Origin of the sequence: Escherichia sp. MOD1-EC6021, assembly GCF_002965245.1 — a bacterium.
In the GTDB taxonomy this organism is placed as follows: Bacteria; Pseudomonadota; Gammaproteobacteria; order Enterobacterales; family Enterobacteriaceae; genus Escherichia; species Escherichia coli_F.
The window spans coordinates 1-57,671 of sequence record NZ_PTRU01000020.1 but is presented as its reverse complement, the minus strand read 5'-3'; the positions used below and the strand labels follow the sequence as shown (position 1 = coordinate 57,671).

Here is a 57,671-nt window from a genome sequence, read left to right as displayed (position 1 = left end):
TGGCGATGGCGGCAACAAAGCGATCCGGGCGCATCACCACCAGCGAAGCATTATGTTGTGCGAACCAGCTACGCAGGCGACCTTGCGTATCGCCCACGCGCAGCACGCCGTCGTAGTTATCCTGCGCGGTATGAATTTGCACATCCGGCACCACCTGAATGAAGCGAGTACCCAGCGCGCGCCATTGCTGGATTTGCTCATCGCTCATCCCCCACAGTGGATTGCATCCCCAGCCAATTACCGCGAAGTTCGCGCCGATCGCGTTATCGAGCAACGTCACGTCGCCGTTTTCCAGCGTAACTTTCGGCTGAATAAACATCTTGCCGACCGGAGAGTGTTTCGCTTCGCCTTCACGCACCAGCGCACCGGCGTAATATTGCGGCATCGGCTTGAAGCGCATTTCGAGAAAGTAGCGTTTTACTGGCGGCAGATAATTCAGCAGCCAGGAAACACCGTCACGTAACGTACCCTGCCAACGTTTCGGCGGAGCCAGTACGTTGCCCGCCGTCACCGACAGATCAATCATCGCTTTGGCGTGATCGCGACGTTCTTGTTGATAGGTATCGAGCAGCGCATCGCGAGCTTTCCCCTGGATAACCAACGCCAGTTTCCAGGCGAGGTTAAAGGCGTCGCGCATACCACTGTTATAGCCCTGCCCCTGCCACACCGGCATGATATGTGCGGCATCGCCCGCCAGCAGTACGCGGTCAATACGAAAACGTTGTGCCAGTCGCGCGTTGTGGGTGTAGACACGCTGACGAATCAATTCGACGTTGTCCGGATTAGGCAGCACTTTGCTTAACAGCTTGCGCATATTTTGCGGCTCGCGGAGCTGTTCTTCGGTTTCACCCGGCATCACCATAAATTCAAAGCGACGTACCGCATGAGGCAGAGCCGCAGAAACATACGGGCGCACCGGATCGCAACACAAATAGATATGCGGCGTACTTAACGGATCGTTGGCGATATCCACCACAATCCACTGATTTGGTGCGGTTTTACCTTCAAACGGCACATTCAGGGTGCGCCGGACAAAACTTGCTCCACCGTCACAGGCTACCAGCCACTGGGCTTTGACCGTTTCCCGCTGCCCTTCTGCCGTTTTCAGATACAAGGTCACTTCGTCATCTTGCTGGCTGAAGGCCTCCAGCTCGCGGGAAAACAGGCAGCGCACATTCGGAAACCGCGACAACCCTTCCAGCATCACCGCATCGACCTGCGGCTGAATAAAGGCGTTACGACGCGGCCAGCCAAATTCATCGGTCATTGGCTGAATATCAGCAAAACAGCGGCCTTTTGGGGTAAGAAAACGCATCGCATGCCACGGCGTAGTGTGCGGCAGAACATTATCGACAAGGTCAACCGACTGCATGGTGCGCAGCGCCTCGTCATCAATTCCAATCGCGCGTGGATAGTCGATCAACTTATCGAGTTTCTCCACCACCAGCACGTCAATGCCCATCTGGCCGAGATAGTTCGCCATCATCAGCCCGACCGGACCGGCACCAGCGATCGCCACCTGAACGCAATGGTTAACAGCAGGCTGGATGTCAGGGTGTTGTATTGCCATTTCAGTACCTCACGACTCGGACAAAATGCCGTTGCGCGCACAGTTCAACGCAACTTATTTTGTTAAAAACATGTAAATGATTTTTTATTGTGCGCTCAGTATAGGAAGGGTGTTTTCGGCTACAATCAAAACATGCCTGAGTGTGCACCAAGTGCACAACGTTGTTTTAACTATAGAAATGTCAATTAATATGCAGAAAGATGAGCAGACGGAATACAAAACCGTGCGCGGCTTAACCCGCGGTCTAATGTTATTAAATATGTTAAATAAACTCGATGGCGGTGCCAGCGTCGGGCTGCTGGCGGAGCTCAGCGGCCTGCATCGCACCACTGTGCGGCGACTGCTGGAAACGCTGCAGGAAGAGGGATATGTCCGGCGCAGTACCTCCGATGACAGTTTTCGTCTGACCATCAAAGTGCGGCAATTAAGCGAAGGATTTCGTGACGAACAATGGATTTCTGCACTGGCAGCCCCGCTGCTGGGCGATCTGTTGCGCGAAGTGGTATGGCCGACAGATGTGTCCACGCTGGATGTTGATGCAATGGTGGTACGCGAAACCACCCACCGTTTCAGCCGTTTATCTTTTCACCGGGCAATGGTCGGACGGCGTTTACCGCTCCTGAAAACCGCCTCGGGACTGACCTGGCTGGCCTTTTGCCCGGAACAAGAACGCAAGGAGTTAATCGAAATGTTAGCCGCCCGCCCCGGTGATGACTATCAACTGGCACGGGAACCGTTAAAGCTGGAAGCCATTCTGGCGCGCGCACGCAAAGAGGGTTACGGACAGAACTACCGCGGCTGGGATCAGGAAGAGAAGATCGCCTCCATTGCCGTGCCCCTACGCAGTGAACAACGGGTGATTGGCTGTCTGAATCTGGTGTATATGGCAAGCGCAATGACCATCGAACAGGCAGCGGAAAAGCATCTTCCGGCGCTACAACGGGTAGCAAAACAGATCGAAGAAGGGGTTGAATCGCAGGCTATTCTGGTGGCCGGACGGCGAAGCGGCGTGCATTTACGCTAGTTGCGCCAATGTGTAATTTGGCCCATTCTCATCGTTATTCGCCCATTTGCCCACATGCACAGTACGGGCTGCACGCTACGCTAATGCCATCAATACTGTGATGTGGAGCAAATCATGAAAATTACTCAAATTCGTAATGCCACCCAAATTATCCAATACGCTGGCAAAACATTTCTTATTGACCCTTTACTCGCGCCTAAAGGAAGTTATCCGGGTTTTGCCGGAACGGCACGCGCAGAAATCCGCAATCCAACGGTAGAATTACCGTGCGATTTAACAACGTTACTCAACGTTGACGCCCTAATAGTGACCCATTTGCATGAAGATCACTGGGACGAAACAGCCTCCCGCGTCGTCCCCAAAGATAAACTGATTTATGTGCAAAATGAGCAAGATGCTGAATCACTGCATAAACAAGGATTTACGCATCTTACCGTACTTGCCGACGAGACTAAATTTGGCGATATTACTCTGCATAAAACGACAGGGCAGCACGGCTCCGATCGCACCTATGCAGACCCGGCTATGGCGAAGCGTTTAGGCGCAGCCTGCGGCGTTGTTTTCCAGCACCCGACAGAGAAAACGCTCTATCTGGCTGGCGATACCCTCTGGCGTGATAACGTCGAGGCTACAATGCTAACTTTCCAACCAGAAGTGGTGGTGTTGAATGCCGGATTTGCGCATGTTCTGGGGCATGGCGCGATAATTATGGGAGCTGAAGATATTCTCAAAACACATTTCACCCTGCCAGAAGCGCAAATTGTCGCGACACATATGGAGGCCGTAAACCACTGTTTGCTGACGCGTGATGCGCTCAAGGAATACGCCAGAGATAATCAAATTATCGAATTTGTGAACGTACCAGAAGATGGTGAAACGTTGACATTCTAATTCGGAGATAAAGAGTGTTATGCGCCCGCTAACTGTTGCCATTATCGCCGTTGCCGGTTTTAGTCCTTTTCACCTTTCCGTACCGTTTATCGTGTTTAGCGAAAAAATGGCGGAGAAAAAACGCTTTCATGTAATTATCTGCGCTGAAAAGCCGGGAAATGTGGACTCTGCCGATGGGTTTTCCGTAACCGCCACCCATGACTTTACGGCAGTCATCCAGGCGGATATTGTGATAATTCCTTACTGGGGAACAATTACACAAAAACCGCCACAAAAACTGCTGAAAGCCTTAACGACCGCACGAGATAACGGGGCACAGATTGTCGGGCTTTGCCTGGGCACGTTTGTGCTCGGCTATGCAGGTTTACTGAACAATAAGCGTGCTGCCACGCACTGGGAGTTCGAGCGTGAATTTCAGGCACGTTTTCCACAAACACATCTGGATATTAACGCGTTGTATGTAGACGATGATGGCATTATTACCTCTGCCGGTACTGCCGCGGCGCTGGATTGCTGTTTGTATATTGTTCGGCAACATTTTGGCAGCGACTATGCTAACCATATTGCCCGACGGATGGTCGTACCGCCATATCGCACCGGCGGTCAAGCGCAGTTTATAGAGCAACCGGTGCCGAAAAATACCCATGATGAACGCATTAACCTCCTGCTGGATTACCTGCGGCAAAACATTGCGCAACAGCATGATCTCGACTCGCTGGCTCAGCGAGTAATGATGAGTCGCCGCACACTAACCCGTCATTTTATGAAAGCGACCGGTTCGAGTATCGCCGAATGGCTCATCACTGAACGCTTACGCCGTAGCCAGGAACTGTTGGGATCCAGTCAGTTGCCCGTTGAGCGGATAGCGGCTGAGGTGGGTTTTCTCTCACCTGTGACCTGGCGTCAGCATTTTAAATCTCACTTCGGCGTCAGCCCCGCAGAATGGCGCAAAACCTTTCGTGGTATGGCATGATAGCGCCCGGAAGAAAGTCAATTCAGGGTGGTGAATGTGAAACCAGTAACGCTATACGATGTCGCGGAGTATGCCGGTGTCTCTTATCAGACCGTTTCCCGCGTGGTGAATCAGGCCAGCCACGTTTCAGCGAAAACGCGGGAAAAAGTGGAAGCGGCGATGGCGGAGCTAAATTACATTCCCAACCGCGTAGCACAACAGTTAGCGGGCAAACAGTCGTTGCTGATTGGCGTTGCCACCTCCAGTCTGGCCCTGCACGCACCGTCGCAAATTGTCGCGGCGATTAAATCTCGCGCCGATCAACTGGGTGCCAGCGTGGTGGTGTCGATGGTAGAAAGAAGCGGTGTCGAAGCCTGTAAAGCGGCAGTACACAATCTTCTCGCGCAACGCGTAAGTGGTCTGATCATCAACTATCCGCTGGATGACCAGGATGCCATTGCTGTGGAGGCAGCCTGCGCTAATGTTCCGGCGCTATTTCTTGATGTCTCTGACCAGACTCCCATCAACAGTATTATTTTTTCCCATGAAGACGGTACGCGGTTGGGCGTAGAGCATTTGGTCGCATTGGGTCACCAGCAAATCGCGCTGTTAGCGGGCCCATTAAGTTCTGTCTCGGCGCGTCTGCGTCTGGCGGGCTGGCATAAATATCTTAAACACAATCAAATTCAACCGATAGCGGAACGGGAAGGCGACTGGAGCGCCATGTCCGGTTTTCATCAAACCATGCAGATGCTGAATGAGGGCATCATTCCTACTGCGATGCTGGTTGCCAACGATCAGATGGCGCTGGGTGCAATGCGCGCCATTACCGAGTTCGGGCTGCGCGTCGGCGCGGATATCTCGGTAGTGGGATACGACGATACCGAAGACAGCTCGTGTTATATCCCGCCATTAACGACCATCAAACAGGATTTTCGCCTGCTTGGGCAAACCAGCGTGGACCGCTTGCTGCAACTCTCTCAGGGCCAGGCGGTGAAGGGCAATCAGCTGTTGCCCGTCTCACTGGTGAAACGAAAAACCACCCTGCCACCCAATACGCAAACCACTTCTCCCCAGGCGTTGGCTGATTCCTTAATGCAGCTGGCGCGACAAATTTCCCGACTGGAAAGCGAGCAGTGAGCGCAACGCAATTAATGTGAGTCAGCTCACTCATTAGGCACCCCAGGCTTTACACCTGATGTGTCCGACTCGTATGTTGTATGAAATTGTGAGCGGATAACAATTTCACACAGGATACAGCTATGACCATGATTACGGATTCACTGGCCGTCGTATTACAACGTCGTGACTGGGAAAACCCTGGCGTTACCCAACTCAACCGCCTTGCGGCGCATCCTCCTTTCGCCAGCTGGCGAAATAGTGAAGAGGCCCGCAATAATCGCCCTTCCCGGCAGTTACGCAGCCTGAATGGTGAGTGGCAATTTGCCTGGTTCCCGTCCCCAGAAGCGGTGCCGGAAAGTTGGCTGGAGCGCGATCTTCCTGACGCCGATACTGTCGTCGTCCCCTCAAACTGGCAGATGCTCGGTTACGATGCGCCTATCTACACCAATGTGACCTATCCCATTGCAGTCAATCCACCGTTTGTTCCCACGGAGAATCCGACAGGTTGTTACTCGCTCACATTTAATGTTGATGAAAGCTGGTTACAGGAAGGCCAGACGCGAATTATTTTTGATGGCATTAACTCGGCGTTTCATTTGTGGTGCAACGGGCGCTGGGTCGGTTACGGACAGGACAGCCGTTTGCCGTCTGAATTTGACCTCGGCGCATTTTTACGCGCCGGAGATAACCGCCTCGCGGTGATGGTGCTGCGCTGGAGTGACGGTAGCTATCTGGAAGATCAGGATATGTGGCGAATGAGCGGCATTTTCCGTGACGTCTCGTTGCTGCATAAACCGACCACACAAATCAGCGATTTCCATGTTGCCACTCGCTTTAATGATGATTTCAGCCGCGCTGTTCTGGAAACAGAAATTCAGATGTGCGGTGAACTGCGCGATGCGCTGAGGGTGACGGTTTCTTTGTGGCAGGGTGAAATGCAGGTCGCCAGCGGTACCGCGCCTTTCGGCGGCGAAATTATCGATGAACGTGGTGGTTATGCCGATCGCGTCACGCTACGCCTGAACGTTGAAAATCCGGCGCTGTGGAGCGCCGAACTCCCGAATCTCTATCGTGCAGTTATTGAACTGCACACCGCCGACGGCACGCTAATTGAAGCGGAAGCCTGTGATGTCGGTTTCCGCCAGGTGCGGATTGAAAATGGTCTGCTGCTGTTGAACGGCAAGCCGTTGCTGATTCGCGGCGTTAACCGTCACGAGCATCATCCTCTGCATGGTCAGGTCATGGATGAGCAAACGATGGTGCAGGATATCCTGCTGATGAAGCAGAACAACTTTAACGCCGTGCGCTGTTCGCATTATCCGAACCACCCGCTGTGGTACACGCTGTGCGACCGCTACGGCCTGTATGTGGTGGATGAAGCCAATATTGAAACCCACGGCATGGTGCCAATGAATCGTCTGACCGATGATCCACGCTGGCTACCGGCCATGAGTGAACGCGTAACGCGGATGGTGCAGCGCGATCGTAATCACCCGAGCGTAATTATCTGGTCGCTGGGTAATGAATCGGGCCACGGTGCTAATCACGACGCACTCTATCGCTGGATTAAATCTGTCGATTCTTCCCGCCCGGTGCAGTATGAAGGCGGCGGAGCCGACACTTCTGCAACCGATATTATTTGCCCGATGTACGCGCGCGTGGATGAAGACCAGCCCTTCCCGGCTGTGCCGAAATGGTCCATTAAAAAATGGCTTTCGCTGCCTGGAGAGACGCGCCCGCTGATCCTTTGCGAATACGCCCACGCAATGGGTAACAGTCTTGGCGGCTTCGCGAAATACTGGCAGGCGTTTCGTCAGTACCCCCGTTTACAGGGTGGATTCGTCTGGGACTGGGTGGATCAGTCGCTGATTAAATATGATGAAAACGGCAACCCATGGTCGGCTTACGGTGGTGACTTTGGCGATACGCCGAACGATCGCCAGTTCTGCATGAACGGTCTGGTCTTTGCCGACCGCACGCCACATCCGGCAATGACAGAAGCAAAACACCAACAGCAGTTTTTCCAGTTCCGTTTATCCGGGCGAACCATCGAAGTGACCAGCGAATACCTGTTTCGTCATAGCGATAACGAGCTCCTGCACTGGTCGGTGGCGCTGGATGGCAAGCCGCTGGCAAGCGGTGAAGTGCCTCTGACTGTCGCTCCACAAGGTAAACAGTTGATTGAACTGCCTGAACTGCCGCGACCGGAGAGCGCCGGACAACTCTGGCTTACGGTACACGTAGTGCAACCTAACGCGACCGCCTGGTCAGAAGCCGGACACATCAGCGCCTGGCAACAATGGCGACTGGCGGAAAACCTCAGTGTGGTACTCCCCTCCACGTCCCACGCCATCCCGCAACTGGCCACCAGCGAAACGGATTTTTGCATCGAGCTGGGTAATAAGCGTTGGCAATTTAACCGCCAGTCAGGCTTTCTTTCACAGATGTGGATTGGCGATGAAAAACAACTGCTGACGCCGCTGCGCGATCAGTTCACCCGTGCCCCGCTGGATAACGACATTGGCGTCAGTGAAGCGACCCGCATTGACCCGAACGCCTGGGTCGAACGCTGGAAGGCGGCAGGCCATTACCAGGCCGAAGCCGCGTTGTTGCAGTGCACGGCAGATACGCTTGCCGACGCGGTGCTGATTACCACTGTCCACGCCTGGCAGTATCAGGGGAAAACCTTATTTATCAGCCGGAAAACCTACCGTATCGATGGGCACGGTGAGATGGTCGTCAGTGTGGATGTTGAAGTAGCGAGCGACACACCGCATCCGGCGCGGATTGGCCTGACCTGCGAGCTCGCACATGTCGCAGAGCGGGTAAACTGGCTCGGATTAGGGCCGCAAGAAAACTATCCCGACCGTCTGACTGCGGCCTGTTTTGACCGCTGGGACTTGCCATTGTCAGACATGTATACCCCGTACGTCTTCCCGAGCGAAAACGGTCTGCGCTGCGGGACGCGCGAATTGAATTATGGACCACACCAGTGGCGCGGCGACTTCCAGTTCAACATCAGCCGCTACAGCCAACAACAACTGATGGAAACCAGCCATCGCCATCTGCTGCGCGCGGAAGAAGGCACATGGCTAAATATCGACGGTTTCCATATGGGAATTGGTGGCGACGACTCCTGGAGCCCGTCAGTGTCGGCGGAATTCCAGCTGAGCGCCGGTCGCTACCACTACCAGTTGGTCTGGTGTCAAAAATAATAATAACCGGGCAGGCCATGTCTGCCCGTATTTCGCGTAAGGAAATCCATTATGTACTATTTAAAAAACACAAACTTTTGGATGTTCGGTTTTTTCTTTTTCTTTTATTTTTTTATCATGGGAGCCTACTTCCCGTTTTTCCCCATTTGGCTACATGACATCAACCATATCAGCAAAAGTAATACGGGTATTATTTTTGCCGCTATTTCTCTGTTCTCGCTATTATTCCAACCGCTGTTTGGTCTGCTTTCTGACAAACTCGGGCTGCGCAAATACCTGCTGTGGATGATTACCGGCATGTTAGTGATGTTTGCGCCGTTCTTTATTTTTATCTTCGGGCCACTGTTAAAATACAACATTCTTGTAGGCTCGATTGTTGGTGGCATTTATCTTGGCTTTTGTTTTAACGCCGGTGCGCCAGCAGTAGAAGCATTTATCGAGAAGGTCAGCCGTCGTAGTCATTTCGAATTTGGTCGCGCGCGGATGTTTGGCTGTGTTGGTTGGGCGCTGTGTGCCTCAATTGTCGGCATCATGTTCACCATTAATAATCAGTTTGTTTTCTGGCTGGGTTCTGGCTGTGCACTCATCCTTGCCGTTTTACTCTTTTTCGCCAAAACGGATGCGCCTTCTTCCGCCACGGTTGCCAATGCGGTAGGCGCCAACCATTCAGCATTTAGCCTTAAGCTGGCGCTGGAACTGTTCAGACAGCCAAAACTGTGGTTTTTGTCACTGTATGTTATTGGCGTTTCCTGCACCTACGATGTTTTTGACCAACAGTTTGCTAATTTCTTTACTTCGTTCTTTGCTACCGGTGAACAGGGTACGCGGGTATTTGGCTACGTAACGACAATGGGCGAATTACTTAACGCCTCGATTATGTTCTTTGCGCCACTGATCATTAATCGCATCGGTGGGAAAAACGCCCTGCTGCTGGCTGGCACTATTATGTCTGTACGTATTATTGGCTCATCATTCGCCACCTCAGCGCTGGAAGTGGTTATTCTGAAAACGTTGCATATGTTTGAAGTACCGTTCCTGCTGGTGGGCTGCTTTAAATATATTACCAGCCAGTTTGAAGTGCGTTTTTCAGCGACGATTTATCTGGTCTGTTTCTGCTTCTTTAAGCAACTGGCGATGATTTTTATGTCTGTACTGGCGGGCAATATGTATGAAAGCATCGGTTTCCAGGGCGCTTATCTGGTGCTGGGTCTGGTGGCGTTGGGCTTCACCTTAATTTCCGTGTTCACGCTTAGCGGCCCCGGACCGCTTTCCTTGCTGCGTCGCCAGGTGAATGAAGTCGCTTAAACAATCAATGTCGGATACGGCGCAAGCGCCTTATCCGACCAACATATCAGGACGGAATGATCAAAATGAACATGTCGATGACAGAAAGAATAAAAGCAGGAAAGCTATTTACCGATATGTGCGAAGGCTTACCTGAAAAAAGACTTCGTGGGAAAACATTAATGTATGAGTTTAATCACTCGCATCCAGCGGAAGTTGAAAAAAGAGAAAGCCTGATAAAAAAAATGTTTGCCACGGTAGGGGAAAACGCCTGGGTAGAACCGCCTGTCTATTTCTCTTACGGCTCCAACATCCATATAGGCCGCAATTTTTATGCAAATTTCAATTTAACCATTGTCGATGACTACACGGTAACGATCGGTGATAACGTACTGATTGCCCCCAACGTTACCATTTCCGTTACGGGACACCCTGTACACCATGAATTAAGAAAAAACGGAGAGATGTACTCTTTTGCGATAACGATTGGTAATAACGTCTGGATCGGCAGCCATGTGGTCATTAATCCAGGCGTCACCATCGGGGATAATTCTGTTATTGGCGCGGGAAGTGTCGTCACAAAAGACATTCCACCAAACGTCGTAGCTGCTGGCGTTCCTTGTCGGGTTATTCGCGAAATAAACGACCGGGATAAGCAATATTATTTCAAAGATTTTAAAGTTGAATCGTCAGTTTAAATAAGCAAAATTGCCTGATGCGCTCCGCTTATCAGGCCTATAAGTTCAGTGATCTACGTAGGCCGCATCCGGCGTAAACAAAGCGTAGGAACGAGCGTCGCATCATGCCTCTTTGACCCACAGCTGCGGAAAACGTGCTGGTGCAAAACGCAGGGTTATGATCATCAGCCCAACGACGCACAGCGCATGAAACGCCCAGTCCATCAGGTAATTGCCACTGATACTACGCAGCACACCAGAAAACCACGGAGCAAGCCCGGCAATGATAAAACCGATCCCCTGCATAAACGCCACCAGTTTGCCAGCAATAGCCGGTTGCGCAGAGTGATCGAGCGCCAGCAGCAAACAGAGCGGAAATGCGCCACCCAGACCTAACCCACACACCATTGCCCACAATACCGGCAATTGCAGCGGCAGCCAGATAAAGCCGCAGAAACCCACCAGTTGTAACGCCAGTGCCAGCATTAATAGTTTGCGCCGATCCTGATGGCGAGCCATAGCAGGCATCAGCAATGCCCCTGCGGCTTGACCAAGCGTCATCAACGCCAGCAAGGAACCGCTGTACTGCGCGCTGGCACCAATCTCAATATAGAAGGCGGGTAACCAGGCAATCAGACTGGCGTAACCGCCGTTAATCAGACCGAAGTAAAGGCCCAGCGTCCACGCGCGGGGAGTGAATACCACGCGAACCGGAGTGGTTGTTGTCTTGTGGGAAGAGGCGACCTCGCGGGCGCTTTGCCACCACCAGGCAAAGAGCGCAACAACGGCAGGCAGCGCCCACCAGGCGAGTGTTTGATACCAGGTTTCGCTATGTTGAACTAACCAGGGCGTCAGGGCGGCACCAAGTCCACCGCCGCCCATCAGAGCCGCGGACCACAGCCCCATCACCAGTGGCGTGCGCTGCTGAAACCGCCGTTTAATCACCGAAGGCATCACCGCCTGAATGATGCCGATCCCCACTCCACCGAGCAGTGCGCTGCTAAGCAGCAGCACACTTTGAGGGTAAAGCTCTCGCATCAATGCGCCGACGGCTATCAGCAACAAACTGATGGCGACGCTGCGACGTTCGCTGACATGCTGATGAAGCCAGCTTCCGACCAGCGCCAGCCCGCCCATGGTGACCACCGGCAGAGCCGTCAACAGGGCAGCCACGCTAAAGCTCATTCCGCTCGCCTGGCGCAATTGCGGTAGCAGTGGCCCGACGGAGGTGAGCAGTGGTCGCATATTAAGACCAATCAGCACCAGAACCAGCAGTATCGTGAACGTCTTTTGATGGTCGCGCATGGTTGTCAGAACGGTTTGGTCGGCAGATATTTGCCATCTAAGGTGATGACCGCGCGTTCGCCACCTTCCGGATCCGCCACTTTCTTAACGTCGAGTTTGAAGTTAATCGCGCTGATAATGCCATCGCCAAACTTCTCATGAACCAACGCTTTCAGGGTTGTGCCGTACACCTGCAACATTTCATAGAAACGGTACATCGTTGGGTCGGTTGGAACACGGTCATCAATGCAGCCACGCAGTGGAATCATCTGCAACAGTAGAATGGCGTCTTCGTCGAGATCCAGCTTCGCCCCGACCAGGCGGGCGGCGTCGGCAGGAAGCGCCTGCTGACCCAGCAAAGCCGCGGTCACAAAGGCTTCTGCCAGCCCGGTGCCGTCGGCAATCTCGGCAAATGTGAGATCTTTTTTAGCTTTGCTGAGCAAAATAGCATCGGCAAGATCAAGACGAATATTGCGGTTAATTTGCGACTGAATCATGGTGAATCTCCTGATGGTTTAAAAATAAGGTTACGCTGCGGTCGGTTGGCGTAGCGGTATGGCACAAACGCGAGGATTAGCGGCCAGTGGCACAAACTGGCGGGTTGCGCCGTCAAACGCTGCGATGCTGCCGCTTTCAATGTCGTAGACCCAGCCGTGCAGGGCGATCCGCCCCTCTTCGAGCGCCAGGCGCACCGATGGATGAGTTTGCAAATTAGCCAACTGAGCAATGACGTTTTCACGTACCATCGCCGCAGCTTTTGACGCTAAATCGGAATGCGGGCGCGCCTCATTAACGACGCGAGCTGAATCGGCATAACGCAGCCAGTGGGAAACAGCAGGCATATGGTCCATGCACTGACAGCTGGCAATGGCAGTCATCGCGCCACAGTTGGAATGACCGCAAATCACAATGTCAGATACCCGAAGCGCAGCGACGGCATACTCCACCGAAGCAGAAACGCCACCAGGTTCCGGTCCGTAGGAAGGGACGATATTGCCCGCGTTGCGAATCACGAACAGATCGCCAGGTTCGCGTTGCGTCACCAGCTCAGGGACCAGACGGCTGTCGGAGCAGGAGATAAAAAGTGTGCGCGGGCTTTGCTGTGTCGCCAGCTGTTTAAACAAGGCTTCCCGCTCAGGAAATGCCTCGCGCTGGAATTTAAGGAATCCATCAATAATCTCTTTCACCGTTAACCTCTGTCTGTCTCTGGAATGAGAGGCAGACTACTCGCCGATTGCCATAAGGTAAAAGACTCATTTATGATGAGTTCTATTGGATTTACTTATAGGTTGGCGAATGCTCTCTCGACATATCAATTACTTTCTTGCCGTGGCTGAACATGGCAGCTTCACCCGTGCCGCCAGTGCGTTGCATATCTCCCAGCCTGCGCTTTCCCAGCAGATTCGCCAGTTAGAAGAGAGTTTGGGCGTACCGCTGTTTGACCGTAGCGGGCGAACGATTCGTCTCACCGATGCGGGAGAAGTCTGGCGACAGTACGCCAGCCGTGCGTTACAGGAACTGGGGGCGGGTAAACGGGCGATTCATGATGTTGCCGATTTGACGCGAGGATCGCTGCGCATCGCCGTCACCCCCACCTTCACGAGTTACTTTATCGGCCCTTTAATGGCGGATTTCTATGCGCGTTATCCCGGCATCACGCTCCAGCTACAGGAAATGTCACAGGAGAAAATCGAAGATCTGCTTTGCCGCGACGAGCTGGATGTTGGGATTGCCTTCGCGCCGGTTCATTCGCCGGAACTGGAGGCAATACCTTTACTGACAGAAAGTTTAGCGTTAGTCGTGGCGCAACATCATCCACTGGCAGTCCATGAACAGGTGGCGTTGAGTCGCTTGCATGATGAAAAACTGGTACTGCTCAGCGCGGAATTTGCCACCAGAGAGCAAATTGACCACTACTGCGAGAAAGCGGGGCTACATCCACAGGTGGTGATAGAGGCGAACTCAATTAGCGCAGTTCTGGCGCTGATTCGCCGCACTTCCCTTTCCACATTGTTGCCAGCAGCGATTGCCACACAACATGACGGGCTTAAAGCTATATCCCTTGCCCCACCGTTACTGGAGAGAACGGCGGTTTTGTTGCGGCGGAAAAATAGCGGGCAGACAGCCGCCGCAAAGGCATTTTTGCAAATGGCGTTGGATGAATGCGCGGTTGTTGGCGGGAATGAATCACGGTAGCCGCTGACACAGGTCAGCGGCTGGAATTGCCTGATGCGCGACGCTTATCAGGCCTACGAGTTCAGTGCAAGGCGTTCACGCCGCATCCGGCATAAACTACGCTCGCTGCAACCCAGCCGATTACCGTTTGTAATCGATGGCTTCCGGCTGCTCCAGATACACGGTGGTTTGTGCCGGTTGCGTGGTGGCAATCACCTTACCACCACGTACCGAATAGCGTACCGGAACCTGACGGCGCAGCGCATCAAACCCATTTTCAGCCGGCAGGATAATCAGGTTAGCGCTGTTTCCGGCGACTATGCCGTAATCCTGCAAATTCAACGTCCTGGCGCTATGGTGGGTGATTAAATTCAGGCCGTCGTTAATCTGCCCGTAGCCCATCAACTGACAAACATGCAGCCCCATATGCAGCACTTGCAGCATATTCGCCGTTCCCAGTGGATACCACGGATCGAAGACATCATCGTGACCAAAGCAGACGTTAATGCCGGACTCCAGCATCTCTTTAACGCGCGTAATACCGCGACGTTTTGGATACGTATCGAAACGCCCTTGTAGATGAATATTGACCAGCGGGTTGGCGACAAAGTTAATACCGGACATTTTCAGCAAACGGAACAGGCGCGAGGTATACGCCCCGTTATAGGAGTGCATTGCCGTGGTGTGGCTGGCGGTGACTCGCGCGCCCATGCCTTCACGGTGAGCCAGGGCGGCAACGGTTTCGACAAAGCGCGACTGTTCGTCATCGATCTCATCACAGTGAACATCGATGAGACGGTCGTATTTTTGCGCCAGGGCGAAGGTTTTATGCAGCGACTCCACGCCATATTCACGGGTAAATTCAAAATGCGGAATCGCCCCCACTACGTCAGCCCCTAAGCGTAATGCCTCTTCCAGCAACGCTTCACCGTTGGGATACGACAAAATCCCTTCCTGCGGGAAGGCGACGATTTGCAGATCAATCCACGGTGCGACTTCCTGCTTCACTTCCAGCATCGCTTTTAGCGCAGTCAGGGTTGCATCCGAAACATCGACATGGGTACGCACATGCTGAATACCGTTGGCAATCTGCCATTTCAGCGTTTGCCAGGCGCGTTGTTTCACATCGTCATGGGTTAATAACGCTTTGCGCTCGGCCCAGCGTTCAATACCTTCAAACAGCGTGCCGGACTGATTCCAGTTCGGTTGCCCGGCGGTTTGCGTGGTATCCAGGTGAATATGCGGCTCCACAAACGGCGGTAAAACTAAACCTTGTTCGGCATCCAGGCTGTTTTCAGTTATGGGCATCACGCCGGATTGCGCATCAATGGCGCTGATTTTTCCGTCGTGAAGATGAATCTGCCACAGCCCCTCTTTGCCTGGTAACCGGGCGTTAATAATTGTTTGTAAAGCGTTATTCGACACTGTTAGCCTCCACATGCGTCATTGCTGCTGTCGTTTTACGATTCAAAATCGGGTTAAGGATCAGATAGCTCAGCGCGCCACCTAATACCGCGTTGACCGGAACAATGCCCGGTAACCAGTGGCCTGCGGCAATCCCCAGCGCGACAGCCAGAATCGCCACCCAATTGACACTCATCATACGCGTGGTCGCAAAGTGCTCATAGCGGCGACGGTTCATCAGATAGTCAGCGATGATCACGCCACCCACCGGAGGAATAGCAGCCGAAAGGAAGGTTAGCCAGCCGACAAAATTGTTATACAGCCATAGTGCGCAGACCGTGCCGATAATACCGTTGATTACTGAAAGAGTTTTGCTCGACATACCGGTAATATTGGCGAAACCTAAACCCGACGCATAGAGTGCGTTATCGTTGGTGGTCCAGATATTCAACCCCAGCACCACAATCGCGGGCAGCAGCAGGCCCTGAGCAATCATCACATCAGAGATATCCGCCATCCCCAGTGCCGCAGCGCCTGCCGCACCGAAAATAAACATCAACGAGTTGCCGAGGAAAAAGGCCACCATCGCCACCAGCACCGCCAGTTTGGCATTGCGACCAAAGCGGACAAAGTCAGCGGTGAGCGTACCCGCACTGATAAATGACCCCACAACCAGCGCCAGCGCGACATTGAAATCTAGCGGTTGTGCGGGAACGACCGCTTTTAATGCCTCCAGGCCGCCCATGCCGTTAACGGCCAGCCATACGGAATAACCGCCAAGGCAGGCAATCGCCGGAACCGCAATCACCGAAAGTACCGTCAGCGCCGAAATGCCAAAGAAGACGGTGACGGTCATCAGTAAACCGGAAACGGCAATCAGCAAATTAATATCCAGCCCGGTTGCCTTGCCCACCGGAATAGCAAACATCGCCACGCCAACACCAAACCAGCCGACCTGAGTGCCGCCCAGCAGCAGTGAAGGCAGCCATGAGCCTTTAACACCAAACGAGAAGCGAGCAAGAAGATGGGTGGTCAGGCCGGTTTTTGCGCCAATGTAACCAAGAAATGAAGTGTAAATACCGAGGAGAAGATTACCGATGAGGACTGCGAGGAAGAAATCATGATAGCTAAGACCGGTTCCGAGAGTGCCGCCGGTCCACATACTGGCGGAAAAGAAGGTTAATCCCAGCATGACGAACGTCAATGCCAATACCCCTTTCCGCGCCGACTGCGGGACTGGCCCCTGGCTAAAGTTGTTATCTTGCGACACGAAATTCCCCCTTTTTGCTGTTTGAAACCCAAAAAATCCGCCGCATTCTATTCATCTGAAGATAAAAAGCAATCGTTTTCGTGGGGGAATATATTTTTTATATGGATGAATGTGGAAAAGTGGATAAAAACTTATTTGAGAAAAAATGGGTACGCATGATAAGACACGCCTGCGTCGCATCAGGCATTGGTGCATGGTGTCGGATGCGGCGCGTGCGCCTTATCCGACCTACGGTTCAGGCCTGTAGGCATGATAAGACGCGTCAGCGTCGCATCAGGCATTGGTGCACGGTGTCGGATGCGGCGCGTGCGCCTTATCCGACCTACGGTTCAGGCCTGTAGGCATGATAAGACGCGCCTGCGTTGCATCAGGCATCTACGCATAGCTGTCGGATGCGCCGCGTGCGCCTTATCCGACCTGCGGTTCAGGCCTGTAGGCATGATAAGACGCGTCAGCGTCGCATCAGGCATTGGTGCACGGTGTCGGATGCGCCGCGCGAGCACATCCGACAACACCTTACTCTTCCATCGCCTGGCGGATCTGATCCAACGACGCAGGATCATCAATAGTCGTCAGATCCCCCGGATCGCGTCCTTCACAAATCGCCTGGATCGTGCGGCGCAGCATTTTTCCGGATCGCGTTTTTGGCAATTGCGAGACAAACCAGACGTGCGCCGGGCGGCCAAAGTTGCCAATCTGGCTGTCTACCAGCGCCATAATCGCCTTCTCTTGCGAGTGCGCCATCTCACGGTCTTCAAGACTGTCGCTTTCTTTCGGAATGACAAACGCCACCGCCACCTGCCCTTTCAGTGCATCTTTCACCCCAACCACCGCCACTTCGGCAACGCCCGGATGACTGGAGATACTCTCTTCAATCTCGCGCGTCCCCAGCCGATGCCCGGCAACGTTAATCACATCGTCAGTGCGCCCGAGAATAAAGTGATAACCGTCAGCATCGCGGATGCCCCAGTCAAAGGTGGCGTACACCGGACGGGAAAACAGCGACCAGTACGTCTTCACAAAACGGTCGTCGTCGCCCCAGATGGTCTGAATACAGCCCGGCGGCAATGGCCCTTCCACCACCAACATCCCTTTCTCATTGACGCCGCACGGTTCGCCGGTGACTTCATTGAGCAACTGCACGTTGTATCCATACATCGGCACGCCGGGGCTTCCCAGACGTGTCGGCCTGTCGTCCAGACCGCGAGCAATCGCCATAATCGGCCAGCCGGATTCGGTCTGCCAGTAGTTGTCGATGACCGGCACATCCAGCGTATTGCTCACCCAACTGGCAGTCGGCTCATCCAGCGGTTCTCCCGCCAGATAGAGCACTTCCAGCGACGAGAGATCGTGTTTGCGAATTTCAGCGGTAGGGAATTTTTTCAGCACGCGAATGGCGGTCGGCGCTGAGAACATCCGGCTAACCTGATATTTCTCGACGATTTTCCACCACACACCGCAGTCAGGATAAGTCGGCAATCCTTCGTAAACGATAGTCGCCATCCCCGCCAGCAGCGGCGCGTAGACGATATACGAATGCCCCACTACCCAGCCGATATCCGACGCACAGAAGAACACACCGCCCGCTTTGCCACCAAAAATGGTGTCCATTGAGGTCGCCAGCGCCACCGCATAACCGCCGACGTCACGCTGTACACCTTTTGGTTTGCCGGTCGTGCCGGAGGTGTAGAGAATGCAGGAGGTTTCGTTGGATTCCAGCCACGCCACCGGCACCCGCGCGCCGATGTGCTGATGGCGCAATGACGCGAAATCGACATCCCGTCCGGTAACGCGCGCCATTTTCGCCAGCCCGCGATCCACCAGCAAAACGTGGCGCGGCTGATGCTGCGCCTGACTTATCGCATCGTCGAGCAATTTTTTATAAGGAATGATTTTGCCACCGCGCGCTCCGGCATCTGCCGAGACAATCAGCACCGGTTTAGCGTCATCAATCCGCGCAGCCACGCTGTGCGAGGCAAATCCACCAAACACTACCGAGTGAATAGCGCCAATGCGCGCGCAGGCCAGCAGGGTAATATGCGCTTCGGCAATCATCGGCATATACACCAGCACCCGATCGCCACGCCGTACGCCCAGTGAGCGCAGCATTGACGCCACCGCGTTCACTTCGTCATGCAACTGGCGAAAGGTAAAGGTGCGCTCTTCTTCTGTTTCCGAAGAGACGGCAATTAATGCCAGCGCCTCTGGCTGTTTCTCCAGCCAGCGGTCGATGGCGTTATGACACAAATTGGTTCGGCCTTCACAAAACCAACGGGCAAACGGCGGATTGCTGTGATCGAGCGTTTGCGTAAAGGGCGTCTGCCAGTCAATACGCCGGGCCTGCTCGGCCCAGAATTGCTCCGGTTCGTTAATCGAACGCTGATAAAATTCGCTAAAAGACATAATGCTCTCCTGTTGAACTTACGCCTTACCGCCGTTTACTTAAATGACGTACAGGTCGAGATACTCATTGACCGGCATCTGTTCCAGGCGAGCTCTGTCGAGAGAAACCTCCAGAATGCGCTGCTGCTGTCGAGTCGGGAACTGGCGCGCGAGGTTGATTTTGAATTTATCGACCAGTTTTGGAATACCGTCCTGACGGCGGCGAGCATGACCAATTGGGTACTCCACCACCACTTCTTCAAAGCGCGTGCCGTCGGTGAACTCAAGGGTTATGGCATTGGCGATGGCGCGTTTTTCCGGGTCGTGGTAGTCAGTGGTAAATGCCGGATCTTCAAAGCAATTGATCTTCTCGCGCAGGGCGTCGATGCGTTTATCTTGCGCGACGTTGTCTTCGTAATCTGCTGCCGTTAAGCGCCCGAACAACAGTGGGATCGCCACCATATACTGAATGCAGTGGTCGCGGTCAGCCGGGTTATTGAGCGGCCCTTTTTTGTCGATGATGCGAATACAGGCTTCGTGGGTGCGAATGGTCACTTTTTCGATATCCGCCGCCGTTTTGCCTGCTGCCTGCATCTGTTCATAGAGCGTCATCGCCGCTTCAACTGCCGTCTGGGAGTGGAACTCCGCCGGGAAGGAGATTTTGAACAGCACATTCTCCATGACGTAAGAACCGTACGGACGCTGGAAGCGGAACGATTCACCTTTAAAGGAGACGTCGTAGAAGCCCCATACCGGCGCGGTCAGGGCTGACGGGTAACCCATTTCGCCCGTTTTCGCCATCAGTGCCAGACGTACCGCGCGGGAAGTGGCATCGCCCGCCGCCCAGGATTTACGCGTGCCGGTGTTCGGCGCATGGCGGTAGGTGCGCAGCGACTGTCCGTCTACCCATGCCAGCGAAACGGCGTTGAGGATTTCATCACGGGTCAGGCCAAGCATTTCGGCGACCACGGCGGTGGAAGCCACTTTCACTAACAGAACGTGGTCGAGGCCGACGCGATTAAAGGAGTTTTCCAGCGCGATGCAGCCCTGAATTTCATGGGCTTTAATCATTGCGGTCAGCACCTGTTTCATGGTCAACGGCGCTTTGCCGCTGGCGACCGCGTTGCGTGAAAGCCAGTCTGCCGTTGCCAGAATGCCGCCGAGGTTGTCGGAAGGATGGCCCCACTCCGCCGCCAGCCAGGTATCGTTAAAATCGAGCCAGCGAATCATCGCGCCGATGTTAAATGCCGCCTGGACGGGGTCGAGCTGGAACTGAGTTCCGGGAACGCGCACGCCGTTAGGTACGACGGTGCCAGGAACAATTGGCCCCAGCAGTTTTTTACAGGCCGGGTATTCGAGAGCTTCCAGACCGCAGCCGAGAGTGTCGAGTAGGCAGTAATGGGCGGTGTCGTAGGCCACTCTGGAGCTGATTTCGTAGTTCATGACGTAATCGACGATATCAACGATTTCACGGTCGAATTCCGGGCGGATGTTGTTGATTTGAGCTGACATTGGGTACGTTTCCTTCTTGTTATTCGTAGAGGTTTACTGGCGCTTATCCAGCGCGACAAACTGGCGGTCTTCAGGGCCAACATAATTGGCGGAAGGACGGATAATTTTGTTGTCCTGACGTTGTTCGATAATGTGCGCCGCCCAGCCGGTGACGCGGGCGATAACAAACAGTGGCGTGAACATCTCGGTGGGAACGCCCATCATGTTGTAGGAAACAGCGGAGAACCAGTCGAGATTGGGGAACATCTTTTTGCTCTCCCACATCACCGTTTCCAGGCGATCGGCGATGTTGTACATCTTCAGCGAGCCGCCTTCCTGCGAGAGCTGCTTCGCCACACGTTTGATCACCTGATGACGCGGGTCGGCGATGGTATAAACCGGATGGCCAAAACCAATCACCACTTCTTTGTTTTCAACCCGCTTGCGGATATCGGCTTCGGCTTCGTCCGGCGTTTCGTAGCGTTGCTGGATCTCCAGCGACACTTCATTCGCCCCGCCGTGTTTCGGCCCGCGCAGTGCGCCAATCGCGCCGATAATCGCTGAATACATGTCAGAGCCGGTGCCCGCAATCACCCGGCTGGTAAAGGTGGAGGCGTTAAACTCGTGTTCGGCGTACAGCACCAGCGAAATATGCATCGCCTTTTCCCAGCTTTGCGACGGCTTTTCGCCATGCAGCAGATGCAGGAAGTGACCGCCGATGGAGTCGTCATCGGTTTCCGGCTGAATGCGTTCGCCGTTGTGGCTGTAGTGATACCAGTAGAGAAGAATCGAGCTCAGCGACGCCAACAGTTTGTCGGCAATATCACGCGCGCCAGAGACGGTATGCCCCTCTTTTTCTGGCAGCGTGCAGCCGAGCGCGGAAACGCCGGTGCGCATAACATCCATCGGGTGCGACGCCGCCGGTAAGGCTTCCAGCACGGTACGCACGTTAGCCGGTAAACCGCGCAGGGCTTTCAGTTTCGTTTTGTAGGCGGCGAGTTCGTCACGGGTCGGCAGTTTGCCGTGGATCAGCAGATGCGCCACTTCTTCAAATTCGCAATGTTCCGCCAGGTCAAGAATATCGTAGCCGCGGTAATGCAAGTCATTGCCACTTTTACCCACGGTGCAGAGCGCCGTATTGCCCGCCGGAACGCCAGAAAGTGCCACAGATTTTTTCGGTTTAATGACATGGGTGCTGTTTTGCAGGATCGTTGTGTCGCTCATGTTGTCCTCGTCATTGTTATCATTTGTAGGGTCGAGAATGTTGTCGGATGCGACGCTATGCGTCTTATCCGACCTACAGTTCAGTTCATCCCGTAGGCCTGATAAGCCGCGTCAGCGACGCATCAGGCATCGGTTGTCGGATGCGACGTCATGCGTTTTATCCGACCTACAGTTCAGTGCACCCCGTAGGCCTGATAAGTCGCGTCAGCGGCGCATCAGGCATCGGTTGTCGAATACAACCAAAGGGCGTTTTTTATTTCGCCTGGCTACGGGCAAACAGGTCGTCGAGCTTCTCTTCGTACTGGTAGTAGTTGATGCTTTCATACAGCTCGTTGCGGGTCTGCATGGTGTCGATGACGCTTTTCTGCGTGCCTTCCTGGCGCAGGACGTTGTAAACATGTTCAGCGGCGCGGTTCATTGCGCGGAAAGCAGAAAGGGGATACAGCGCCATTGCGACATGGGCGCTGCGTAATTCGTCGGTGGTAAACAGCGGTGTTGCGCCAAACTCGGTAATGTTGGCAAGGATTGGCACCTGCACCGCATCGGCAAACTGGCGGTACATGGCGAGTTCGGTAATTGCTTCCGGGAACAGCATTTCGGCACCCGCTTCAACATAGGCCTGCGCACGCTCGAGCGCCGCATCCAGCCCCTCTACCGCCAGCGCATCGGTGCGCGCCATGATCACAAAATCAGGATCGGTTTTCGCATCCACCGCCGCGCGGATCCGATCCACCATTTCTTCTTTTGAAACGATCGCTTTGTTCGGGCGATGACCGCAGCGTTTTGCTCCAACCTGATCTTCAATATGTAAGCCCGCCGCACCGGCTTTAATCATCGATTTCACGGTGCGGGCAACGTTAAAGGCCGAAGAGCCAAAACCGATATCCGCATCCACCAGCAGCGGCAGCGAGCAGACGTCGGTGATACGACGAATATCAGTCAGCACATCATCAAGAGTAGAAATACCGAGATCCGGCAACCCCAGCGAACCTGCCGCCACACCACCGCCGGAGAGATAAATCGCCTGATATCCGGCACGCTGCGCCAGCAGCGCATGGTTGGCGTTAATGGTGCCAACAATCTGCAATGGATTTTCTTTAGACAGTGCAGCGCGAAACGCTTTACCTGGAGAGTGTAGAGACATAGCCCATCCTTTGTTATCAACTTGTTATTTGCGTTGATAAACTCAAAGCAAGGGGTGTGCCACAATTACCTAGATGAAATTAAATGTTTTATTTCAATTTGTTAGAGAAAAAGTCATGAAGTAATCCGCAAATATGCGTTTCAGTTAACGTTTCAGGCAATGTTTCACCGCGTTTCATTGCAACAATTATGAAACAAGGCTAAACCCAATATTCGGTTTCTTAACTTTGCGGTGCGCTATGGCACATCCACCACGGCTGAATGACGACAAACCGGTGATCTGGACGGTATCGGTAACGCGCCTGTTCGAGCTGTTTCGCGATATCAGTCTCGAGTTTGATCACCTGGCGAATATCACCCCTATTCAGCTTGGCTTTGAAAAAGCGGTGACCTACATCCGCAAAAAACTGGCCAGCGAACGCTGCGACGCCATCATTGCCGCTGGCTCTAACGGTGCGTACCTGAAAAGCCGCCTGTCGGTACCGGTGATTCTGATAAAACCGAGCGGCTACGATGTGTTACAGGCGCTGGCAAAAGCCGGAAAACTCACCTCTTCTATCGGCGTTGTCACCTATCAGGAAACCATTCCGGCACTGGTAGCGTTTCAAAAAACCTTTAATTTGCGCCTCGACCAACGTAGCTACATTACCGAAGAAGACGCACGCGGGCAGATTAACGAGCTAAAAGCCAACGGCACCGAAGCGGTGGTCGGCGCGGGGCTGATTACCGATCTGGCAGAAGAAGCCGGAATGACCGGAATTTTTATCTATTCTGCCGCCACCGTGCGCCAGGCATTTAGCGATGCGCTGGATATGACGCGCATGTCGTTACGCCATAACACTCACGATGCCACCCGCAACGCCCTGCGTACTCGTTACGTGCTGGGCGATATGCTCGGTCAATCACCACAGATGGAACAAGTACGGCAGACTATTTTGCTGTATGCCCGCTCCAGTGCGGCGGTGTTGATTGAAGGGGAAACGGGGACGGGCAAAGAGCTGGCGGCCCAGGCGATTCATCGGGAATATTTTGCCCGCCACGATGCGCGACAGGGCAAAAAGTCGCATCCTTTTGTTGCCGTCAACTGCGGGGCGATTGCTGAATCTCTGCTGGAAGCGGAGCTGTTTGGCTATGAGGAAGGAGCGTTTACCGGCTCGCGACGCGGAGGCCGCGCCGGGCTGTTCGAAATTGCCCACGGCGGTACGCTGTTTCTGGACGAGATTGGTGAAATGCCGCTGCCGTTGCAGACCCGGCTACTGCGGGTGCTGGAAGAAAAAGAGGTCACCCGCGTCGGCGGGCATCAGCCTGTTCCGGTGGATGTGCGGGTTATTAGCGCCACTCACTGCAATCTCGAAGAGGATATGCAGCAAGGGCGTTTTCGCCGTGATCTGTTTTATCGACTGAGTATTTTGCGTCTGCAATTGCCGCCGCTACGCGAGCGGGTGGCGGATATTCTGCCGCTGGCGGAAAGCTTTTTGAAAGTGTCACTGGCGGCACTTAATGCGCCGTTTTCTTCCGCGTTACGTCAGGGATTACAGGCAAGTGAAACTGTGCTGTTGCGCTACAACTGGCCGGGAAATATTCGTGAACTGCGCAATATGATGGAACGACTGGCGCTATTTTTAAGTGTGGAACCAACGCCGGATTTAACGCCGCAATTTTTGCAGTTGCTACTGCCGGAACTGGCGCGCGAGTCGGCGGAAACTCCCGGTCCATGCTTACTGACGCCACAACAGGCACTGGAGAAATTTAATGGCGATAAAACAGCCGCGGCGAATTATTTAGGTATCAGCCGAACGACATTCTGGCGGCGGCTGAAAAACTGAAATGCCGAATCCAGCGCGAACGCCTTATCCGGCATAAATTTCAATAGATGATCACCGATAAACTTACGCATCGGGCATGTTTACATGGGGTGCAGAATTATTTCTTCTTATAAATATTTGCCGTGCCGTGGATCTTATTGTCAGTTTGACCAGAGGTCAGCACCAACACATCTGCCCCTTTTTCATCCGCTTTTTTGATCAGATCTTCTTTCGCATCTGCAGTCGACATTTCATTACTGGTTGAAATATCACCTATTTTTTCATATTGCGATGCAACTTTTTCAAATTCCGCTTTGGTCATTAATTCTGCGGCATAAACGTTGGTAACGGCAAACGCTAACGCACCGATTAACATTTTAGAGATTATTTTCATATTACGGCTCCAGAGTTGTTATCAAACTATCACCCACCCATATTATTGGGTTGATTAATAATTAGTTCAGTCAGGGCATAAACGCCAGTAACCGGAAATAAGACACTTTGTGATCTCTCTCGCATCCGATTACTTTTTGTAGAAATATGATGAAGTTACTTCACTTATTTATGGATGAAATCACATGGATCCCTTGCACGCCGTTTACCTGACCGTAGGACTGTTCGTGATGACTTTTTTTAATCCGGGAGCCAATCTTTTTGTGGTGGTACAAACCAGCCTGGCTTCCGGTCGACGCGCAGGAGTGCTGACCGGGTTGGGCGTGGCACTGGGCGATGCGTTTTATTCCGGGTTGGGTTTGTATGGTCTTGCGACACTCATTACGCAGTGTGAGGAGATTTTTTCGCTTATTAGAATCGTAGGCGGCGCTTATCTCTTATGGTTTGCGTGGTGCAGCATGCGCCGCCAGTCAACACCGCAAATAAGTACACTACAACAACCGATTAGCGCCCCCTGGTATGTCTTTTTTCGCCGTGGATTAATTACCGATCTCTCTAATCCACAGACCGTTTTATTTTTTATCAGTATTTTCTCAGTAACGTTAAATGCTGAAACACCAACTTGGGCACGTTTATTGGCCTGGGCGGGAATTGTGTTCGCATCAATTATCTGGCGAGTCTTTCTTAGTCAGGCGTTTTCTTTGCCCGCTGTGCGTCGTGCTTATGGGCGTATGCAACGCGTTGCCAGTCGGGTTATTGGTGCAATTATTGGTGTATTCGCGCTACGCCTGATTTACGAAGGAGTAACGCAGCGGTGAGCAGATAATTTACTCTCTACGTAATCAACCTGATTTGCCGAATCCCGCTCATCGGCGATGATATCCCCCGTAATGCGTGGTCCTTATTTCCGATAAGTTTACTTGAGTCTTTAGCTTCCCATTTCAGCCCACTCTCCCCTGTGTGGGCTTTTTTCATTTGTCTGCTTCAGTGAGTAGCTGGCAATGCTCCATCCACTCTGCAAGGATGATAATAAGAGGATCTGATTCAGAAGAGTTTTGAAAAATTGGACCGCCATCGAGGCCTCGAACCCCGTACCATACAACAATCCTGGTTGTCGTCTGCTCTTCCTGATGAGCTAATGGCGGTTTGTGATATGAGCCTTACAGCATATTGTCTGTCAGGCTTGAGTGCGATGCGTAAGATACAGAAAAGACCCCACACAAACATGATGGAATTATGATTTTTTTCATATGAATGTCAACCAACACATTCATAAAACACTCGCACAAGTTCACTTTTTAAGCAACATGACGCCGATCACAACAAAATATCGGCGAAAAAGGAGGGTAAATGCCATTTGACGTAGAGATAAGCAGATGAAATGATTACCCGCTTTGCGATTCACTCTCTGATGGAATAACAAATTGGAGATGGAAAAGTTTCTAAACTAAAGAGTGTAGCGTATTTTAACGTGCTTATTTACAGGATAATATTTGTCACCTAATTCCTGCACTCTATTAGATACCCATTGATTTAATCGTGCATCATCTCTGTATGTTTTCACGTTCAGAACGGAGAGCAATAACATCACTAGCGATTCAGGAAAAACAGGGTAAATATTTTTTAAGTGCAATAATAATTCATACGCAAGCGCCTGCTTAATAGGTGCGTCTGCATCCGGAATGCGCGACATTTCGCGAAGCCATTTTTCTACATGCTCACATTCTTTCCCTTCACGGAAAAGTCTCAACAAAGGCATATGGTGCTCAAGAAGAATGCATTTGCAATCTGTTCGTACTGAATCGATAAACTGCACTAATTTCTTAAGTCCGGTGAAGCGTCCGGCATGGATATTCTCTTTAATATCAAGAAACACGTCATCCTGATCATATACCCAAACGGTCCCTTTTTGATTTTCAAGTATCCGAAAAACAAACTTAATCGGGTAATCAGGGTAATCCACCCAGTCATAAACTCCAGGGAAATCATTAAACTGCACATTTATGGTAAGCGCATTGTCGGCTGCCCACTCGCAATCTCGTACGGCAGCCATGAGATAAATGAGTTTATCATCATCGACTAAATCATCACGACAATCATAAGGATAATCATAGTATTGTTTAATCAAAACCTTGAATATATCGACACAAGAAACCAGTGTACTTCTGATATCTTCAGGTAACTGATTGTTTTTAAACGTATTGTGTACGCTTTGTTTCGTATATAGCAACAAATTATTGTGCGGCGCTTTTAATGGTATCATTGCGATCTCTCTTAAATAAAAATAAACGTCGCAGATAATAAAGCCCTGATTAAACCAGGCACTATCAGAAATCGCTCATAACTAATATATGCAGCATTGTGTACTGGAGGGAATTAATTTAACAATTTGAATTTACATTATAGATTTTACTGCTACTTTGATAGTATTTCGCCCTTCTTAACTAAAAAGTTAAGTGGAGGGCGAAATTAATATGTTAAATCATAGAGCATTTATTAATTTTTTCAGTCTGTTAGTGTGCGATTATCGATAACAAAACGATATTTCACATCACCACGTAGCATTCGCTCATAGGCTTCATTAATTTGATCGGCCCGAATCATCTCTATATCAGCCACGATGCCATGTTCGGCGCAAAAATCGAGCATCTCCTGAGTTTCTGGAATGCCGCCAATCATAGAACCGGCTATCGCACGGCGTTTCATGATCAGGTTGAAAACTTCCGGCGATTTATGCGGTGTCGCAGGCGCACCAACCAGGGTCATGGTGCCATCGCGCTTCAGCAAGGTGGTAAAATCATCGAGATTATGTGGCGCAGCTACGGTATTCAAAATGAAATCGAAACTCTTCACATGAGCCGCCATCTCATCGGCATTGCGCGAGTTAACAACTTCATCGGCCCCAAGGGCTTTTGCCGCTTCGCGTTTTGACTCAGACGTGGTAAATGCCACTACATGCGCCCCCATCGCGTGGGCCAGCTTTATCCCCATATGCCCCAGACCGCCAATGCCAACCACGCCCACTTTTTTACCCGGCCCGGCCTGCCAGTGACGCAGCGGCGAGTACGTGGTGATCCCTGCACACAATAAAGGCGCCACCGCCGCCAGTTGCGCTTGCGGGTGACGAATACGCAGAACATATCGCTCGTGAACGACAATCTGTTGTGAGTAGCCGCCCAGCGTATGGCCCGGTTCGTCCGGCGTCGGCGAGTTATAGGTGCCGGTCATGTGATCACAGTAGTTTTCCAGCCCGTCTTCACACTCTTCGCAATGTTTACAACTGTCGACAATGCAGCCGACACCGACCAGATCGCCCGGCGCATATTTTTCTACCTGATCACCAACGGCTACCACGCGCCCTACAATTTCATGGCCCGGCACGCAGGGATAAACCGTCCCCGCCCACTCGGAACGGACCTGGTGGATATCGGAATGGCAGACGCCACAGTAAGCGATTTCAATTTTGACATCATGCGGTCCCGGTTCACGCCGGGTGATATCCATCGGTTCCAGCGGTTGTTTAGCGGAATATGCACCAACAGCTTTGATCTTCATTGTGTTTACTCCTGATTAGCTATGTGTATTTGGCGATGCCTGAAATGCCATCGCAGCAAAACGCGTCCATTGAATATAGCCAATATTTAAACCACCCGATCCAGCCCCAACATGCCGCGAGCCTGAATGAAACAGAGCAGCAACGTTCCCCATAAGGCCATCGTCAGGTAGGGGCTTATCCCGAGAATATTGAAGCCGCTTTCAATAATTTGCAGAAGAAACAGCGCCAGCACCATACCAATTATCCGCCCGCTGCCGCCGTCCGGATTAACCCCGCCGAGTACTGCCGCGAGGATTGACACCAGCAAGTACGATTCGCCATAAGAGGCCTTAGCCGAGTTGAGTTTCGACATCATCAAAAATGCCGCTACCGCACAAAGCAAGGCGGAAATGACATACACCCATATCAGCACCCGACGCGTGTTAATACCGGAGTAAAGTGTTGCTCGTTCGTTAGAACCAATCAGATAAATGGATTTACCGAGCGGCGTTTTCTCCAGCAATATCCACAGCCCCAGCGCCACTGCGGTAAACAACCACATCGGTAGCGGAATACCGAACCACTGTGCATGATTCAACCACAGCACCCATGAGGGATAATTGGCAATGGCGCTACCGCCTGTCACCAGAATATTTACCCCTTTGAGCAACGTCATCATCCCAAGCGTTGCAAGAATTGGCGACACTCGAATACCGGCAATCAATACGCCATTACATAAACCAATTATCACCGCCGCACCAGCGCCCGCCAGCAGCGTAGCGACAACCGTAGTAATACCCGGCGGATACTGAGTCGCCACCCACGCCATCACCAGTGAACAGGCGTTAGCGGTAGCAATAATTGACAAGTTAATGCCGCCACAAAGCATGGTCACCGCCATAGCCAACGCCAGAATGCCCAGCACGGGCATTTGCGAAGCGACAGACTGGAAGTTACTTATCGACCAGAAAATCTCCGGCATAGTAATGCTGAACGCGGCAACAGTTAGCACCAGCAGGCCGATCAAATAAAACTCAACGTTATTACGCCACGATTTTTTCATAGCAGACTCCGGTTCTGATGCTGACTCCACGCCGTGGCACTAATGCTGGCAACGATGATGATGCCTGTGATCAATGTTTGCCAGTAAGACGAGACTCCCAATAAATTTAGCCCGTTTTGCATCACTGCCAACAACACCACGCCGAGCAAAGTACCGGTTAACGTGCCGCGCCCGCCGAGCAAACTAGTGCCGCCAAGCACCACCGCAGCCAGTACTGTCAGCTCATAACCCAGAAGAGAATCGGGGGCGACAGTCATCACCGTCCACGACTGCACTACACCCGCAGCACCAGACATCAATCCCATATAGCCGTAAACGAAAAGTTGCAGTTTCAGCACGCTAAAGCCGATGCGACTGGCTGATTCACGGTTCCCGCCAAGGGCATAAATTTTGCGCCCTACACTGGTGAAATTCATGATAAACGCTGTCAGCAGCACCACCGTAATCATGGCGATCAGCGGCAGACCAAGGCCATAGTCATAGCCGTCAACATCGGTGTACTTGAACAACATTACCCCCTGCTCAAACCACGGCGGAAAGTCGTACAGCCACACACCTTTACTCAACCATAACAGCAGGCCATAGAAAATATTCAGCGTCGAAATGGTGATGATGATAGAAGGCACCCGTAGGCGATTAACCAGTAAGGCGTTTATTAAGCCAAGTAAAATGCCGATGCCGCCCGCCAGGGCAAACGCGACAGCAAAGTTGCCACCCATTTTTTGTAGCAACAGCACCATGCCGTATTGCGCAATGATGGTCATTGCTGGAAACGAAATATCAATTCCACCGGAAATTAACACCACAAACAAACCACAGGCGAGAATAGTCAACATGGCATAGTTATTGGCGAGATCGTACAAATTACCGAATGTCAGAAACTCGTCGCTGCGCCAGGCAAGGCCAACAAACAGCACTATAATCAGTAATGCCAGCCAGAATTCATGGCGTTTTTTCAGTTCAGCCATTTACCACCTCCGCAATCCTGGCCTGAGAACTGCTGTCAGGCAGGAAGCTATGGGTGATCTGACCTTTTTGCATTACCAAAATCCGGTGGCTTTGATACCACGCTTCTTCAATTTCATCGCAGATCATCAATACCGCAATGCCATGAGCCGCCAGATCGCTGATAATGCCGTATATTCCTGCTTTGTTGGCGATATCAACACCGACAGTCGGGCTATCGAGAATCAAGAGTCGTGGCCCAATCGCCAGCCATTTGGCGATCGATACTCGCTGCGCGTTACCCCCGGAAAGCGTATTCACCGGGAGATGTGGGTCAGAGACTTTGATGGTCAATGCCTTAATTAGCCTGTCCACCAGGTCACGCACTTTAGCTTCACTCAGAAAGCCGAAGCGATCTTTTACCTTGTGAAAAACAGTGCTAATGATGTTGTCTTCAATAGATTGCGCCATCACCAAACCGCGCGACATGCGATCTTCCGAAACATAACCAATACCGTGGCGGATGGCGTCCTGGTTACTATGCAGTGTAACCGGCTGACCGTTGATGAGGATCTCACCAGTATCCGCTCGGGTCATACCAAATAGACTCAGACATAATTCCGTGCGCCCCGCACCAAGCAGGCCAACAATCGACACCACTTCGCCCGCTTCCACCCGCAAGTTAATATTTTGATATTCCCCATGACGACTTAAATTACGCACCTCCAGCACTGGGGTGCTGGATTTTCCCTGCCACAACTCTCGCACCTGATATTCAAACTCCTGGCCGGTCATCAGGAAACCGAGTTGTTTTGTGGTCATCTCTGCAGCCGGAAAGGTCCCGACCAGCTCACCATCTTTCAACACTGAAATACGGTCGGAAACTTCCATCACCTCTTCCAGACGATGACTGACGAAGACCACGCAGATCCCGCGTTCCCGCAATTGATGCACCACCTGTAATAACCCTTGCACTTCCTGATGGGTCAGCGAAGCGGTTGGTTCATCCATCACGATTAAACGTGCATCCTGCGCCAGTGCACGGCAAATTGCCACCAGCTGACAGCGGGCAATTGAAAGCTCAGAAACGAGCGTATCCAGTGGCAATGTGACGTTAATACTGGTCATTGCCGCCTGCGCCACCTCACGCAGACGACGTCGGTTAACAAACAGTCCGTGGTGATAGTGATTCACGGCGATATTCTCCCAGACACTCAGGTTAGGAAATAAAGAGAGGTCCTGATAAATCACCTGAATCCCCTGCGCCACCGAAGCGGCGGGTGTCAGCTTTGACCAGTTTTTCCCACCAAGCGTAATTTCCGCCCCCTCATCCGGGCGATAAACACCGGACATAATTTTAATCAACGTCGATTTACCACAGCCGTTTTGCCCGGCAAGGCAGTGCACCTCACCCGGCATAAAGTCGAGAGAAACATCGCGCAGCGCTCGCGTAGCATGAAACGTTTTGTTGATATGACGAAGGGAAAGGAAGGTTTCCATAGCATCCCCTGGCAATAAGAATCGGGGCTTTCGCCCCGAAGAAATGGATTAATAAAGTGAGTCAATATTGTCTTTGTTGACCAGTAATACCTTATGGAAACGGATAATTCGCTTATCCATATCTACGTCGGCCTTACCGAGATTCTCCATTTCTAATCCAGGTTTGATCTCTTCACCCTTCAGCAACGTGCTGGCGACGGCCGCGAGTGCGTAACCTGCAGAGGCCGGATCGTAAGTAATCCCTTCGGTGATATCACCACTTTTAATCAGTGATGCCGCCTGTGAAGGGATCATCATGCCATAGACTGCGACTTTATTTTTCGCCCGTTTCTCTTTCACCGCACGTCCCGCGCCAATCGGACCGTTTGAACCAAAGGAGACAACCGCTTTCAAGTCAGGATAGGTTTTCATGAGGTCCAGTGTGGTACGACGTGAGTCATCCACACTCTCGGCAACCGGCATGCGGCGGGTAACTTCATGCATATCCGGGTAATGCTCTTTCTGGTATTTCACCAGCAAGTCAGCCCATAAGTTATGCTGCGGCACGGTCAAACTACCCACGTAAATCACATAGCCGCCCTTGCCACCCATGCGTTTCGCCATATGTTCAACATATTCAGCGGCAAATTTTTCGTTATCAATGATTTCGATATCCCAGTTAGCACTTGGCTGACCGGGGGATTCGTTGGTCAGAACCACAATTCCGGCATCTCGCGCTTTTTTGAATACCGGTTCCAGCACGTTGGCATCGTTTGGCACAATTGTAATTGCATTAACCTTACGGGCGATTAAATCCTCAATGATTTTAACCTGTTGCGGAGCATCAGTACTTGAAGGCCCCACCTGTGACGCATTAACACCAAAGGCTTTACCCGCCTCGACCACACCTTCGCCCATGCGATTAAACCACGGCATACCATCGACTTTAGAGATATTCACCACGACTTTTTCCGCGGCCTGGAGCGGCGAGGAAATTAGCGCAGCGCCTAATAACAGCGAAGACACCATATTGATAACAAAACGTTTATTCATCATTTCAGCCTCATTGCAGGGTAGTCAGGAAGTGTTCGCCCAAATTAGCGCGCTGGAGAGAATAAGAATTTTCGAATATTTTAATGCAGAATAAACAGCCCTATTTCAGGCAGCTATTAAAAATTTGGTTATAAATATGGACAAAATGGGCAGCAACAATAAGTGTGACATTCATCACGTAAAAAATAGTAAAACAAACACAATTAGCGATACTTTATGTTTGCGAGCTTATTTCGCGTAGAAAAATAGTTATCTACACAACGTCAATGAGGGCATATTCTTCAAAAATAACGTCCATTTCGGGTGAATAGCTTCCCTCTGCCTGGAAAAAACGACGGTGTTCATGGCGCCAATATTCAAGACTAAGATCACCTTCACCTTCCTTGCGGGCAATCTCTTCGGTGACATCAGAAAAGCGCAGTAAATGCAGGCCAATAACTCTGATAACACACACAGGCTCACCACGGCTATTTTCTACAATCTTATACTCGCCAATCATCGGAAATGCGTTGTCTTCAATACATCCTGCCAGCGAACCACAGGAAGCAGTTTTAACACCAGTTGCAATCAACGTTGCGAGGTAATCGGCCAACGCTGCTGAATCGCCAAAACTACAAAAGGAAGCATGGGGATATTTTTGTGAGATTTTTTCTTTTATGGTCATGAGAATATTTTCGCGATTACGGAAAAAAATCACATCTTAATTACTGTTGATAACCATCAGCAAGAGGATCATTGGTTTTTCTATGTTTAATCTTTTTTATCTGAAGCAGGTCACATTTATGGCTTGATAAATACCTTTGTTAAAACTCACTTTTGTGTATTTCTCTCAAATAATCCCCTGGAAATTATGCCGGGAGATTATAAAGTTCAGGATCATTCATTAACAAACCATTCCCGCCCCACTCCCTGGGGCTTAAATCTCTTACTATTCACCGTTGCAGGCGTTTCAAATTCGTATCAACCTGCCACACTCCCCCACACCAGTTGCCCTTTATGGAACGTTGCGGTTCTCGGCGAGATACGCGCCACCGCCTCGGCGGAACAGGAGGCGTCCACCAGCACAAAGCTGGCGTCATCCTGCGCTTTAGGCCAGACGCGCTCGCCTTTTTCGTTGAGCGGCAATACATCACCAGTGGCTAAAAACAGCGAGCGGGACAAATTCTGTTCGTTAGGACGAATATAGAGCTGCGCGTACAGATTGGCTTTTTCCAGCATGTCGCCCAGGCCGTAAGGCGACCAGTGGTCGATAACGCTGTCGGTGCCGGTCATCACTTTTACGCCTTTGTCGTGCAGCTGTTTGAGCGGCATATGCAACGTGCCAATCGGCACCGTCGAGGCGATCGAGATTTGCTGCGCCGCCATCCGGTTCGCCAGTTCATCTACTTGTTGCTCGTTGAGGGTAGCCAGCGCAAAGGCGTGGCTGATGGTCAGCTTGCCTTTTAGCTGCGGCGTTTTCTCCACTGTTTCAACCATATAATTGATGGCTGCCACGCCCGCCGGAGTGGTTTCGTGCAGATGAATATCGACGCCTTTGTCGTAGTCCAGCGCAATCTGGAACATGGTGTCGAGGGATTTTTCCATCGCGCCATCAACACTGGTCGGGTCCAGCCCGCCGACGTAATGCGCGCCTGCCTGCATTGCTTCACGCATCAAGGGTTCCGATTTCGACAGCAGCAAACCGTGCTGCGGGAAGGCGACGATTTCACACTCGAAGCCCGCCTGACGTCGCGCCAGCACCGCCTGCAAATTTTGCAGATTTTTCAGGCCGGAAACCGGTTCGATATTGCAGTGGCTGCGGGCAATGGTGGTGCCTTTCGACTGCAATAAATCGATCAGTTTTTCTGCCCGCTCCTGCGTGTACGGTTGTAACTCCGGCAGCATTTTCTGCTCGAGTTTGATCATGTCCTGGATGGTGGTGCCTGCCGGGCGATTGAGCGAGCGCCACGGTCCGCCGTAAAAGGTTTTGTCGAGATGAATATGCATGTCGCGAGTAGTGGGCAGCATCAGCTTACCGCCAGCGTCATATTGCGGCAGCGTGGCGTCCGGATGCTGCTTGTTCTCATGTAGCGCAACAATTTTACCGTCCTGAATCTCCACGGTCTGGCGCGCCGTGCGGGTCTGCACCGCCACACCGTTTTCGTAGTCAAAACCGGTTTCCAGCAGCACGTTATCAAGATAGTAATGCGGGTCAGTGATTTTCATGGTGTTATTCGCGTCGCAGTGGGTTGTGCCAGAGACCTCCGCATGGGCGAATGGCACAGAGGTACCAAACAGCGCGGCGGCGGTGACCATCTTACCGCTCTGGCTCAGAAATTCACGGCGGCTATTGTTTTTTTTCATCTTACGTCCTTACGTTTTAATAATATGGGTGCCCGTTTCGCCACGCAGCGCCGCGGGCAGGCATTCCGGCGTGGTGATAATCACTTCTTTACCGCCCTGTTCCAGGAACGTCAGGCTGGCGATGATTTTTGGCAACATGCTGCCTGGCGGGAAATGCCCTTCCTGCATATAGCGGGTCATGGTGGCAATATCCACCCGATCCAGCGCCTGCTGCTGCGGTTTGCCAAAATGAATACACACTTTTTCCACGCCAGTGGTGATCACCAGAATGTCGGCGTGAATTTCGCGAGCCAGCAGCGCGGTAGAGAGATCTTTGTCGATAACCGCGTCCACGCTTTGGTAATCCCCCGCTTCGCTGCGCACCACCGGAATTCCACCGCCGCCCGCGCCAATTACCACAAAGCCTTGTTGGATCAGCGCCTTAATGGCAGGTGCTTCGACAATACGTTGCGGTTCCGGCGAGGCGACCACGCGGCGATAGCCCCGTCCGGCATCTTCAACAAAACGCCAGTCAGGGTTTGCCTTTTGTAATTCGTTACGCTGGCTTTCACTGAAGAATGCGCCAATGGGCTTGGTGGGGTGAGCAAATCCCGGATCGTTTTTATCCACTTCCACCTGAGTCACCACGGTGACGGCTTTTTTCTCGCCGTGGCGCGCCAGCCGATTGTTCAGCGCCTGTTGGATCAAGTAGCCAATGCCGCCTTGCGTATCTGCCACACAGTTCGCCAGCGGCGTTAAGGGCAGCCCTTCGCGCTCGTGGGCAATCTCCGCACGGCGTAGATCCAGCCCAACCTGCGGCCCGTTGCCGTGGGTCAGCACAATGTCGTAATCGGAAGCCAGCATTTCCAGCACCGTATCGGCCACGGCTTTCACCGCCTCCGCCTGATGCTCAATCGACTGGCTGGCGTTATCTTTGATAATGCTGTTGCCACCAATGGCAACGACCACAAGTTCTTTCATGTTGTTATGTCAGCTACAGAGGGTGATGGGGTTATGACCAACGCCAAATTGCCTGATGCGCTACGCTTATCAGGCCTACAGATTCTTGAGCCATTCGTAGACCGGATAAGGCGTTCACGCCGCATCCGGCAATCGTGACAAATGCCTGATGCGCTACGCTTATCAGGCCTACAGATTCTTGCGCCACTCGTAGGCCGGATAAGGCGTTCACGCCGCATCCGGCAGAGACAACGCGCACTTTGCAGGTCAGACGCCGTAACGTTCGCACCAGCCAAGAATGGCTTTTTCGAAGCAGGCGAATGGTGGATGCACAATGCCCGCGCCAATCATGCCGACGCCCGCATCTTTATGGGCAATGGCGGTGTTGATCACCGGCAGAATGCCACTGCTACCCACGCGGGTGATGTCGATTGCCGTCGGCACACCCATAAAACCGAGCAGCGGAATGGTCACGTTGGGGTTTTCGCCGAGAGTGATTTCGCGCATCTGACGGGAGAAATCGATAGCCTCTTCCACCGTACCGCCCACCAGCGCGACGATTGCAGGCGCGGTCGCCATAGCAAATCCACCAATGCCGTAGGTTTCGGTGATGGCGCTGTCGCCAATATCCAGCCCCGAATCTTCCGGCTTATAACCGGCAAACATCGGGCCGATGACCTGCTGCGACGGGCCGGTAAACCACTGCCCCGGCAGGCCGCTGACCCGCAGGCCAAACTCGACGCCGTTACGCGCCATGGTGGTCACCACGGTGCTGTATTCAATGCCGTGCGCCGCATCCATCGCTGCTTTACACATTGCCATCCACGTCGGGCCGGAGAAGTAATCGCTGCTGGCGACAAACTCAAACACTTCGCGCTGTTGCTCGACAGAATAGCCCGCCTGAATAATCCCCGGCGTCAGCGCCTGAATCAGCAGCGTCGTCCCGGCGTTATTGCGGTTATGACACTCATCGCCCATATGCAGCGCCTGCGCCAGCATTAAGCGCAGATCAATCTCACCGAGAATTTTCATCGCGTCGCGCAGCATGGGCCCCTGCACATCGCGCATCCAGTTGAGGCGGTCAATCACGCTCTGATCGTTGGCGCCCATACGCAAAATCTTCGCCATCTGCTCGCTCATGTTGGTATAAGCGATGTTGCCGTAGGTTTTGTTTTTCACGATGTGCATAAACATCGAGGCAGAGGTAACACCCGCCATCGAACCCACGCAGTCATGCTCGTGGCAAGGCGAGAAGGTGATCTCCCCGGAAGCCGCCAATTCAGCCGCCTCGTCAAGATCTTTCGCCAGTCCTTCGAACACCAGCGCCCCGGTGACCGCGCCTTTCATCGCGCCGCACATTTTTTCCCAGGTCACTGGTGGCCCGGCGTGAAGAATGGTTTTCGCTGTCATGCCAGGCACCACGTTAATCGCCTGATCAAAACCAATCAGCACCGGATGCGACTGGATAATGCGTTCCAGCGCCTGCACCACCTGCATATTGCCCTGCCCCGGCGGCGTCCAGTCGAGTTGGGTCACTTCTACATACTGCTTTTTCAGGTCATCGCTAAACATGGCGATGCCGACGTTAATAACGTTCAACGGTTGGCTAAACAGTGACGGGCTCATCAGGCTTCCTCCCCTTTGCAGATAAATTCACGCGCCAGCAATCCGGTATTGGTGCTACTGCTCGCCAGAATCACTCCGGCATCAAGCAGCATCTGGCTTTGTTGTTCTAATGATGGCGTATCAAGATCGGTACCCAGCACATAGGCGAGAATGATCAAATCGCGTCCTTCGGCAGCGGCGATCGCTTTCGCCTCTTTGATCGCCTTGATGGTGGAGCCGACCGGATCTTCATGCGATCCAAATCCGAGCACAAAATCCATCACGATCACCGCCACTTCTGGATCGCGCGCTTCTTCGATCAAGCGACTGATACGGTTGGTGGGGTCAATCATTGGATGCGGCTTGCCGTTGGTGAAGTCGTCATCGCCAAAGTCGAGGAAGGTGTGTTTGATGCTGCGGTTGATATCTTGCAGGCGGAATTCCGGATCGGGCTGGATATTGCTGTAGACATCGCCGTGTTTTTCCATCACCGCGAACATGGTTTCGTCACACAGCGTGCCGCCGCAGAACAGGCCACGAATGTATTTCTGCTGCGGTTGCAGACGCGCCCGCACATCCGCAATCAACGGCTGGTTCAGCGTATGCAGCTCGAGATGTTCTTGTTTCACGCCGGAGAGCATCACCGCTTTCAATGCCGCCTCTTTACTGCCGCGGGCAAACTGTAGCCCCTGCTCATCCACTGGCGTTTCGCCACGACCGAGGAAGCAGACTACCACCGGCTTGCGGCAGGCGCGTGCGCGTTCCAGCACTTTGCGGGCCACCGCAGGCGCGGGCGGTTTGGAGATAAGTACAATGATTTCAGTTTGCGGATCGTTTTCCAGCATCCCGATAGCGTCGAGCATCATCAGGCCGCCGATTTTCTCGCTCAGGTCGCGCCCGCCGGTGCCAATCAGTTGCGAAACGCCGCCGCCAAATTCATGAATGCGGACGCTCAGCTCCTGGCTACCGGTGCCGGATGCGCCAACAATACCGATGTTGCCGCGACGCACAGCGTTACCAAAGCAGAGCGCCGCGCCGTTGATAATCGCCGTGCCGCAGTCTGGCCCCATCATCAGCAGCCCTTTTTCGTGGGCCAGTTGCTTGAGCGCCAGTTCATCTTCAACTGAGACATTATCGGAAAACAGCATCACGTTAAGATCGTTTTGCAGCGCCTGACGTGCTTCGCGAGCGGCAAACAGACCGTTGACCGAAATCACTGCCAGGTTACTTTCCGGGATATGCTTTTTGGCGCTGGCAATCGTGGCATAACGCGCCTCGTGCGAGCCGCTTTGCGCTTTGCTGTTGAACAGTTCTTCAATCTCCACCAGCAACTGCTCGTTGTCTGCGCCCGCTTTGCCGTTGATGACAATCATCAGGTCGCCGTTTTTCGCCTGCTCCAGCTCCGGCGTCAGCAGCCCTAAATTCTTCAGAACGCCTTTGTTCATTTCGGTCGCCATCGCCACAAATGCCTGCTCGACGCCGTCGAGTTTATTTGCACGCGTGGAGATAGACATCAGCGAGACAGAATCAAAATAGGTATTCGGTTTAATGACTATTTTAACTGACATAATTCCCTCCGTAGGTTTGGCTCAGCGCACAACCATCGGCCATGCCATACAGCATGTCGCAGCCGGAACTGGAGCCAATATGTTTAATTTTTTCTATTGCCTGAGTTGCGTTCCCAGGTATGTCATAAATAATGTTATGAATAAAACGATGAATATTTTCCCGGCAGCGTTGTTGTAATGCGGCTTCCAGCGTTATGGCACTTAATAACGTGGTATTATTTCTGCCGCGTTGCAGACCGAGATAAAATTCCTCTTTGTATTTTTCCGCCGGATGCCCGGGAATAAATAAAATAAGCGCCAGACCTGTTAAATAATCGTCGGCTGATGGCGTAAGGCCAATCCCTAACCCCATCATATTAGCAATCGCCAAAGCGATATTTTCTTTATCGTTTACGGCCTGAATAACAGCCCGTCGTTTAATATGTAATTCTTTTTTTAATGCCTGATAGAACGGGTTATCGCCACAATAATTAAACAGGGTTTCATTTTCCCCCAGGTGTTGATGAATAATGTCGTGCCACTGTTGCCAGGCGATAAGGTGAAAATTTTCAGCGGTCATTTGCAAAGCTGGGAACAGCCAACGCTGGCAATGACTCATCTCTATATGAAGATGTTGACCAACCGTAATACCTTGATCATCAAACTGAACCTTATCACCATGACGGAACAGACCATCAAAGTGAGTGAGTGCCAACCGACAACTGTTTGGCGCATTGTCGTACTCTTCACAAAGCAGCGTTAGCAACTGCTGGCGGGCCGGAAGTGCGATATTTACCGCTCTGGCAAAGACCTGTTCAACCTGTCCTTGCCCCCGCTGCGCCAGAAAATCAGCATCCGCAGTTAGCGCCCACACACACCGTCTTTCTGGTGTGTCGATAGCAAGCCTCCCGGTTTATGCACCTGCGGCAATCAGTAACTGCGCAATCTCTTCAAAGCCTCGTTCCCGCGCCAGTTCCAGCGGCGTTTTGCCATATTTATCCGTCATGTGCGGGCTGGCACCGTGTTCCAGCAATAACTGGACAATCGCCTGCTGTTTTATCCCGCCATCGTTAAGCACAATTGCTTCCAGGAGTGGCGTCCAGCCAACATGGTTGGTCTGGTTAACGTTAATATCCGTATGCGTCAAAAGCTCTTTCACAATACTTAAATGGCCTTTTTCACAGGCAGGCGTCAGGCCGACACCGCCGAAACGGGTTACACAATTAAGGTCTGGTTTAGCCGGTAAAATAGTTCGTAGTAGCGTTAAATCACCGTTCAGGCAGCTCATTAAAAAAGGATTTAAACAGGTCTGGTCTTGTTTATTAATATCCGCTCCGGCATCAATTAATGCCTGAACGCAAGCATATTGCTGATATAAACTTGCCAGCGTAATTGCCGTTTTCCCCTGACGATCGCAGGTATTTATATCTACCCCCAGAGCAAGGCAGGTTTTTACTTTATCGATATCACCCTGTTGTGCAGCCAATAAATAATCGGCAGGTAGATTTTTTATACTCATTAACATTCCCCTGTTTTTTGTGGCTGTTTTCGATGAATTGAGAATAGCAACGATAATCTGATAAAAGAACCCGCTTAAATTTAATTCGCCGTATTTCGCCTTTTTGTTGAATGATGTTCAACAATCTTTTCGCAGTGTGCGGTAGTGCAATATTTGTTTCTTTGACCCGATACCCTTTCACTCAATCAGGTTTTATTTCTCTATAGTCTGCACATGTAAGCGCAGCTTTCGTCCATGTCTAACCAGAGGGGAACAAGATGAACGGACTCACTGCAACGGGTATAACCGTCGGTGTTTGTGCAGGGCTTTGGCAGTTAGTGTCTTCACATGTCGGGCTCTCTCAGGGATGGGAATTATTAGGAACCATTGGCTTCGTCGCCTTTTGCAGTTTTTATGCCGCAGGCGGCGGTAAATCGGGGTTTATCAGAAGCCTGGCGGTTAATTATTCCGGGATGGTGTGGGCGTTTTTCGCCGCGCTGGCTGCCGGTTGGCTGGCCCCGGTGAGTGGGCTTTCCGTGTTCTGGGCAAGCGTGATGACTACCGTGCCTTTCTCAGCTGTAGTGGTCTGGCAAGGGCGTTTCTGGTTACTGTCATTCATTCCCGGAGGCTTTCTCGGCATGACGCTGTTTTTTGCCAGCGGGATGAACTGGACGGTGACATTACTGGGTTTTCTGGCGGGTAACTGCGTGGGGATAATTTCAGAATATGGCGGACAAAAATTAAGCGAAGCGACGACTAAACGCGACGGGTATTAAAAGTTATTCAAAAATGATTATCTATCTTTAACCGATACCTCTACAGTCATAGCTGGAGAAATTCATAGTAGATAATGGCGGGAATGGTTTAATGAACTCAATTTTTACCGAAGAGAATCTGTTGGCATTTACTACCGCTGCGCGTTTTGGCAGCTTCAGTAAAGCCGCAGAAGAGTTGGGTTTAACCACTTCCGCCATTAGCTACACCATCAAGCGAATGGAAACGGGGCTGGATGTGGTGCTGTTCACTCGCAGTACCCGAAGCATTGAGTTAACGGAGTCCGGGCGTTATTTTTTCCGCAAAGCTACCGATCTGCTGAATGATTTCCATGCCATCAAACGCAGCATTGATACTATTTCGCAGGGCATAGAAGCACGGGTTCGCATTTGTATTAATCAGCTGCTTTATACGCCCAAACACACCGCGCGCTTATTGCAGGTACTGAAAAAGCAGTTTCCTACCTGCCAGATTACCGTCACCACCGAAGTGTATAATGGCGTCTGGGATGCGATTATTAATAATCAGGCGAATATCGCTATCGGCGCACCCGACACGCTGCTGGACGGCGGCGGCATTGATTACACGGAGATTGGCGCGATTCGCTGGGCTTTTGCTATCGCCCCGGATCACCCGTTAGCCTTCGTGCCGGAACCCATCGCCGAAAGCCAACTGCGTCTCTATCCTAATATCATGGTGGAAGACACCGCGCATACGATTAATAAAAAAGTGGGCTGGTTGCTGCATGGGCAGGAGTCGATTCTGGTGCCAGATTTCAACACCAAATGTCAGTGCCAGATTTTAGGCGAAGGAATTGGTTTTTTGCCGGATTACATGGTCCGTGAGGCGATGGCGCAATCCCTGCTGGTTACCCGACAAATCCATAATCCGCGCCAGGATTCACGCATGTTACTGGCGACCCAGCACTCTGCCACCGGTCAGGTGACGCAGTGGATTAAAAAACAATTTTCGCCAAATGGCATATTAACGGGGATCTATCAGGATTTACTGCATCGGGAGAATTAATCGCTGCCAACCTCCCGATGCGCTGTGAATAGCGGTTTACATCAACCACCTGCTTTCATTACCCATTCAGAGATAAATTTATTACCCGGTACTGGCGGAGAGTACAAATAGCCCTGCAAAAAGTGTACGCCTTTACCAATCATTAAATCCGCCTGTTCCTGAGTTTCTACCCCTTCCGCCACAATACTCAGACCAGGCTTACGCGCCAGTTCGACAATATTGTCCACAATATGACCGGAGATTTCGTCAACACTCGCCATTTGCACAAACGACTTGTCAATTTTAATAAAATCGACCGGAAACGCCTGCAGATAACGATAGGTCGCATAACCCGTACCAAAGTCATCCAGCGCAAAGGTAATGTTGTGCTGATGAAGGCTGTCAAATATCGCTCTGGCTGCTGGCGTTACCGGAATGGGGTTGCGTTCCGTTAGCTCAAGAACCAGCTTGATTTTATCGTTACCTAATTTCTTGACCAGGTTCAGACACTCTTTTTCAAATCCTGCGGCCAAAAAACATCCTGCCGAGACGTTGATGCCAATATGGAAATTGTCCGGCAGCAAATGTTTTACTGGCATCAGAATATCCGCAGTCTGTTTCATCAACTGGCGAGTCATTATGACAATAAGACCGGATGACTCCGCCAGAGGAATAAACTGATCCGGTGGGATAATTCCCGTTTGCGGATGTTCCCAGCGAACAAGCACTTCACAGCCCGTCAGTACCCCTGTCTGCGCGCAGAAAACGGGCTGGATCCACGGTTTGAATTCGTGATTTTCCAACGCCAGACTGATGGCTTCAGGCGTGACGATATGGTGACAACGGTTATCAGGAATATAAAAATTATTTTTATTTCCCTTGCCACTGATGACTTGCGGATGATATTGAAAAAAGATATCCCGCCAGAAAGTAATATCACTCTGGATGCCTAATTTTTCATACAACTGCTTCTTCTGATGTGAAATTGTCTTTGCGCTACGATTTCTGTATTGTGATATTTCTGTAACCGACATTCCCTCCATTAGCAGCTTGAGTAAAAGCCGTTCTTTTTCGGACACGATACCAGGCAACGTCAAATTCACCGTTGCCCCGAACTCTTCCAAAAAAACACTCAAATCATGCGAAGCCATTGAACACACCTTGATGAAATCTTGTGCGCCAGCTAAATCTGCGAGTCTTCACTCTGACTGATAAAGCTGGCTGCAAGAAAATGACACAGAGAGCCGAATTATCTCCCGTTCGGCTCTCTCTCCTTTTACTCATTATTCAGATCAGAATTGCCACTTAATGCCCACCATTGCAGAGGTGTCATTATATCCTCTATCGGCAACCTGAACGCCCACATTCCCCCAGACATTCAGGTTGGCATTTAGCTGTCCTTCCACCCCGGTTTTTATCTCAGCAATATTTCGGGCTCCATCCTGAGTGACGGAGACGCCATCCATACTGGTGCTGAAATCCTTACTGTTATGCAGCCAGTTCACTTCTACAAACGGCTGGAACTCGCGGGATTTACCGTCATCCATTTTATGGTGGCTCTTCAGCCAGGTTTTTACGCCAAGTCGGGTTTGAACATTGCCATCACCGTTGCTATGAACGAGGGTTCCGTTGCTTTCGCGGTGCTTATCGGCTTTGACTCCCATCCAGGTAACCTGTGCTTGCGGCTGAACATACCATTCATTACGCGTTCCCTGGCTGCCATTAAATTCAGCTAATTTGTGTTTGTATCCAGCTTCCAGTGAAGCGGTAAATCCTTTTGATTTATAGGATTCACTTTGTAAGTCATCCCCTTTCACTGTGTTATCAAACCAGCTGTACTGCGCCCAACTGTCGAGATACGCTCCATTATGCGATTCGTCATCGGCATACCAGGTGGCATAAAGACCGGTGCTATATCCGTTCACGCTCGCTTTTGCACGATAACCAGTGCGCGAGGAGGTCGTTTTGCTGTCGCTGTTGCCATATCCCGCCATGACCCCAACATGCCAGCTGTCGCTGCCGTTTTGGCTCCACTGCGCGATATCGCCTCCCAGTTGCAGAACATAGCGATTGCTTTGGGTTTTCAGCTGGCCGCTGCCATCACGCCATTTATTATGACCACCTTCATGGCGCATCCACATAGTGGTTTGTTTCTGCTCACCCGTCACCATGTCGGTATAGTACGTATTACCCAGACGCTCATGCAGACGCGTGTTGAACATGGTATTCGCTGCTGCAAGGTTCGCAATGTAGCTACCCGCCTCCGGTCGCAGGTCATTATCCACATTCAGATCCGGACCCGGCGTAGGTGTCGGGTTAGGGTTCGGCTCTGGATTCGGGTTTGGCTCCGGATTCGGCATCGGGTCTGGCTCCGGCTGCAGTTCAGGAGAATCACTGCCGCTGGTCAGATACCAGTTACCACTATTTGCCCCTTGTCCACGCGCGAGAGTGTAGTCATATGCCCCCGCAACGATACGCCCAGCCTGAACAAATTCGCCCTCAGACTTACCGTCAACATGGATAAGTTCGATACCGTTAAGGGTTTTCGCACCTGTACCGCCAGCGTTATTCACCGTAACGGCAGTCGTGCCGCTAGTATCGCCCTCGACAACCAATTTATCGGTTACTGAGTCATCGCCATTCAGTACCGTATTCATTACTAGTTGACCGTTATTACCGTGGTAGTTCCCCTTCACCACCAACACGTTGCCAGCTTGCTGTCCTGACATTCCGGTCATCAGCGTACCGTTGTTGGTCAGATTGCCGCCCAGGGTGTAATTCACAGACGCAGCCGCTCTTTTCTCAGCGCTATTATTCAACACCAGGGTACCGTTGTTCTCAAGGTTTGCGCTACCCAATCCCTGCGCATGACTAACCAGGACATTAGCCGAATTAGCAATGTTCACATTCGCCGTCAGGTTGCTGTTATCGCCCGCGATATCCAGCGTGCCGCCCTGAATATTCAGCTCTCCGCTTCCCGTTAACGAACCGGTTGAAGTGCCCCCGTTGGTAACCGTCAGACTCCCGCCGTTCAAGCTCAGCAGTGAATCGGCGCTGCCATTGAGCGTGCCCACGATCTGGCTGTGACCATTCATATCCAGTTCAGTCTCTGCCGCCAGACGCAGTTCATGGGTATTACCCAACACGTTATCGTTATTCAACAAAAGCGTCCCGCTGCGCAGATCGGTAATACCGGTATAGTCGTTGTCTTTGTTAGAAAGCGATACGGTCTGACCTTTCTGGCTGCTGAAGGCCAGGTCACCACTGCCGGTAATCTTTGCACTAAGATCGGCGGCATTCTCGCTTTTACCGTTGGCACTCAGCACCAGGGCATCACTGTCGGTAGCCTGCAATTCAAGCTGGGTCAGGCCGTAACCGATATACAGACCGTCATTGTTTACCCCACTCGTCAGACGATAGTCGTAAGTGCCGACGGCCGCTTTTTGCCCATTCTGCTGAATATCACGTTGGGCGCTGCTGGAGAGGATTTGCCCATTTTTATCCTGCAATTGCAGATTGCCCGCATCGCCCAGAACTTCCGCACCTTGCGCATCAACCAACTTAATGGTGCTGTTACCATCATCGACTTCAGTGAGCGATAACGCAGAGTCAATATCACGAGATACAGAGCGGACAACGTCACTGTCAGAAACCTCAATCACACCCTCGCCACGCAAATCCAGCGTTTTACTAACGTTGACTGTCCCTTCTGTCATCTGTGCACCAGCTGCCAGGGCACCAAAATCAACCGTTCCGCCCGAGAATCCCAGAGTGCTAATGGAGTGAGCACCCTTACCCACTGTTATCTGGCTTCCCTGACCCGCAGTGATCCCGCCTTTCTGCAGAAACTCAGCATTTTTTTCCAGGTTAAATGTCGTGTTCTGGAATGCCAGTGCCCCCTGAAACCAGTCTGTATAAGCAAACTCATCGAAGGAGAATTCGTGATTCCCCATGTTTATTTCAACAACGCCTTTACCTTCAAGATCGTTATCAAACACCCAATCTTTATTGGCATTAATTTGCAGTTTGCCATCAACATCCAGTTCTGCACGGCCGATGTTCTTGTCTTCAGAAATAACAGCGACAGCATCGGAAGCGACATCAATATATCCGCTGAATGCATAGTTATTGCCGGTCAACTCCACCGTCCCACTGTCGATACTTATTGTACCGTTGCCGGAAATCTTATTGGCAAAGGTCATGCTATCGTCAGCCTTCAGGTGTAATTTCCCACGGTTGGTGATTTCTGCTGTACCTATATTTTGGGTGATCCCTAAAGCGCCATTTTGCTCAATTTTGACTTTACCGCTAAAGGCGGAGTTATCCCCGGTTAAGTAAGTCGTGCCATTGAGCGCGTTGATATAACCCAGGCCCTCACTGCCACTGACAATATCCGCGGAAATAGTCGCATTTTTATCCGTGTGGTTTAAGGTGATTTTCTTATCGGATGTCTTTGCCCACACAAACTCAATTTTTTCGGCATCAATAATCCCTGCCGCCTTCGCTGCGCTTCCTTCCTGTGCACCTAACGCTAACTCAGAGTTGGTGCTTAAACTAATAGTCGGCGCAGAAATTTTACCACCTTCCGAAACGGCAAGTGTTGTATCGGAGTTTTGATCATAATAGCCCAGGCTAATTTTCTCACTGGCATTAACTTCACCGCCGTTATTAACTGACAGGTACTGATTACCACCGTAACTGCTGTAAACGCCCATAAAGAAGGTTTCAGAATTTACCTGGCTACCTTCCCCACTGACATTTCCCTGCGTATAAGTCAGACGGCTGGTGCCCTTAACATGGATTTTGCCGCCGTTGGAGACATTAAAATAGCCGCGATCGTGTCTCATGCCTGAGTTTGACTCATACAAATCATCAGCATATAACTCGCTGCCAGCATTGGAGACATTCAGGAACCCCGTACCTTTCAGCAAAAAGTTAAGTGGGCCATTGATTGTTACCTTTCCTCCGGTAATATCCAACCCACCACCAGAAGCGAGAGTCAGACGCGGACGGGAAGTATCTGTCGCATTGATTACCAGATTGGCATTGTCAGTCACCGTAATACGGTAATCGATGCTCTGGTTCTCTTTGCCAAAATCAATAGTTTTATCCTGGTTTACGATGACATCATCGGCGAATACCAGAGATGAATATAAACTTATCGCGCTAATTAAAACAGCCCGGGACTTTTTTCCTTTTACTCTGCTCCCCAGCTCAGAGCAGACGCTCCAACAGTTACGGGACCTGTTCCACTTTAGCCGATATATTTTATTCATCACAATCTCCAGCAATACATCCAAATAAAACTAAGATTGCATAAACAGCAACGCATTAAATGCCATTCCGGTTACTGTTCATCGCATATAAAAATTCAAAAATTTTGCATAGCATTGGCAACCACATATCTGAGTATGTAGTTCAGAGGGTAATAAAATAGCAAGTTATTACTTAAAACTTATTTTAAGTTAACACTCTTAACTTTATCATTACATTCCTCCCAGTCTCTAATACCTGCGCATTATATGTATCCAAGAATTCAAATCAACTCAAAATATAAACAAAAGCAAGAGGAATACATTTAATATACAGCCGATAAAAGTGGTAACTCTTATTAGGTATCAAAATATAAGAATCGTCTTATTAATAAATATATATCTCTATAGGTCTGAATCCTTTCAGCTAATACAAATTAAAATCGTTAATTAATAAAATATAAAATCATGAAGTGATACAAGAGGAATTTCAGGATATGACATGACAATCATATATAATATATGCATAATTTTTTACAGCGAGTCAATGATTCCCGCGCCATATGCAGACATGGCGCGGTTTTATGCAATAACAATCACGCGTCCGGGAACATCACGCTATGGCCCGGCGCTTCACGATGGAGATGGATAAAGTTAAGGTGCCGCTCGTACTGGTCGAGAATATCGGTGATCACCTGCTCTTTGCTGTAGTCCATCAGGTCGTTACCCTGGCTGCCTTCTAACAGGAAGGTTTCCAGCCGGTAATAGGTCGATTTCCCGCTACGTGCGCGGTAGGTAAAGCCCGGCACTGAGTATTGCCGTGGCCAAATCTGATAGACAAAGTTTTGCTCGTCGCCCATATGCACCAACAAATCCAGATGCCCCAACTGTTGTCCCTCTTCCGGCGGCAGGCTTTTTAGCTCCACGTACGCGCCGCGCAACCGCAGCTCCTGCGCCACTTCTTCCATTGCCGGATAACAGACGGTTTCCATCATCTGTTTGGTGTAACGCGTTCCTGGGTAGTTCATCAGGCGCGAGAGACGCTTTTTCCAGCTCAGGCGATCCTGAAGCCCCAGCGGTCGCGGTGCGGTATCACGGTTGGCACTTTCACGGCGGTAATCTTCTACCTTCAGAGATTTATACAATCCCGCCATCACGAAGAAAATCACAAAGCTGAACGGCAGCCCCATGATTACCGTGGTGTTTTGCAGCGCGGATATCCCGTTGGTCATTAACATACCGAGCGTCAGCAGACCAATGGCAACCGACCAGAAGACACGCAGCCAGCCCGGCGCGTCGCTGTTGATATCTTTAAGCTGCGAGGTGAAATTCCCCAGCACCAGCGCCCCGGAATCCGCCGAAGTTACGTAGAACAGCAAGCCAGTGATGGTGGCAACCGAGGCGCTAAAGGTAAATGCCGGATATTGCGCCAGCAGGCTGTAGAAGCCGCGCTCCGGATGGACCATCGCTTCCTCGGCAAATGCCGCGCCGCCATGAATGATTTCATACAGCGCACTGTTACCGAACACCGACAACCACAGCAGCGTGAAGGTGAACGGAATGATCAGCGTGCCCAGCACGAACTGGCGAATGGTGCGTCCGCGTGAGATACGCGCCAGGAACAGGCCGACAAACGGCGACCATGCCACCCACCACGCCCAGAAGAAGAGCGTCCAGTTATTCATCCACTCAACCGGGCGGTCAAAGGCAAAACTGTTGAGCGTCATTCCCATAAAGCGGTTAACGTAATCGCCAACGTTCAGCACCAGCGCATTAAGCAGGAACGAGGTGTCGCCCATAAACAGCACGAACAGGATCAACCCCAGCGCCAGCGCAACGTTGAGTTCCGATAACACGCGAATGCCCTTATCGACACCGGAGGTGACAGAGATCGTTGCGATGATCACCGACAAGGCGATCAGCGCCGCTTTCGCCGCCATTGAATCCGGGATATCAAACAGTACGCTCAGGCCATAGTTAAGCTGCACCACGCCAATGCCGAGCGTGGTGGCAATCCCGAAGATGGTGCCGATCACCGCTGCAATATCCACCGAGTGACCAATCGGCCCGTTGATCCGTTTACCGAAAATCGGATACAGCGCCGAGCGGATCGTGAGCGGCAAATTATAACGATAGCTGAAGTATCCGAGCGCCATGCCCATCAGCGCATACATCGACCAGCCGGTTAAGCCGTAGTGAAACAGCGTCCAGACCATCGCCTGACGCGCCGCTTCCATCGTCTGCCCTGCCCCTTCCGGCGGCTGCATATACTGCGTGACCGGCTCAGCAACGGAGAAGAACATCAGATCAATACCAATCCCGGCTGCGAACAGCATCGCCGCCCAGCTCAGTAAACTGAACTCTGGCTTAGACTGCTCAGGCCCAAGTTTTACCGAACCAAAGCGCGAACAAGCGATGCAGACCACAAAGACAATATAGAGCGTTGCCGCCAGCAGATAGTACCAACCGAAGGTTTTAGAAACCCAGTCCAGCGTGCGGCCAATCCACAGGGCCGAGAAGTCGCGAAACAGGATCGTTGTCAGGGAAAACAACAAAATCAGTCCGGCGGAGGTGTAAAACACCACCGGATTGATTTTGTCCTTTTCCCTGCTGTGCGAAAGGTCTGTCATCCAGTATCCCCACTATTATTGTTACCATTTAAAATCAAATTCGTAACAATTAAGACACATTTTATATTGAACGTCCAATCAATAACCGCTTTAATAGATTAACAACGCTGATGAATGGAGTGGCAAAAATGCCCAAATTGGGGATGCAGTCGATCCGGCGCAGACAACTGATCGACGCCACGCTGGAAGCAATAAATGAAGTAGGTATGCACGATGCGACGATCGCGCAGATCGCCTGCCGGGCGGGCGTTTCCACCGGGATCATTAGCCACTATTTCAAAGACAAAAATGGTCTGCTGGAAGCGACCATGCGTGATATCACCAGCCAGCTGCGTGACGCGGTCTTGAACCGCTTACACGCGCTACCGGATGGCAGCCCTGAGCAGCGATTACAGGCGATTGTTGACGGAAATTTCGATGAGACTCAGGTCAGTAATGCTGCGATGAAAGCCTGGCTGGCGTTTTGGGCCAGCAGTATGCATCAGCCGATGCTTTACCGTTTGCAGCAGGTGAGCAGCCGCCGCTTGTTGTCGAATCTGGTGAGCGAATTTCACCGCGAGTTACCGCGCAAAGAGGCACAGGAGGCAGGTTATGGCCTGGCCGCGCTGATTGACGGTTTATGGCTGCGCGCGGCATTGAGCGGTAAACCGCTGGATAAACCTCTCGCACACTCGCTGACCCGTCACTTTATTACTCAGCATTTACCCACCGATTAACCGAGGAGACGTGATGTCCCGAATGGCAGAACAGCAGCTTTATATACATGGTGGTTATACCTCCGCCACCAGCGGTCGCACCTTCGAGACCATTAACCCGGCCAACGGTAACGTGCTGGCGACCGTGCAGGCCGCCGGGCGTGAGGATGTCGATCGCGCCGTGAAGAGTGCCCAACAAGGGCAAAAAATCTGGGCGGCGATGACCGCCATGGAACGCTCGCGCATTCTGCGTCGAGCCGTTGATATTCTGCGCGAATGCAATGACGAACTCGCTAAACTGGAAACCCTCGACACCGGGAAGGCGTATTCAGAAACCTCAACCGTCGATATCGTTACCGGCGCGGACGTACTGGAGTACTACGCCGGGCTGATCCCGGCGCTGGAAGGCAGCCAGATCCCGCTACGCGAGACGTCGTTTGTTTATACCCGCCGTGAACCGCTGGGCGTGGTCGCCGGAATTGGCGCATGGAATTACCCGATTCAGATTGCTTTGTGGAAATCCGCACCGGCACTGGCCGCAGGCAACGCGATGATATTCAAACCGAGCGAAGTTACCCCGCTTACCGCGTTAAAGCTGGCTGAAATCTACAGCGAAGCGGGCCTGCCGGACGGCGTATTTAACGTGTTGCCGGGCGTAGGTGCGGAAACCGGGCAGTATCTGACCGAGCATCCGGGCATTGCCAAAGTGTCATTTACCGGCGGTGTCGCCAGCGGCAAAAAAGTGATGGCTAACTCGGCGGCTTCCTCCCTGAAAGAAGTGACCATGGAGCTGGGCGGTAAATCACCGCTGATCGTTTTCGACGATGCAGACCTCGATCTCGCCGCCGATATCGCCATGATGGCGAACTTCTTCAGCTCCGGCCAAGTGTGTACCAACGGCACCCGCGTGTTCGTTCCGGCGAAATGCAAAGCCGCATTTGAGCAAAAGATTCTCACGCGCGTTGAACGCATTCGCGCGGGCGACGTTTTCGACCCTCAAACCAATTTTGGCCCGCTGGTCAGCTTCCCGCATCGCGATAACGTGCTGCGTTACATCGCCAAAGGCAAAGAGGAAGGCGCGCGCGTACTGTGCGGCGGCGATGTATTGAAAGGCGATGGCTTCGATAACGGCGCATGGGTTGCACCGACCGTGTTCACCGATTGCCGCGACGAAATGACCATCGTGCGCGAAGAGATCTTCGGTCCGGTGATGTCGCTTCTCACTTATGAATCTGAGGACGAAGTGATTCGCCGCGCCAATGATACCGACTACGGCCTGGCGGCGGGCATCGTCACAGCGGATCTGAACCGCGCGCATCGCGTCATTCATCAGCTGGAAGCCGGCATTTGCTGGATCAACACCTGGGGCGAATCCCCGGCGGAGATGCCCGTTGGCGGTTACAAACACTCCGGCATTGGCCGCGAGAACGGCGTGATCACGCTCCAGAGTTATACCCAGGTGAAGTCCATCCAGGTTGAGATGGCTAAATTCCAGTCCATATTCTAACCAGGAGGTTTATTTGCAATTTGACTACATCATTATTGGCGCCGGCTCTGCCGGCAACGTCCTCGCGACACGTCTGACTGAAGATCCGAACACTACCGTGCTGCTGCTTGAAGCGGGCGGCCCGGACTATCGCTTTGACTTCCGTACCCAAATGCCCGCTGCGCTGGCGTTCCCGCTACAGGGTAAACGCTATAACTGGGCCTATGAGACAGAACCCGAACCATTTATGAACAACCGTCGCATGGAGTGCGGACGCGGTAAGGGGCTTGGCGGATCATCACTGATCAACGGCATGTGTTACATCCGTGGTAACGCACTGGATCTCGATAACTGGGCGCAAGAACCCGGTCTGGAGAACTGGAGCTACCTCGACTGTCTGCCCTACTATCGCAAGGCCGAGACTCGCGATGTAGGCGAGAACGACTACCACGGCGGTGATGGCCCGGTAAGCGTGACCACCTCAAAACCGGGTGTCAATCCGCTGTTTGAAGCGATGATTGAGGCGGGCGTGCAGGCGGGCTATCCGCGCACAGAAGACCTTAACGGTTATCAGCAGGAAGGTTTCGGCCCGATGGACCGCACCGTCACGCCGCAGGGCCGTCGCGCCAGCACCGCGCGGGGTTATCTCGATCAGGCCAAATCGCGCCCGAACCTGACTATTCGAACTCACGCCATGACCGATCACATTATCTTTGACGGCAAACGCGCGGTAGGCGTCGAGTGGCTGGAAGGCGACAGCACCATCCCAACCCGCGCAACGGCCAACAAAGAAGTGCTGTTATGTGCAGGCGCGATTGCCTCACCACAAATCCTGCAACGCTCCGGCGTCGGCAACGCTGAACTGCTGGCGGAGTTTGATATTCCGCTGGTGCATGATTTGCCCGGCGTGGGCGAAAATCTTCAGGATCATCTGGAGATGTACCTGCAATACGAGTGCAAAGAACCGGTTTCCCTCTACCCTGCCCTGCAGTGGTGGAACCAGCCGAAAATCGGCGCGGAGTGGCTGTTTGGCGGCACCGGCGTGGGTGCCAGCAACCACTTTGAAGCAGGTGGATTTATCCGCAGCCGTGAGGAATTTGAATGGCCGAATATTCAGTACCATTTCCTGCCAGTGGCGATTAACTATAACGGCTCGAACGCAGTGAAAGAGCACGGCTTCCAGTGCCATGTCGGATCGATGCGCTCGCCAAGCCGTGGGCATGTGCGGATTAAATCCCGCGACCCGCACCAGCATCCGGCGATTTTGTTTAACTACATGTCGCACGAACAGGACTGGCAGGAGTTCCGCGACGCGATTCGCATCACCCGCGAGATCATGCATCAACCGGCGCTGGATCAATACCGTGGCCGCGAAATCAGCCCCGGCGCGGAATGCCAGACAGATGAGCAGCTCGATGAGTTCGTGCGTAATCACGCCGAAACCGCCTTCCACCCATGCGGTACGTGCAAAATGGGGTACGACGAGATGTCCGTTGTGGATGGCGAAGGCCGCGTGCACGGGCTGGAAGGATTACGCGTAGTCGATGCGTCAATTATGCCGCAGATTATCACCGGCAATCTGAACGCCACGACCATTATGATTGGCGAGAAAATGGCGGATATGATTCGCGGACGAGAAGCGTTGCCCAGAAGTCTGGCGGCGTATTTTGTGGCGAATGGGATGCCAGTAAGAGCGAAAAAACTGAATCGCGATTTGAACTAACGCAGGAACTTATAAGCTTGAGAGTTACCGTTCTACGATAAGGACCGAATCCTTATATAAAAACATAGGTAACTCTCATGCTTCATATCCGCAGTCCCGCCATCAAACTTTAAGCCGATTCGCTCAATCTGGCGGATGATGGTGCTATGGATACACTGATAAACCACAAGTGTAATGCCACTCAGCTTAAGAATCACGCAACCAGTGCTCCTGGCCAGGGTTACTTGTTCTTTCCCACTCCCGGTTAGCAGTGGTCAGCGATCAACTGCGTAAGCCGGGCGTATTTATCCCAAAGCGTGGAGTAATATCAGGTCTACGCTAAAAAACTCAATTTATTCGGTTATCATGCACGCAAAGGGGGCTTGTGGCGAGTATAAAAATAAGTCAGACCCAAAAACTACGTGGAGCTTTAAACACGGTTCGTATAATTTATTAGCAGCGATTTATTTCTACCCTTCTTTAATCAGTCATCATGATTAAATATTTTTTATCACAAGATTATCGCTTCTCTAACATTTTATTTTTTATTTATTATCAATTGATAAGAAAAAATTGTTAGTACGTTTTTGCAAAAAATTAAAAGTGTTGGAATACACTTAAACAAATGAACAAAAACCAAACAAACTGAGATTTGCAATCAGAAAAAATTATTCAAGAGAACATCTCTAATTTATTGGTAGCGTCCATGAACGATGATTTCCTCACAACCAAAAAGTAAAGAAAATCTTATGATAAGATATATTTGTAAATTAGTATTATTAACGTCAAAGATCTTTTCTTTTCTGCACCCTTACTTTGCAACGCATAAAAAACAAACAAAATCAATAATATATGCAGAAAAAGTTATTTTACGTAAAAATAACATTAAATAAATCAAGACTATTGAACATCACTAAAACATTAGACGTAATACACATTCACCCCCGCTCCTTGACTCAGGGTTTTAATATTTTTTGTTTCACATCATTGTAGAAAAAATCGCGCATTAAAAATGAGTTGTAGAAAAACCGCACAATAAATATTTCATATTTTATCTATTGCGTAGAACTACTATTCAAAAAATCTTATTAATGAGATAATGAAATTACATCGATAACGTTCTGATTGCAGGCACACTTATCTGGGTGTGCCTCTTTTTTTTACAACTGTACACGGTGGCGTATGACGAGAAAATATCTCACACAGGATGAAGTCTACAGGCTGATGGATGCAGCCCAGAGCATGTCCTTTCCTGAAAGAAATCGCTGTCTAATTATGATGGCTTTCATTCACGGTTTTAGGGCCAGTGAACTTCTTGATTTACGTTTATCCGATATTGATGCATCAGGAAAACAACTTAATATTCGGCGTATTAAAAATGGTTTCTCGACAACACATCCTCTTCTTCCTGATGAATATAATTTGATCAAGTTGTGGCTTAAGCAGAGGAAGTTAATTGAAAATGGAGTTGAAGGAGACTGGCTTTTTCTCTCCCGGAAACGCCGCCCTATCAGCAGACAACATTTTTTTTCGATCATTCGTGAGGCAGGAAGACGTGCAGGATTAGCTGTAAAAGCACATCCTCATATGTTACGTCATGCCTGTGGATTTGCTCTGGCTGACAATGGTGTCGATACCCGACTACTTCAGGATTATCTGGGTCATCGAAATATTCAGCATACTGTCAGATACACAGCCAGTAATGCTGCTCGATTTAAAGTGGTGTGGAAAAAAAAGCCTCGTTAAAACAGTACCTTCTGATTCAAAATGTCAGATTCCTACGTTTGCCTCAATTCTTCCATAAAAAAACAGCCCATTCAATTAAATAAAACACATAACATGTTGATATTTCTCGCTAAAGTAAAATAACCCCATGATTTGAAATGATTAACCATCAAGGTCATACCAGTGGTTAACTTTCACTCACACTGTTAAATAACACAAAATTAAAAACAATAAAAGTCATAAAAATTAGACTTATATTCCAAGAAAATTAAATATTCAGGTAATTAAACCAAACCTGACATTTTGAATCAAAATGTCAGGTTTTGTAGCAATGGCGTGGACGAGTCTGAATGAAGAAGCCTCTGGTTATTATCAGTGCCTGTCAGTTCACCAGGCTGGCACTGGAGTCTCTCATCCCAACGGACAGGTATCTCGTGCGGGTGTACAGCAACGTCACTACAGAGGTTGAATTCGTTTTAAAGACCTCCTGTGGCTACCTGTTAGCTGATATCCCTTCGCTTCCTTCGGGGGAGTTGGTTCTTCTGGCTTGTCTTGTCCGCTTGCGGAGTGATGCCGGGCAATGGCAGGTCTGCCTGACCGGTGACTCCGACTGGTTCGATAATGCTCCTGCTGCAAGTCTGTACTACGGCTTCCCACGCATAAGCACCCTGCTGACAGCGAGTCGTTATCAGAATCAAATTATCCGCTGGTTACTACGTCCTTTGCCCGGCGATATGAGTGATTTCTGGCTCCTGACTGCACGGGAGTTGAGCGTGCTTAAGATTCTGATGCAGGGCATGAGTTTCAGTGAGATTGCCCGTTATGAACAACGCAGTTCAAAGACCCTGCATGCGATTGCCACACGGGCATTAATGAAACTTGGACTGGGAACTCTGAGCGATTTCAGGCTGCTCTATACGGGATGCGGTGACAGCAGAGTGAAACGGAATATACGGCTACATGCAAGATATGTCGGACAACATTCCGCTCATCGACTCACTCAGTATGTGCATAGACTGGCCCCCTGAATCTCCAGACAACCAATATCACTTATTTAAGTGATAGTCTTAATACTAGTTTTTAGACTAG

At 51.4% G+C, this 57,671-nt stretch carries 44 protein-coding genes and 2 pseudogenes (1 of these 46 running past the window's edge); 17 read left to right on the top strand and 29 right to left on the bottom strand.

Annotated elements, in window-relative coordinates:
* Nucleotides 1–1,570, bottom strand: partial view of a bifunctional 3-(3-hydroxy-phenyl)propionate/3-hydroxycinnamic acid hydroxylase gene (locus tag BEB54_RS20155; protein ID WP_105267287.1) — the 5' portion only. Its footprint begins 95 nt before the window's first position; only the first 1,570 of its 1,665 coding nucleotides appear in the window; its start codon is at nt 1,568–1,570; its stop codon lies beyond the left edge, outside the window.
* Between the two features lie 190 nt (nt 1,571–1,760).
* Here BEB54_RS20155 and BEB54_RS20150 point away from each other — a divergent pair, with 190 nt between their 5' ends.
* The 7 genes from BEB54_RS20150 (at nt 1,761) to lacA (ending at nt 10,756) form a co-directional block, all read left to right on the top strand.
* The gene (locus BEB54_RS20150) at nt 1,761–2,594 is read left to right on the top strand and encodes a DNA-binding transcriptional regulator (RefSeq protein WP_032183403.1); all 834 of its coding nucleotides are present in this window, start codon (nt 1,761–1,763) and stop codon (nt 2,592–2,594) included.
* A 114-nt stretch (nt 2,595–2,708) separates the two neighbouring features.
* Nucleotides 2,709–3,485, top strand: coding sequence for an MBL fold metallo-hydrolase (locus tag BEB54_RS20145; RefSeq protein WP_123059750.1), 777 nt, complete (start codon nt 2,709–2,711; stop codon nt 3,483–3,485).
* 19 nt (nt 3,486–3,504) lie between these two features.
* A complete protein-coding gene (locus tag BEB54_RS20140; protein ID WP_105277184.1) occupies nt 3,505–4,458 on the top strand; it encodes a GlxA family transcriptional regulator in 954 nt (317 codons plus the stop codon).
* A gap of 36 nt (nt 4,459–4,494) precedes the next feature.
* A complete protein-coding gene (lacI, locus tag BEB54_RS20135) occupies nt 4,495–5,577 on the top strand; it encodes a DNA-binding transcriptional repressor LacI (protein WP_105277183.1) in 1,083 nt (360 codons plus the stop codon).
* Nucleotides 5,578–5,699: 122 nt separating this feature from the next.
* Nucleotides 5,700–8,774 (top strand): beta-galactosidase, encoded by a 3,075-nt coding sequence (gene lacZ / locus BEB54_RS20125; RefSeq protein WP_105277182.1) that lies wholly within the window; start codon nt 5,700–5,702, stop codon nt 8,772–8,774.
* A 51-nt stretch (nt 8,775–8,825) separates the two neighbouring features.
* Nucleotides 8,826–10,079: a lactose permease gene (gene lacY, locus BEB54_RS20120; RefSeq protein WP_105277181.1), complete on the top strand. Its 1,254-nt coding sequence runs from the start codon at nt 8,826–8,828 to the stop codon at nt 10,077–10,079.
* A gap of 65 nt (nt 10,080–10,144) precedes the next feature.
* Nucleotides 10,145–10,756 (top strand): galactoside O-acetyltransferase, encoded by a 612-nt coding sequence (lacA, locus tag BEB54_RS20115; protein WP_105277250.1) that lies wholly within the window; start codon nt 10,145–10,147, stop codon nt 10,754–10,756.
* 102 nt (nt 10,757–10,858) lie between these two features.
* On the opposite strand, the gene cynX is transcribed toward lacA, so the two are convergent.
* The 3 genes from cynX to cynT are packed head-to-tail and all read right to left on the bottom strand — an operon-like array spanning nt 10,859 to nt 13,206.
* Complete coding sequence (gene cynX, locus BEB54_RS20110; protein ID WP_105277180.1) at nt 10,859–12,040, bottom strand: cyanate transporter CynX; 1,182 nt, start codon at nt 12,038–12,040, stop codon at nt 10,859–10,861.
* 5 nt (nt 12,041–12,045) lie between these two features.
* Nucleotides 12,046–12,516 (bottom strand): cyanase, encoded by a 471-nt coding sequence (gene cynS / locus BEB54_RS20105; RefSeq protein WP_105277179.1) that lies wholly within the window; start codon nt 12,514–12,516, stop codon nt 12,046–12,048.
* Nucleotides 12,517–12,546: 30 nt separating this feature from the next.
* Nucleotides 12,547–13,206 (bottom strand): carbonic anhydrase CynT, encoded by a 660-nt coding sequence (gene cynT / locus BEB54_RS20100; protein WP_032183397.1) that lies wholly within the window; start codon nt 13,204–13,206, stop codon nt 12,547–12,549.
* Nucleotides 13,207–13,315: 109 nt separating this feature from the next.
* Between cynT and cynR the strand changes: the two genes are divergently transcribed.
* Complete coding sequence (cynR, locus tag BEB54_RS20095) at nt 13,316–14,215, top strand: transcriptional regulator CynR (RefSeq protein WP_032183396.1); 900 nt, start codon at nt 13,316–13,318, stop codon at nt 14,213–14,215.
* 120 nt (nt 14,216–14,335) lie between these two features.
* Here the strand turns inward: cynR and codA are convergent, their stop codons facing one another.
* The 6 genes from codA to prpB form a co-directional block, all read right to left on the bottom strand.
* Nucleotides 14,336–15,619, bottom strand: a complete 1,284-nt coding sequence (gene codA / locus BEB54_RS20090; RefSeq protein ID WP_105277178.1) for a cytosine/isoguanine deaminase — start codon at nt 15,617–15,619, stop codon at nt 14,336–14,338.
* The gene (codB, locus tag BEB54_RS20085; RefSeq protein WP_000076243.1) at nt 15,609–16,868 is read right to left on the bottom strand and encodes a cytosine permease; all 1,260 of its coding nucleotides are present in this window, start codon (nt 16,866–16,868) and stop codon (nt 15,609–15,611) included. Before codB ends, codA begins: the two co-directional genes overlap by 11 nt.
* A 516-nt stretch (nt 16,869–17,384) precedes the next feature.
* A complete protein-coding gene (gene prpE / locus BEB54_RS20080) occupies nt 17,385–19,271 on the bottom strand; it encodes a propionate--CoA ligase (protein ID WP_105277177.1) in 1,887 nt (628 codons plus the stop codon).
* A gap of 39 nt (nt 19,272–19,310) precedes the next feature.
* Nucleotides 19,311–20,762 carry a 2-methylcitrate dehydratase gene (gene prpD / locus BEB54_RS20075; RefSeq protein ID WP_105277176.1) on the bottom strand — a complete coding sequence of 484 codons (1,452 nt, stop codon included), beginning with the start codon at nt 20,760–20,762 and terminating at the stop codon, nt 19,311–19,313.
* A gap of 33 nt (nt 20,763–20,795) precedes the next feature.
* Complete coding sequence (prpC, locus tag BEB54_RS20070; protein ID WP_001285909.1) at nt 20,796–21,965, bottom strand: bifunctional 2-methylcitrate synthase/citrate synthase; 1,170 nt, start codon at nt 21,963–21,965, stop codon at nt 20,796–20,798.
* Nucleotides 21,966–22,218: 253 nt separating this feature from the next.
* On the bottom strand, nt 22,219–23,109 hold the full coding sequence (prpB, locus tag BEB54_RS20065) for a methylisocitrate lyase (protein WP_000052178.1): 891 nt from the start codon (nt 23,107–23,109) through the stop codon (nt 22,219–22,221).
* Between the two features lie 238 nt (nt 23,110–23,347).
* Here prpB and prpR point away from each other — a divergent pair, with 238 nt between their 5' ends.
* Nucleotides 23,348–24,934, top strand: coding sequence for a propionate catabolism operon regulatory protein PrpR (prpR, locus tag BEB54_RS20060; RefSeq protein WP_039021050.1), 1,587 nt, complete (start codon nt 23,348–23,350; stop codon nt 24,932–24,934).
* A 97-nt stretch (nt 24,935–25,031) separates the two neighbouring features.
* Here the strand turns inward: prpR and yahO are convergent, their stop codons facing one another.
* Nucleotides 25,032–25,307: a DUF1471 family periplasmic protein YahO gene (gene yahO, locus BEB54_RS20055; RefSeq protein ID WP_000691948.1), complete on the bottom strand. Its 276-nt coding sequence runs from the start codon at nt 25,305–25,307 to the stop codon at nt 25,032–25,034.
* A gap of 184 nt (nt 25,308–25,491) precedes the next feature.
* Here yahO and BEB54_RS20050 point away from each other — a divergent pair, with 184 nt between their 5' ends.
* Entirely contained in the window at nt 25,492–26,124 is a 633-nt protein-coding gene (locus tag BEB54_RS20050; protein ID WP_039021049.1) for a LysE family transporter, read from the top strand.
* A 16-nt stretch (nt 26,125–26,140) separates the two neighbouring features.
* Here BEB54_RS20050 and BEB54_RS29000 read toward each other — a convergent pair.
* The 15 genes and pseudogenes from BEB54_RS29000 to BEB54_RS19985 all read right to left on the bottom strand — a co-directional run bounded on the left by BEB54_RS29000 (nt 26,141) and on the right by BEB54_RS19985 (nt 41,334).
* Nucleotides 26,141–26,381: pseudogene (locus BEB54_RS29000) on the bottom strand (hypothetical protein).
* Entirely contained in the window at nt 26,351–26,533 is a 183-nt protein-coding gene (locus tag BEB54_RS29975) for a hypothetical protein (RefSeq protein WP_439218385.1), read from the bottom strand. Before BEB54_RS29975 ends, BEB54_RS29000 begins: the two are co-directional and overlap by 31 nt.
* Before the next feature lie 220 nt (nt 26,534–26,753).
* The gene (locus tag BEB54_RS20045) at nt 26,754–27,569 is read right to left on the bottom strand and encodes a hypothetical protein (RefSeq protein ID WP_001353421.1); all 816 of its coding nucleotides are present in this window, start codon (nt 27,567–27,569) and stop codon (nt 26,754–26,756) included.
* A 242-nt stretch (nt 27,570–27,811) separates the two neighbouring features.
* Entirely contained in the window at nt 27,812–28,861 is a 1,050-nt protein-coding gene (gene yahK, locus BEB54_RS20040) for an NADPH-dependent aldehyde reductase YahK (protein ID WP_039021048.1), read from the bottom strand.
* A gap of 86 nt (nt 28,862–28,947) precedes the next feature.
* Entirely contained in the window at nt 28,948–29,904 is a 957-nt protein-coding gene (locus tag BEB54_RS20035; protein ID WP_032302512.1) for an ABC transporter permease, read from the bottom strand.
* Nucleotides 29,901–30,872 carry an ABC transporter permease gene (locus BEB54_RS20030; protein WP_032183379.1) on the bottom strand — a complete coding sequence of 324 codons (972 nt, stop codon included), beginning with the start codon at nt 30,870–30,872 and terminating at the stop codon, nt 29,901–29,903. Before BEB54_RS20030 ends, BEB54_RS20035 begins: the two co-directional genes overlap by 4 nt.
* Nucleotides 30,865–32,349, bottom strand: coding sequence for a sugar ABC transporter ATP-binding protein (locus tag BEB54_RS20025; protein WP_123059749.1), 1,485 nt, complete (start codon nt 32,347–32,349; stop codon nt 30,865–30,867). Before BEB54_RS20025 ends, BEB54_RS20030 begins: the two co-directional genes overlap by 8 nt.
* Before the next feature lie 48 nt (nt 32,350–32,397).
* A complete protein-coding gene (locus tag BEB54_RS20020) occupies nt 32,398–33,381 on the bottom strand; it encodes an autoinducer 2 ABC transporter substrate-binding protein (RefSeq protein WP_001042116.1) in 984 nt (327 codons plus the stop codon).
* Nucleotides 33,382–33,634: 253 nt separating this feature from the next.
* Nucleotides 33,635–34,045, bottom strand: a complete 411-nt coding sequence (locus BEB54_RS20015; protein ID WP_123059751.1) for an ASCH domain-containing protein — start codon at nt 34,043–34,045, stop codon at nt 33,635–33,637.
* 296 nt (nt 34,046–34,341) lie between these two features.
* On the bottom strand, nt 34,342–35,724 hold the full coding sequence (locus tag BEB54_RS20010; RefSeq protein WP_105277174.1) for an amidohydrolase family protein: 1,383 nt from the start codon (nt 35,722–35,724) through the stop codon (nt 34,342–34,344).
* Nucleotides 35,725–35,733: 9 nt separating this feature from the next.
* Complete coding sequence (locus BEB54_RS20005) at nt 35,734–36,684, bottom strand: carbamate kinase family protein (protein ID WP_105277173.1); 951 nt, start codon at nt 36,682–36,684, stop codon at nt 35,734–35,736.
* Nucleotides 36,685–36,930: 246 nt separating this feature from the next.
* Nucleotides 36,931–38,289, bottom strand: coding sequence for a DUF1116 domain-containing protein (locus BEB54_RS20000; RefSeq protein WP_105282255.1), 1,359 nt, complete (start codon nt 38,287–38,289; stop codon nt 36,931–36,933).
* On the bottom strand, nt 38,289–39,836 hold the full coding sequence (gene fdrA / locus BEB54_RS19995) for an acyl-CoA synthetase FdrA (RefSeq protein ID WP_105277171.1): 1,548 nt from the start codon (nt 39,834–39,836) through the stop codon (nt 38,289–38,291). Before fdrA ends, BEB54_RS20000 begins: the two co-directional genes overlap by 1 nt.
* Nucleotides 39,826–40,689: a DUF2877 domain-containing protein gene (locus BEB54_RS19990; RefSeq protein WP_105277170.1), complete on the bottom strand. Its 864-nt coding sequence runs from the start codon at nt 40,687–40,689 to the stop codon at nt 39,826–39,828. The genes fdrA and BEB54_RS19990 overlap by 11 nt, the downstream gene beginning before the upstream one ends.
* 39 nt (nt 40,690–40,728) lie before the next feature.
* Entirely contained in the window at nt 40,729–41,334 is a 606-nt protein-coding gene (locus BEB54_RS19985; protein WP_105277169.1) for an ankyrin repeat domain-containing protein, read from the bottom strand.
* A gap of 257 nt (nt 41,335–41,591) precedes the next feature.
* On the opposite strand from BEB54_RS19985, the gene BEB54_RS19975 reads away from it, so the two are divergent.
* Nucleotides 41,592–42,089: a DUF1097 domain-containing protein gene (locus BEB54_RS19975; RefSeq protein ID WP_105277168.1), complete on the top strand. Its 498-nt coding sequence runs from the start codon at nt 41,592–41,594 to the stop codon at nt 42,087–42,089.
* 91 nt (nt 42,090–42,180) lie between these two features.
* Nucleotides 42,181–43,113: a LysR substrate-binding domain-containing protein gene (locus BEB54_RS19970; protein WP_001084390.1), complete on the top strand. Its 933-nt coding sequence runs from the start codon at nt 42,181–42,183 to the stop codon at nt 43,111–43,113.
* A gap of 41 nt (nt 43,114–43,154) precedes the next feature.
* Here the strand turns inward: BEB54_RS19970 and BEB54_RS19965 are convergent, their stop codons facing one another.
* The 3 genes from BEB54_RS19965 to betT all read right to left on the bottom strand — a co-directional run bounded on the left by BEB54_RS19965 (nt 43,155) and on the right by betT (nt 50,974).
* On the bottom strand, nt 43,155–44,243 hold the full coding sequence (locus BEB54_RS19965) for an EAL domain-containing protein (protein ID WP_105277167.1): 1,089 nt from the start codon (nt 44,241–44,243) through the stop codon (nt 43,155–43,157).
* A gap of 141 nt (nt 44,244–44,384) precedes the next feature.
* A complete protein-coding gene (gene ehaA / locus BEB54_RS19960; RefSeq protein ID WP_105277166.1) occupies nt 44,385–48,368 on the bottom strand; it encodes an autotransporter adhesin EhaA in 3,984 nt (1,327 codons plus the stop codon).
* Between the two features lie 572 nt (nt 48,369–48,940).
* Nucleotides 48,941–50,974, bottom strand: a complete 2,034-nt coding sequence (gene betT / locus BEB54_RS19955) for a choline BCCT transporter BetT (protein ID WP_105277165.1) — start codon at nt 50,972–50,974, stop codon at nt 48,941–48,943.
* 128 nt (nt 50,975–51,102) lie between these two features.
* On the opposite strand from betT, the gene betI reads away from it, so the two are divergent.
* The 5 genes and pseudogenes from betI to hyxR all read left to right on the top strand — a co-directional run.
* Nucleotides 51,103–51,690, top strand: a complete 588-nt coding sequence (gene betI / locus BEB54_RS19945; protein WP_105277164.1) for a transcriptional regulator BetI — start codon at nt 51,103–51,105, stop codon at nt 51,688–51,690.
* A gap of 13 nt (nt 51,691–51,703) precedes the next feature.
* Nucleotides 51,704–53,176: a betaine-aldehyde dehydrogenase gene (gene betB / locus BEB54_RS19940; protein ID WP_105277163.1), complete on the top strand. Its 1,473-nt coding sequence runs from the start codon at nt 51,704–51,706 to the stop codon at nt 53,174–53,176.
* Nucleotides 53,177–53,189: 13 nt separating this feature from the next.
* Nucleotides 53,190–54,878 carry a choline dehydrogenase gene (gene betA / locus BEB54_RS19935; RefSeq protein ID WP_105277162.1) on the top strand — a complete coding sequence of 563 codons (1,689 nt, stop codon included), beginning with the start codon at nt 53,190–53,192 and terminating at the stop codon, nt 54,876–54,878.
* 1,161 nt (nt 54,879–56,039) lie between these two features.
* Nucleotides 56,040–56,603 carry a tyrosine-type DNA invertase IpbA gene (gene ipbA, locus BEB54_RS19930; RefSeq protein ID WP_105282254.1) on the top strand — a complete coding sequence of 188 codons (564 nt, stop codon included), beginning with the start codon at nt 56,040–56,042 and terminating at the stop codon, nt 56,601–56,603.
* Between the two features lie 329 nt (nt 56,604–56,932).
* Nucleotides 56,933–57,601: pseudogene (hyxR, locus tag BEB54_RS19925) on the top strand (LuxR family transcriptional regulator HyxR); the annotation flags it as partial.
* Between the last annotated feature and the right edge of the window lie 70 nt (nt 57,602–57,671).

What these genes read in the sequence shown, in the direction of transcription:
- BEB54_RS20150 (WP_032183403.1), top strand. Translation starts at nt 1,761, where the DNA reads ATGCAGAAAGATGAGCAGACGGAATACAAAACCGTGCGCGGCTTAACC.
- BEB54_RS20145 (WP_123059750.1), top strand. Translation starts at nt 2,709, where the DNA reads ATGAAAATTACTCAAATTCGTAATGCCACCCAAATTATCCAATACGCT.
- BEB54_RS20140 (WP_105277184.1), top strand. Translation starts at nt 3,505, where the DNA reads ATGCGCCCGCTAACTGTTGCCATTATCGCCGTTGCCGGTTTTAGTCCT.
- lacZ (WP_105277182.1), top strand. Translation starts at nt 5,700, where the DNA reads ATGACCATGATTACGGATTCACTGGCCGTCGTATTACAACGTCGTGAC.
- lacY (WP_105277181.1), top strand. Translation starts at nt 8,826, where the DNA reads ATGTACTATTTAAAAAACACAAACTTTTGGATGTTCGGTTTTTTCTTT.
- lacA (WP_105277250.1), top strand. Translation starts at nt 10,145, where the DNA reads ATGAACATGTCGATGACAGAAAGAATAAAAGCAGGAAAGCTATTTACC.
- cynX (WP_105277180.1), bottom strand. Translation starts at nt 12,040, where the DNA reads ATGCGCGACCATCAAAAGACGTTCACGATACTGCTGGTTCTGGTGCTG.
- cynS (WP_105277179.1), bottom strand. Translation starts at nt 12,516, where the DNA reads ATGATTCAGTCGCAAATTAACCGCAATATTCGTCTTGATCTTGCCGAT.
- cynR (WP_032183396.1), top strand. Translation starts at nt 13,316, where the DNA reads ATGCTCTCTCGACATATCAATTACTTTCTTGCCGTGGCTGAACATGGC.
- prpE (WP_105277177.1), bottom strand. Translation starts at nt 19,271, where the DNA reads ATGTCTTTTAGCGAATTTTATCAGCGTTCGATTAACGAACCGGAGCAA.
- prpD (WP_105277176.1), bottom strand. Translation starts at nt 20,762, where the DNA reads ATGTCAGCTCAAATCAACAACATCCGCCCGGAATTCGACCGTGAAATC.
- prpC (WP_001285909.1), bottom strand. Translation starts at nt 21,965, where the DNA reads ATGAGCGACACAACGATCCTGCAAAACAGCACCCATGTCATTAAACCG.
- prpB (WP_000052178.1), bottom strand. Translation starts at nt 23,109, where the DNA reads ATGTCTCTACACTCTCCAGGTAAAGCGTTTCGCGCTGCACTGTCTAAA.
- prpR (WP_039021050.1), top strand. Translation starts at nt 23,348, where the DNA reads ATGGCACATCCACCACGGCTGAATGACGACAAACCGGTGATCTGGACG.
- yahO (WP_000691948.1), bottom strand. Translation starts at nt 25,307, where the DNA reads ATGAAAATAATCTCTAAAATGTTAATCGGTGCGTTAGCGTTTGCCGTT.
- BEB54_RS20050 (WP_039021049.1), top strand. Translation starts at nt 25,492, where the DNA reads ATGGATCCCTTGCACGCCGTTTACCTGACCGTAGGACTGTTCGTGATG.
- BEB54_RS29975 (WP_439218385.1), bottom strand. Translation starts at nt 26,533, where the DNA reads ATGTTTGTGTGGGGTCTTTTCTGTATCTTACGCATCGCACTCAAGCCT.
- BEB54_RS20045 (WP_001353421.1), bottom strand. Translation starts at nt 27,569, where the DNA reads ATGATACCATTAAAAGCGCCGCACAATAATTTGTTGCTATATACGAAA.
- yahK (WP_039021048.1), bottom strand. Translation starts at nt 28,861, where the DNA reads ATGAAGATCAAAGCTGTTGGTGCATATTCCGCTAAACAACCGCTGGAA.
- BEB54_RS20035 (WP_032302512.1), bottom strand. Translation starts at nt 29,904, where the DNA reads ATGAAAAAATCGTGGCGTAATAACGTTGAGTTTTATTTGATCGGCCTG.
- BEB54_RS20030 (WP_032183379.1), bottom strand. Translation starts at nt 30,872, where the DNA reads ATGGCTGAACTGAAAAAACGCCATGAATTCTGGCTGGCATTACTGATT.
- BEB54_RS20025 (WP_123059749.1), bottom strand. Translation starts at nt 32,349, where the DNA reads ATGGAAACCTTCCTTTCCCTTCGTCATATCAACAAAACGTTTCATGCT.
- BEB54_RS20020 (WP_001042116.1), bottom strand. Translation starts at nt 33,381, where the DNA reads ATGAATAAACGTTTTGTTATCAATATGGTGTCTTCGCTGTTATTAGGC.
- BEB54_RS20015 (WP_123059751.1), bottom strand. Translation starts at nt 34,045, where the DNA reads ATGACCATAAAAGAAAAAATCTCACAAAAATATCCCCATGCTTCCTTT.
- BEB54_RS20010 (WP_105277174.1), bottom strand. Translation starts at nt 35,724, where the DNA reads ATGAAAAAAAACAATAGCCGCCGTGAATTTCTGAGCCAGAGCGGTAAG.
- BEB54_RS20005 (WP_105277173.1), bottom strand. Translation starts at nt 36,684, where the DNA reads ATGAAAGAACTTGTGGTCGTTGCCATTGGTGGCAACAGCATTATCAAA.
- BEB54_RS20000 (WP_105282255.1), bottom strand. Translation starts at nt 38,289, where the DNA reads ATGAGCCCGTCACTGTTTAGCCAACCGTTGAACGTTATTAACGTCGGC.
- fdrA (WP_105277171.1), bottom strand. Translation starts at nt 39,836, where the DNA reads ATGTCAGTTAAAATAGTCATTAAACCGAATACCTATTTTGATTCTGTC.
- BEB54_RS19985 (WP_105277169.1), bottom strand. Translation starts at nt 41,334, where the DNA reads ATGAGTATAAAAAATCTACCTGCCGATTATTTATTGGCTGCACAACAG.
- BEB54_RS19975 (WP_105277168.1), top strand. Translation starts at nt 41,592, where the DNA reads ATGAACGGACTCACTGCAACGGGTATAACCGTCGGTGTTTGTGCAGGG.
- BEB54_RS19970 (WP_001084390.1), top strand. Translation starts at nt 42,181, where the DNA reads ATGAACTCAATTTTTACCGAAGAGAATCTGTTGGCATTTACTACCGCT.
- BEB54_RS19965 (WP_105277167.1), bottom strand. Translation starts at nt 44,243, where the DNA reads ATGGCTTCGCATGATTTGAGTGTTTTTTTGGAAGAGTTCGGGGCAACG.
- ehaA (WP_105277166.1), bottom strand. Translation starts at nt 48,368, where the DNA reads ATGAATAAAATATATCGGCTAAAGTGGAACAGGTCCCGTAACTGTTGG.
- betT (WP_105277165.1), bottom strand. Translation starts at nt 50,974, where the DNA reads ATGACAGACCTTTCGCACAGCAGGGAAAAGGACAAAATCAATCCGGTG.
- betI (WP_105277164.1), top strand. Translation starts at nt 51,103, where the DNA reads ATGCCCAAATTGGGGATGCAGTCGATCCGGCGCAGACAACTGATCGAC.
- betB (WP_105277163.1), top strand. Translation starts at nt 51,704, where the DNA reads ATGTCCCGAATGGCAGAACAGCAGCTTTATATACATGGTGGTTATACC.
- ipbA (WP_105282254.1), top strand. Translation starts at nt 56,040, where the DNA reads ATGACGAGAAAATATCTCACACAGGATGAAGTCTACAGGCTGATGGAT.